Origin of the sequence: Ruania suaedae (assembly GCF_021049265.1) — a bacterium.
Classification (GTDB): Bacteria; Actinomycetota; Actinomycetes; order Actinomycetales; family Beutenbergiaceae; genus Ruania; species Ruania suaedae.
Window position 1 is genome coordinate 2046100 of the sequence record NZ_CP088018.1, and the last position, 56281, is coordinate 2102380.

Here is a 56281-nt window from a genome sequence, read left to right on the forward strand (position 1 = left end):
GCTGTTGATACCGCTACCGAAGACGCCGATCGCGGAGAGGATCGCCACCCAGATGACCGAGACGACGATCACGATCGCGGCCCAGGCGAGCTGGCCGAGCACGAAGGTGCTCCAGTTCGCCTTGAACGCGCCCCACGCCCACCCGAACCCGTCGGTGGCCTGCGGCTCGGTCGGGGCCGCACCGTACTGACCCTGCGGCGCGGAACCGGGCTGCCCGTAGCCGGGCTGCGGCGGCGGAGGATAGGCCCCGGCCGGCTGCTGACCGTAGGCCTGCACGGGCGGCGGCGGATCGACCGGCGGCGGCCCGGACTGCTGGTGCGGCGGGGGCGGCGGTGTCGTCCCGGCCGGCGGCGGCTGGACGCCGGGCGAACCGTACTGGTCGGGCTGACCGTACTGGGGCTCGTTCGGTGCGTCCGGCACGGGCCGGGACGGCTCGTGGGGTTCGTTCGGCCGGCCGGGGCCGGCCGGGGGCTGCTCACTCATCGTTCACTCTCGCTTCTGATCGGCGATCCGTGCGGACCTGACACCGTCACGGAGTCAGGCACCGACGGTTTCGTACATCGGACGGAGCGACCGTCCTCACTTGGGGGCGATCGGCTGACCGCTGAAGGACCGGTAAGCGTAGGCGGTGGCCACCATCGCCATCGGCAGCGCGATCAACAAGCCGAGGCCGCAGGCCAACGCTCCGAGAATGGAGATCCCGATGATCGCCAGCACGAGCAGGATCGTCGATCCGGCGTTCTGCTGCACGAGCTGGACCGAGACCTTGAGGCCCTCCAGCCACGGCAGACCGCGATCGATGATCGCCGCCATCGTGAAGATCACGAAGACCGAGGCCACCAGCACGATCAGCCCACCCAGGATCGGGATCAGGTTGAGGATCGTGGTACCGAGGGCCCACACGAGCGCCCAGATGAGCGCGTTCTGCATGTTCGGCACCTGGAAGATCTCGCCGAAGCCCGGCTTGTTCCCGGCGGTCTCCCGCAGCGCGGCGTTCTGGGCCACGGCCTGCACGAAGCCGCCGACGAGGGCGATCAGCAGCGTGGAGATCAGGCCCATGAAGGTGAACGACTGGCCCGCCACCATGTCGAAGTTGTTGCTGGAGGACATGTCGAACGCGGCCATCGTGCCCGGGTCGAGCAGGCTCAGGACGACAACGGCCACCCCGGCGAGCAGGGCACCGACGATCCAGACGAGCGGGTTGCCGAAGACGGTCTTCCACGCAAAGCCGAGCGCCGCGCCGACACTGAACGGCTGTGGGCCACCGCCGTATCCGGCACCGCCCTGGCCGTACTGGCCCGCGTTGACGCCGGGGGCCTGCGGCGGCCCACCGTAGCCGGCCCCGGGGGCGCCGTACTGACCGCCGGCTCCGGGCCCGGGCGGCGGAGGCGACTGGAAGCCGCCCTGTTCCGGCGAGGGATAGCCACTCGGCGGCCGCGCGGCGGCGCCGTAGGGCGGCTGGCCGGGGGCCGGGGTCGGCGGCGGGGTCGGCGGCTGTTGCGGTTGGCCGTAGGACGGCTGCTGCGCCGGGTCCTGCGGCTGTCCGTAGGACGGCGGCTGCGGCGGGTCCTGCGGCCGCTGCTCCGGATCGTGCGGTCCATGCTCCGGTGGTTGCTGGCTCATCTCTCCCCAGTCGTCGTGCGGGCCGTCACGGTGACGGCGACCACACGCTATCGGTTCCCGGTGCCTGCTGACCATGACCGTCCACCGAAGCTTCACCGGCGCGTCGGGCGGCACCTCAGGTCAGGCGACGCACCACCGTGTCCGCCAGCAGACGGCCGCGCAACGTCAGCACCGCGCGCCCGTTCCGCGCCGCACCGGGCTCCAGCAGCCCCTCCGCGACTAGCCCGGGAAGCTCGGCGGCGCCGGACGCGCCCACGGGCAGCCCCTCGGCCAGGCGGACGCCGAGCAGGGTGCGCTCGACCTCGCGGTCCTCGGTGCTGAGGCGTTCGGAGCCGTCCACCGGGAGGTTGCCCGCGGCCAGCGCGGCTGCGTAGGGGCGTGGGTGTTTGAGGTTCCACCAGCGGGTGCCCGCGATATGCGAGTGCGCCCCGGGGCCGATACCCCACCAGTCGTGGGAGCGCCAGTACGCGATGTTGTGGCGGCACCGATCGGCCGGGGTGCGGGCGAAGTTGGAGATCTCGTACCAGTCGTACCCCGCCCCGGCCAGCAGCGTGGCGGCCAGCTCATACTTGTCGGCCTCATCGTCGGGGTCGGGCATGGGCAACTCGCCACGGCGCACCTGCGCCGCCATCTTCGTACCCTGCTCGACCACCAGCGCATAGGCGGAGATGTGGTCCGGCGCGAGCGCCAGCACGGTCTCGAGCGAGTGCTGCCACTGCGCGAGGGTCTCCCCCGGTGCCCCATAGATGAGGTCGAGGCTCACCGCGAGCCCGGCCTCGCGCGCCCAGGCGACCACCTGCGGCACCCGCGCGGGATCGTGCGTGCGCTCCAGTGTGGCCAGCACCTGCGGCACGGCCGACTGCATCCCGAACGAGACCCGGGTGAAGCCCGCCGCCGCGAGGGCAGCCAGGTCGGCGGCCTCCACCGAGTCCGGGTTCGCCTCCGTGGTCACCTCGGCATCGGCGGCCAGCCCCCAGGCGCCGTCGACGGCGTCGAGCATGGCGGCGAGGTCGGACGGCGGGAGCAGCGTCGGGGTGCCACCGCCGACGAAGACGGTGCTCACCTCGCGGCGGGGCAGCCCAGCGCGCGTGAGCACCTGCTCGGCCAGCTCGATCTCGCCGATCGCGGTGGCCGCGTACTCCGAGCGGCTCGCTCCCCCGCCCAGCTCGGCGGCGGTGTAGGTGTTGAAGTCGCAGTACCCGCATCGCACCGCGCAGAAGGGCACGTGCAGGTAGACACCGAGATCTGCGGCGTCGGCGTCCTGCCGGCCGGGCACCGGCGAGTGCTGCGGGAGGAGAGCGTTCGCAGGCACGCCAGGGGCCGCCGTCGCCGGGGAGCCCAGCGTGATCGGCTGCGTCATCGGCTCACTTCTTCGACTCCTTGCCCCCCGCGCCGTCGGAGGAGAGCGCGGCGATGAAGGCCTCCTGCGGCACGTCCACCCGGCCGATGGACTTCATCCGCTTCTTCCCCTCCTTCTGCTTCTCGAGGAGCTTGCGCTTGCGGGAGATGTCCCCGCCGTAGCACTTGGCCAGCACGTCCTTGCGGATGGCCCGCACCGTCTCGCGGGCGATGATCCGCGACCCGACGGCGGCCTGGATCGGCACCTCGAACTGCTGGCGCGGGATGAGCTCCTTCAGCTTGGCGGTCATCATCACGCCATAGGAGTAGGCCTTGTCGCGGTGCACGATCGCCGAGAACGCATCGACCTGCTCGGCCTGCAGGAGGATGTCCACCTTCACCAGGTTCGCCTCCTGGTCCCCGGCCACGTCGTAGTCGAAGGAGGCGTAACCGCGGGTGCGGGATTTCAGCTGGTCGAAGAAGTCGAAGATGATCTCGGCCAGGGGCAGGGTGTAGCGCAGCTCCACCCGGGACTCGGAGAGGTAGTCCATGCCGTTCATCTGGCCGCGTCGGTTCTGGGCGAGCTCCATGACCGCGCCCACGAACTCGCTCGGCGTGAGGATGGTGGCCTTGACGATGGGCTCACGCACCGAGGAGATCTTCCCGGCCGGGAACTCGCTCGGGTTGGTCACCACGTGCTGGGTGCCGTCCTCCATCGTCACGTCGTAGATCACGCTCGGCGCGGTGGAGATCAGGTCAAGGTTGTACTCGCGCTCGAGCCGTTCGCGCACGATCTCCACGTGCAGCAGCCCCAGGTAGCCGACCCGGAAACCGAATCCGAGCGCCACCGAGGTCTCCGGCTCGTAGACCAGCGCGGCGTCGTTGAGCTTGAACTTGTCCAGGGCATCCCGCAGCACCGGGTAGTCCGAGCCGTCGATCGGGTACAGCCCCGAGTACACCATCGGCTGCGGCTCCTGGTAGCCACCGAGCGCGTGCTCGGCGGGCTTGGCCGCATTGGTGACCGTGTCGCCCACCTTGGACTGGCGCACGTCCTTGACCCCGGTGATCAGGTAGCCGACCTCGCCCACACCCAGGCCCTTGGTCGCCTGCGGTTCGGGGACGGAGGCACCGATCTCGAGCAGCTCGTGCGTGGCGCGCGTGCTCATCATGACGATCTTCTCGCGCGGGGAGAGCTGGCCGTCGATGACCCGCACGTAGGTGACCACGCCGCGGTAGGTGTCGTAGACGGAGTCGAAGATCATCGCACGGGCGGGGGCGTCCGCATCGCCCACCGGGGCCGGGATCTGCTCGACGATGGTGTCCAGCAGCGGCTCGACGCCCTCACCGGTCTTGCCCGAGACCCGCAGGCAGTCCTCCGGCTCACCACCGATCAGGGAGGCGAGCTCCTCGGCGAACCGCTCCGGCTGCGCCGCCGGCAGGTCGATCTTGTTCAACACCGGGATGATCGCCAGGTCGTTCTCCAGCGCCAGGTACAGGTTGGCCAACGTCTGCGCCTCGATCCCCTGCGCCGCGTCGACCAGCAGGATGGCTCCCTCGCAGGCGGCAAGAGAGCGGGAGACCTCGTAGGAGAAGTCCACGTGCCCGGGGGTGTCGATCATGTTCAGGGCGTACCCCTGCTCCCCCACCTGCCAGGGCATCCGCACGGCCTGGGACTTGATCGTGATGCCACGCTCACGCTCGATGTCCATCCGGTCCAGGTACTGCGCGCGCATCGCCCGGTCCGTGACCACCCCGGTGAGCTGGAGCATCCGGTCGGCGAGGGTGGACTTGCCGTGATCGATGTGCGCGATGATGCAGAAGTTGCGCAGCAGCTCCGGCGCGGTGGCGCTGGGCGTGATCTGTTCGGCGGCAGCCGGAGTCACGATGGGCACGTGTGGTTCTACCTCGATCGGGTCAGGGGGCGGGTCCGGCACTCATGGTCCCACACGCCCGGCGGCACAGACGGATTCCACGGCGCCGCAGCATGGGCGATGATGGAACCGTGAGTGCCGTGCCGGAGTCCCTCGACGCCTTCGCCCGCGGGGTGGGCCGCGTGCTGCGCCTGCCCACCCTGGCCGTGCTGGCGCCGGCGAGCATGGCCTGCACCCTCGCCCTGGTGCTCGCCGTGGTCAACCTGCTGACGGCGACCTCGCCGGGGGCCGGCGAGATCGTGGTGCTGGCGCTGGCCCTGCTGCTCGCCGTGCCGGTGGTCGTCTTCGCCATCCGCCGACGGCGCTGGTTGCGTCTGACCGAGACGCGCCCCGGTCAGGTGATCAGCACCGAGGTGCTCGGACCGGACGATCTGGCCGACCGGGTGCAGGAGCAGATGCGCGGTCAGCCCGGCGACGAGGATGTGCGGGTGGTGCTCGACGCCTTCACCGAGAGCCGGCTCCCGGCGGGATACGGCCAGGGCCGGGGGTTGACGCGCCGGCTGCTGGGATCGCACCGGCTGGGCATCGTCGGGCATGCGCTCACCCGGGTGGAGAAGGCCCAGCGGGCGCTGCTCGTGGCCGCCGGCGGGCCCGTGCGCGCGCCCTACCTGCGCGACGATCTGCGGGTGAGCGCCCTGGCGCTGCTGGGCACGATCCTCGCAGTGCCGCTGGCCGGCCTGCTGGCCATCATCGTGGCGCTCACGCTGCTCGCCGGCTGAGCCGGCGCGGTCTCGTGCCGGGCCGCGCGCCTCAGGCCTCCTGCGTGATCGTGACCTCCACCTGCTGGGTGGACCGGCCGCCACCGGCGTAGACCCCGCGGATCGGGGTGACGTCCGGGTACTCCCGCCCCCGGCCGACCATCACGTGGTGCTCGGCCACCGGGATGAGGTTGGTGGGGTCGAAGCCGACCCACTCCCCGCACCAGTACTCCACCCAGGCGTGCGACTCCCCGGTGACGGCCTCACCGATCCGGGCGGTGGCGACCTGCGGGTGCAGATAGCCGGAGACGTAACGGGTCGGCACCCCCAGGCGACGGAGTGCCCCGGCCACCAGGTGGGCCAGGTCCTGGCAGACGCCCTTGCGGGCGGCCCATGCCTCGGCCGCGCGGGTGTGGACCCCGGTGACCCCGGGCACGTACTCGACGGCCTCGCGGACTGCCGTGGCCACCGCGATCGCCGCGTCGGCCGGGTCGGCGTCACCGGCCGCTGCGCGCGCCAGCCGAACCAGCTCGGTGGCCGGCTCGGTGGTGGGCGTCACCGCGAGGTACTCGCTCATCCGGTCGCGCACCTCCGGCGAGCGCAGCGTGCTCCAGCCGGCGGGGCTGGCCGAGCGCACCGGCGCCGAGACCTCCACCCGGGACTCGGCCACCACCTCGAGCCGCTCGTGGGCCCCGAGCATCTCGAAGGCGGTCACGCTCGATCCCCAGTAGTCGCGGTACTCCGAGGAATAGGTGCTCGGCACGGCCTGCACGGAGGCCTCCAGCACCACCTGCCCGGGCAGGGTGGCCGGCCGCATCCGGACCTCGTTGTAGGAGGCGGTGACGGTGCGCGCGTAGTCGAAGGTGGTGCGGTGGACGATGTGCAGGCGACTCACAGCCGGTCTCCGATCCAGTCGTCGGACACGCTGGAGGGGAAGTAGCGCAGCCGGATCGCGTCGCTCGCGTCCAGGCATCCCTCCTGCACGGCCACCATCTCCTCGGTCAGCGAGCCGAGCAGGCTCAGCAACGGCTGGTACTCCAGTCGTGAACGTACCCGCCCGAGCACCTTGCGGGCGTCCTCCTCGCGCAGTCCGCGCCCGTCGATCGGGGCGAGCTTGCTCAGGCAGCGCTCGGCCTGCTCCAGCGAGAACAGCACCGAGCGGGGGAAGAGCCTGTCCAGCAGCAGGAACTCCGCCGCCAGCGTCTCCGAGTCCCGGCCCCGGTAGGTGCGCAGGAACGCCTCGTGGGCGCCGCACGACCGCAGCAGCGTCATCCACCCGGGTCCGTTGCCGCCGGCCAGGGTGCGGCTGGTGACCAGCCGGGCCGTCATATCGGCCCGCTCGATGCTGCGGCCCAGCAGCAGGAACTGCAGCGTCTCGTCGCGGCGGGTGGCGGCGTCGGTGATACCGCCCACGATCGCGGCCCGTTCGCGGACCCAGGAGAAGTACTCGTGCGGGCTGGAGGAACCGATGCGCGAGGGCAACGTGTTCCAGGTCGTGTTCAGGCACTCCCACAGCTCCGAGGAGAGCACCTCCCGGGCACGCCGGGCGTTCTCCCGGGCGGCGGCGATGGCTCCGGCGATCGAGCCGGGAGCGTTGCGGTCGTAGGCGAGCACGTCCAGCACGGTCGCGCGGGTGGCCGCGGCCTCCTCCGGCGGGGGTGCCGCCCCCATGACGGCGAGCAACCCGCGGCAGGCGGCGTCCTCCTCCAGGTAGGGGTCCTCGAGGAGGTACTGCAGGTGGGCGTCGAGGATGCGGGCGGTGTCGTCGGCACGCTCCACATAGCGTCCGATCCAGAACAACGACTCGGCGATGCGGCTCAGCATGAGGTCCTCCGCAGGGGGAAGCGCCGGGTCGGCGGCTCCGGCGCGGCTCCGGACCGGTCCTGTTGCTGCTGCTGGTTCTGCTCGCGCATCTTGGTGTCGGTCGGGTTGGCGTCCTGCTGCACCCCGGCGCGCACGGGCTCCTCCCCGTCGGCTACGGGACCGTCCGGGGGCACCGGCGCGCGGGTGGCGCGGCGGGCGTCGCCGAGCACCCAGGTGTCCTTCGAGCCACCCCCCTGGGAGGAGTTGACCACCAGCTGCCCCTCGGCCAGGGCCACGCGGGTCAGGCCGCCGGGGAGCACCCACACGTCGTCGCCGTCGTTGACCGCGAACGGGCGCAGGTCCACGTGCCGCGGGCGCAGCGCGTCGCCGGCGAGGGTCGGCACGGTCGAGAGTTGCACCACGGGCTGGGCGATCCAGCCGCGCGGATCGGCGCGCAGGCGGCTGCGGGCCTGGTCGAGCTCGTCCCGGGAGGCGGCAGGTCCGATGATGATGCCCTTGCCGCCGGAACCGTCCACAGGTTTGACCACCAGCTCCTCGAGCCGGTCCAGCACCTCGGTGAGCGAGTCCGGGTCCTCCAGCCGCCAGGTGTCGACGTTGCTGAGGATCGGTTCCTCACCGAGGTAGTAGCGGATGAGATCGGGCACGTAGGTGTAGGTGAGCTTGTCGTCGGCGACCCCGTTGCCGACCGCGTTGGCGATCGTCACGGTGCCCGCCCGTGCTGCGCCCAGCAGGCCGGGGCAGCCCAGCAACGAGTCGGGCCGGAAGACCACCGGGTCGATGAAGTCGTCGTCGACGCGCCGGTAGATCACGTCCACCCGACGGCGGCCCTCGGTGGTGCGCATGTAGACCTTGCCCCCGGCGCAGAACAGGTCCCGCCCCTCCACCAGCTCCACGCCCATCAGCCGGGCCAGCAGCGAGTGCTCGAAGTAGGCGGAGTTGTACACCCCGGGTGTGAGCACGACGACCACCGGCTCGTCGACGCCGGTGGGTGCCGCGGCATGCAGCGCGTGCAGCAGCCGCCGGGGGTAGTCGGCCACGGGCCGGATCCGCATCCGGGCGAACAGCTCGGGGAAGGACTGGGCCATCGCCCGGCGGTTGGAGAGCACGTAGCTGACCCCGCTCGGCACGCGGACGTTGTCCTCGAGCACGCGCCAGCCGCCGGCGCTGTCACGGATGACGTCGATGCCTCCGACGTGCACCCGCACCCCGTTCGGGGGGTCGATACCGCGGGCCGCACGGGCGAAATGGGCGGAGGAGACGATCAGGGAGCGGGGCAGGACGCCGTCGGCGATGGCCTGCTGCGGCCCGTAGGCGTCCGCGAGGAGCGCCTCGAGCGCACGGACGCGCTGGGAGATGCCCGGCGCGAGCACGTCCCACTCCTGGGCGTCGATCACCCGGGGCACCGAGTCCAGGGGGAACGGGCGTTCCTCTCCGCCCACGTCGAAGGTGACGCCCTGGGCGAGATAGGAGCGCGCCAGCGCATCGGCCCGGACCCGCAGCTCGTCGGCGTTGAGATGCCCCATCGTCCGGTGCACGTGCTGGTACGGGGCCCGCACCGCGTGCCCGGGCTCGATCATCTCGTCCCAGGCCACGCCCTCGGGATAGCCGTCGAACAGATCCGCCATGACACCGACGCTATCGCCTGCGTGTGTCCGGTAGGTATCGAACGCCGCCCGCGGCGCGTGCCCGGCACCTGCCGGCGCGCCCGCTACCGTGGAGCGTCATGAGCCTGCTGAGCCGACTCGCCCGGGCGGTGGCCGGTGCCGCCGTGAACGCGATCCGCCCCCGGGGACGTGGGCGAGGACCCACGACCACAGGCCGCGACGACGGCCCACGCGGGCCGGTCGGCGGACGGCCCGGGGTCCGCGTCCACGAGGGGCCGTTGCCTGCCCTGCGCCACGAGGCGCGCGCGGACGGGCGACCCGACCCGGGCGAGGTGGTGTGGGCGTGGGTGCCCTACGAGGACGATCCCAGCCGTGGCAAGGACCGGCCCGTCCTCCTCCTGGCCGAACACGAGGGCGGCCTGCTCGGACTGCAGCTGACCTCGCAGGACCACGACCGTGACGCCGAGCAGGAGGCCCGCTGGGGCCGCTCCTGGGTGGATGTGGGCAGCGGCGGGTGGGACGCGCGCCGGCGCCCGTCCGAGGCCCGGCTCGATCGCGTCCTGTGGCTGGCCGAGGACGCGATCCGCCGCGAGGGCGCTGCCCTGGACGAGTCACGCTTCGCGCACGTGCTGGTGGCACTGCGTGAGCACCGCCACGGCGCCTGAGGGGGCCGCAGGCTGCTAGACTCGGCGGCTGGCGCCATCGCACGGCCATCCGGTCTGCGCGTGGCAGCCGCCCATCGACCACGCACAGGGTATCCCCACGCCCCGGTCCCAGGTCATGGGACACCCTCGACGACGTCCATGGAAGTTTCGCGGCAGCGAACACACGAGAGAGTCAACACGTGGCAAACATCAAGTCCCAGATCAAGCGGATCCGCACCAACGAGAAGGCCCGCCTGCGCAACAAGGCCTACCGGTCGGCGCTGAAGACGCACGTGCGCAAGGTGCGCGAGGCGATCGCCTCCGGTGACAAGGAGTCGGCCGAGACCGCGCTCCGGTCGGCGACGCGCCAGCTCGACAAGGCCGTCAGCAAGGGCGTGATCCACAAGAACCAGGCCGCCAACCGCAAGTCGGCGCTGGCGCACCAGGTCGCCTCGCTCTGAGGCGGCAGCCGGCCCTGAGCCGGCCCGCACGCTGAGACACGGCGCTGCTCCCCGGTGGGAGCGGCGCCGTTCTCATGCACCGGCGACGCGGTCCGACCCCGCCCCGCAGGCTCATCACACCACCGGGACCCGGGCACCGACCTGTTCGTAGTGGCCGAGAAGTTGCCGGCAGAGCGCATCCCAGCTGCGGGGCAGGATCGCACGGCGGCCCGCCTCGCCCATCCGGGCGCGCATGCCGGGATCGGCCACCAGGGCCCCGACGGCGCCCACGAGCGCCTCACTGTCGTGCGGCGGCACGAGGAAGCCCGACTCCCCGGCCGCGACCAGGTCCAGCGGCCCGCCGGCTGCCGGGGCCACCACCGGCAGCCCGGAGGCCATCGCCTCCTGCAACGTCTGACCGAAGGTCTCCGAGGTGCCGGTGTGGGCGAAGACGTCCAGGGCGGCGTAGGCGGTCGCCAGCTCCTCCCCCTCGAGCCGCCCCAGCAGCACGGCGTCGGTGCCGGCCAGGTCGCGTTCGAGGACCGGGCGATCAGGGCCGTCTCCCACCACCACGAGCCGGGCGCCGGGGATACGCGCCAGCGGGGCGAGCTCGGTGACGTTCTTCTCGGGAGCGAGCCGGCCCACATACCCGATCAGCACCTCTCCGTGCGGGGCGAGCCGGGCCCGAAGGGCGCGGCCGGCCTCGCTGCTGCGCCGGTTCGGATGGTAGAGGGCCGAGTCCACCCCACGGCCCCACCAGGCCGTGCGTTCGACCCCGACGGCGGCCAGATCCTCCAGTGAGGAGGTCGAGGGAGCGAGGGTCAGGTCGGCGGCGGCGTGCACGCGCCGGATCCAGCGCCATGCGGCGTGGTGGGTCAGCGACAGCCCGTAGGAGCGGGTGTACCGGGCCACGTCGGTCTGGAAGATCGCCACCGACGGGATGCGCTGCCGCCGGGCCAGCGCCAGCGCCTGGGCACCGATGCCGAACGGTGCCGCGGCGTGCAGCACGTCGGGGTCGAACTGCAGGACGGCCCGGGTCAGGCGCCGGCTCGGCATGCCGGCCCGGAAGCCCCGGTAGTCCAGGGCCGGCACCGGGTGCACCGGGAACCCGGCGTACTCCCGGGGTGCCGGGCCGGGGCAGACCACGATCGCCTCGTGCTGCTGCTGCGCCAGGTGGTCGAGCACCCGGAGCACGGAGGTGGTCACGCCGTTCAGGCTGGGAAGGAAGGACTCGGTCACCACAGCGACTCGCACGAACCCCAGCGTGGCGGGCCCGGGTAACGGGACGCCCGTGCGGACACGACCGGCAGGTGACGGTCCGGTGACCAGTCTGCCGGCGGCGGCGACGCGGTGCTCAGCCCTCGCGGGCGGCCGCGATGGTCAGGACCGCGCGTTCGACTGCGTAGCGTGCGTCCCGACCCTCCCCCTTGACCTGCGCATCGGCGTCCGCGACGGCGGTGATCGCCCGGGCGAGCCCCTCGGGTGTCCATCCCTGCAGGTCCCGGCGGGCACGGTCAATCTGCCAGGGGGCGAGCCCGAGCTCAGCGGCGCTCGCCCGGCCGCGGGTGGCGGCCACCTTCGCCAGGGTGCGCAGCTTCATCGCCAGCACCGCGACCAGCGGGACCGGGTCGACCCCTGTCTCCAGGGCGTGCCGGACCAGCGTGATCGCCTCGGTCTGCTTGCCGGCGACGGCGGCATCGGCCACCCGGAAGCCGGTGGCCTCGACCCGCCCGCCGTGGTAGCGCTGCACCACATCGGGGGTGATGGTCCCGGTGGTGTCGGCGATCAGCTGGGCGCAGCCGGCGGCCAGTTCACGCAGATCGGAGCCGAGCGCCTCGACCAGGGCCTGGACCGCCGCCGGAGTCGCGCGCCGGCCCGCCGCCTGGAACTCGGCCGCGGCGAACTCGGCCTTGTCACCGTCGCGCTTGATCGCCTCACAGGTGACCACCGGGTAGCCCGCCTTGGCGATCGCGTCCAGGAGCTTCTTGCCCCGCACACCCTTCTCGTGCCGGATCACCAGCGTGACGTCGTCGACGTCCGGCCCCGCGGCGGCGACATGGGCGAGTGCATCCTCGATGAACGCGTCCGAGGCGGACTCGGCGCCCTCGACCACCAGGTGGCGGTGCTCGCCGAACAGCGACGGGCTGGTGAGCACCTCCAGGTGCCCGCGCTCGTAGGCGCCGGCCTCCAGCACCGTGACCTCGGCCTCAGGGTCGCGTTCGCGCACGAGCGCCCCGAGCCGGGCGACGGCGCGGTCGACGAGCAGGCCCTCCCCGCCGCGCACGAGCACGACCGGGGCGAGCGGGACGTCTCGCCAGGACGGGCCGGTGGTGGGTCGGGAGCGGCGAGCAGGAGGCACGTGCACAGCCTGCCACCTCACCGTGACATCCGACGGCATCGTGCCCGGCGACGGGCCGCTAGGGTCGACTCCGTGAGTGTCCGACGCGCCGTGGAACGGCACCGCGCCGGCCTCGGCGCGAGCGTGGCGGTGTATCGCAGCAGACCGGGCGCCGGCACCTATCTCGCCGCGCTCGTGCTGTGGCTGCTGATGGTGGCCGGCGTGCTGATCAACCCCGACCCTGAGCTGGTCCACAACGTCGTGCCGCTGGTGGTGTGGGGGTCGATCCTTGCCGGGATCCTGGCGATGCTCGGCGGCGAGGTGCTCATCGTGTGTGAGCGTGGTCTGCTGGTCGGTTCCACGGCCCCGCTGCTGCGTCCCCGGCCGGTGCCCTACGACCGGATCGTGCCCGGCACCGTGGTGCCCGTCCTGCGACCGTGGCGGCTGACGGCCACCACCGGTCTGTTCTGGCCCCGGCCCACGACGCGCACGGCGTGGTGGAACCGCTCCGCCGTGTCCTTCGTCCAGGCGATGCCCTGGCCGCTGTGGTGGTTCGTGGGGACCGGTCGCGCCGACCCCGGGCAGGTCAGCGCCGAGATCGCCGCGGCCGCCCGGCGGGCCGGCTTCACCGACCTGGCCGAGGCCACAGTGGCCGCCCCACGGCGCACGCTGACCGGTCGGCGCGAGGACGCAGCGCTGCTGCTGCCCGGCTTCCCGGGCGCGCCCGGCACGGGCTGACCGCGCGGGTCACACCGCCGGCCAGGGAAGGGCGGCGCCGGGCAGTGCCGCCCACCGGTGGGCCACGGCCGCGATCCACGCCGTGCACCAGGAGGCCGGCTGCACGAGCACCTCGGCCGCACCCGGCGAGAGGGGACCGACCAGGGCGGCGGCGAGGCCGAGGACGGTGGCAGGGGCGACCGCCGGTGCCGCCATGAGGTTCGCCGGGACGGCGTAGAGCGGGATCGCCGGGTCCAGGAGCAGCAGCACCGGTGTGCAGGCGATCTGCGCCGCGGCGGGCACCGCCAGGGCCATGCTCAGCGGTTCCGGCAGCCAGCGAGCCAGCCAGGAGGCGATCGGCCCGCTACCCACGAGCAGCCCACCGGTCGCCAGCACCGAGAGGGCGAAGCCGTAGGAGCGCGCCAGCCAGGGATCGGCGGCCAGCAGCGCGATCACCGCCGCGGCCAGGGCAGGGAGCGCCGCACGCGGGCGGCGCAGTGCCAGCCCGAGCAGCAGCACCGCACCCATCACGGCCGAGCGCAGCACGCTGCCGTCGGGGTGGACCAGTGCCACGAAGGCGATCAGCACGAAGGCTCCCACCACCGACCGGGCCGGTGGCGGCAGCCACCACCCCAGTGCCAGCACCAGGCCCAGCACCAGCGCGACGTGGGCGCCCGAGACGGCGGTCAGATGGGTCAGGCTCGTGGTGCGCATCGCCTCCCGCAGGGCCGGCGGCACCACGCGGTCGTCCCCGATGGCGATGCCCGGCACCAGACCGCGTGAGGCCGGGGGCAGCTCCTCGCTGGCCGAGACGAGGCCAGTGCGCAAGGCGGCCACGGTGGCACGCCATCCCTGCGGCGGCTCGTGAGTGCCCGGCCCGGCCGGGATCACCAGCAGCGCCCGCTCCTGACCCGGCTCCGTCGCGGCGAGCCGCGCGGTCACGGTGACCAGCCCGCCGGTCCGCTCCCGCGCCCACTCCTCGCTCGCTAGCACGAGCACGGGCAGCGAGGCCACCGGCAGGGACCGGCCCGCGGTGAGCAGCACCGCCTCGATGCGTACGCCGGGCCGCTCAGCGAGCGGCACCGGGTCGCCGGTCAGGCGCAGCTGCACCTCGGCGCTGGTCCCGTCCACCCGGCTCACCTGCTCGGCGCGCCACTCCAGCCGTGGCACGGCGGTTGCGAGCACCGCCGCGGCCACCAGCACGGTCAGTGCGGCGGTCGCGCCCAGGGAGCGCGCCTGGACCCGGCGGTGCCGGGGGCGCGAGCGACCGGGATGGGGTCGACCAGGATGGGAGCGGCCGTGCAGCCGCCGCAGGCGGTGCACCAGCAGCGTGGCCGCCGTCAGCAGCACCAGCACCATCACCCAGACCCAGCTACCGCCGAGTCCCACGCCCCACCCGCACACCCCCCAGGTGAGCGCCGCTGCGGGTACGAGCCGCCAGTCCCGGCCGGCCCGCGGGCGTCCGGTGCTCACAGGACCACCTCATCCCGCAGCCGTTCGAGCGTCGCGGGTCCGATCCCGGAGACCTGCAACAGATCCTCGACGGTGGCGAAGGGGCCGTTCTGCTCGCGCCAGCCGATGATCTCGGCAGCCAGCGCCGGGCCGATTCCCGGCAACTGCTCGAGCGTGGCGGCGTCGGCGGTGTTCACGTCGATCGTGCTGCTCGCCGGGGTCGTCCCGGGCTCGGGCCGGGCTGCCTCGCCCTGCTGCGGAACGTAGACCTGCTGCCCGTCGGTGACGGTGGAGGCGAGGTTGATGGCATCGAGATCTGCGCCCTCGGCCGCCCCTCCGGCGACATCGATGACCTCCGCCACCCGCGTCCCCTCGGGCACGTTCACCACCCCGGGCTCACGCACCGCGCCGGCCACGTGCACCACCACCGTGGCTGCGCCGGTGCCGGCCGGTTCGCTGCTCGCCGGTGCCTCCACCCCCGGTGCCTCCGCGCCCGGTGCCTGCGAGGCCGGGGCCTGCGGCGTCGGGATCGGTGCGGTCACCGGGGCCGGCGCCAGGCCGCGCGCGAGCAGCACGGCCGTGATCACGAGGGCCACGACGAGCGCGATGATCGCCACGCGTGCTGCCATCCGGACCGGCATCTCGGCGCCCCGAGGGCGCCGGTCACGCCGGTCACGCCGACCCGAGCGCCCGGGCGGGCTCACCTCGACCGGCGGCTCGGGTACCTCGTGCGCAGGCCGGTAGGCCGCCACCACCGCCCGTCGGAGGCGGTCCCGGGGCTGACGAGGATCCACAGCCGTGACGCTAGGCCGCGGCCGCCCTGCTCCGCCTGACGCGCAGGAGGGGGTGTGGATACGACGACCGCCGGGGCCGGCCGGCCGCCGTCATCGCTCAGGCCGGGACGATGTTGACCAGCTTCGGGGCCCGCACGATGACCGTGCGCACGGCGGCACCGTCCAGCGCCCGCTGCACACCCGGGTCGGCCAGGGCCGCCGCCTCGAGGTCGGCCTCGGAGATGTCCGGGGAGACCTCCAGGCGGCCCCGGACCTTCCCCTTGACCTGCACCACGCAGGTGACGGTGTCCTCCACCAGCAGTGCCTCCTCCACCTGCGGCCAGCTGGTGCGTGCCACGGTCGGGGCGTGGCCGAGCCGCTCCCACATCTCCTCGGCGGTGTAGGGCGCCACCATCGAGAGCAGGATCGCGACCGTCTCGACGGCCTCGCGCACGGCCGGGTCCGCCCCGCCGCAGCCGGAGTCGATGGCCTTGCGGGTGGCGTTGACCAGCTCCATGGTGCGGGCGACCATCACGTTGAACCGGTGGGACTCGATCAGCCCGGCAGCCTCGTGGAGGGTCCGGTGGGTCACCTTGCGCAGCGCGGTCTCACCGCCGTCGGCGGGGGTCCCGACGGCGGAGGTCACGTCTCCCGCCAGCCGCCAGGCCCGCTGCAGGAAGCGCAACGAGCCCTGCGGGGACATGTCCGCCCAGTCGATGTCGTCCTCCGGCGGGCCTGCGAAGACCAGGGTGAGGCGGACGGCGTCGACGCCGAACTCTTCCAGCTGCTCCCCCAGGCTCACGCCGTTGCCGAGGGACTTGCTCATCTTCTTGCCCTCGTTGATCACCACGCCCTGGTTCAGCTGGGCGGCGAAGGGTTCGCGCACCTCCAGCAGTCCCATGTCGGCGAGCACCTTGGTGAAGAAGCGGGCGTAGAGCAGGTGCAGCACCGCGTGCTCGACACCGCCGACGTAGATGTCGGCGGGCATCCAGGCGTTGGTCAGCTCCGGATCGAAGGCCTGGGTGTCGTCGCCGACGCTGGCGTAGCGCAGGAAGTACCAGGAGGAGTCGACGAAGGTGTCCATGGTGTCGGTGTCGCGCTTCGCCGCTCCACCGCAGCGCGGGCAGTCGACGTTCACCCACTCGGTCGCCGCGGCCAGGGGCGAGACCCCCTTGGGCTTGAGGTCGGCGCCCCGCAGGTCGGGCAGCGTCACCGGCAGCTGATCCTCGGGCACCGGCACCGCGCCGCAGGCCCCGCAGTGGATGATCGGGATCGGGCAGCCCCAGTACCGCTGCCGGCTCAGCAGCCAGTCGCGCAGCCGGAAGTTCACCGCCCGCGTGCCCGTGCCCTCGGACTCCAGGCGCTCCAGGATCCGCGCGATGCCGGTCTGCTTGTCGCTCAGTCCGTCGAGCACGCCGGAGCTGACGTAGGTGCCGTCCCCGGTGGTGGCCACGCCGGAGTCCTGCGGGTCCTCCTCGCCGGTGTCGATCACGCGGCGCACCGGCAGGCCCATCGCCCGGGCGAAATCCAGGTCACGCTGGTCGTGTGCGGGCACAGCCATGATCGCGCCGGTGCCGTAGTCGGCCAGGACGTAGTCGGAGGCCCACACCGGCACCTGCTCCCCGCTGACCGGGTTGCTGGCGGTGATGCCCAGGTCCACCCCGGTCTTGGGGCGCTCGGTCGACATCCGGTCGATGTCGGAAGCCTTACGGGTCTCGCTCAGGTAGGTCTCGAACGCCTCCCGCTGCTGCGGTGCGACGATCTCGGCGGCCAGGGCGGCGTCGGCGGCCACCACCATGAAGGTCGCACCGTAGAGGGTGTCGGGGCGGGTGGTGTAGACCCTCACGTCCCTGTCCGTGCGGTCCGCGAGGTGCAGCGTGAAGTCGACGTGGGCGCCCTCGGAGCGGCCGATCCAGTTGCGCTGGGCGGTCACCACCCGGTCCGGCCAGGTCGGGGCCAGCGTCTCCAGGTCGTCGAGCAGCTCCTGGGCGTAGTCGGTGATCTTGAAGTACCACTGGTTCAGCTCGCGCTTGGTCACCTCGGCGCCGCAGCGTTCGCAGCGTCCGTCCACGACCTGCTCGTTGGCCAGCACCGTCTGGTCGTTGGGGCACCAGTTCACCGGTGAGTACTTCTGGTAGGCCAGCCCGCGCTCGGCGAACTTCAGGAACAGCCACTGGGTCCAGCGGTAGTACTCCGGGTCGGAGGTGTGCAGCCGGCGGGACCAGTCGACGCTCACGCCGTACCGCTTGAACGAGGCAGCCTGGGTCTCGATGTTGCCGTAGGTGTAGGTGGCGGGGTGCTCACCGCTGCGGATCGCGGCGTTCTCGGCCGGCAGCCCGAAGGAGTCCCAGCCCATCGGGTTCATCACCTCGTAGCCGCGCAGCCACCAGTACCGGGCGATGACGTCGTGCAGGGCGGTCACCTCGGCGTGGCCCATGTGCAGGTCGCCGCTGGGGTAGGGGAACATCGTCAGCGCGTACCGCTTCTCCTTCGCCCCCGAGCGCACGGCCTCGTCGTCGGCGCGGAACGGCTGCAGCTCGTCCCACACCGGTAGCCACTTGGCTTCCAGTGCGCGGTAGTCGTAGGTGGTCTCGCTCTGCTCGGTGCTCATTCGCCTCGTCTCCCGGGTGGGCCCTGCCCTGTGGTCGGCACAAAAAAGCCCCTCTCAGGGAGGGGCGGCCGCGGCGGTTCGATCTACCGACGCGGCTCGTTAAGGAGCAGGACCTGCTGCATGGGCCCATGGTAGCGGCACCCGAGACCGGCGCGGCAACGGCGAGGACCGTGGCGAGGCCGGCCACGACCTGCACACCCGCGCCGGCCGACCTACGATGGGGCCGTCACTCTCGCCGCCACCGCGGCGGCTCGTCGGAGAAAGGACAGCACGTGAGCACTCACGCCACCGGCCAGGACGCTCCCGAGGTCGTCGTCACCCGCCTGCAGGCAGCCCTGGTGGATCTGATCGATCTGGCGCTGCAGGGCAAGCAGGCGCACTGGAACCTGCACGGACCGCACTTCCGCTCCATCCACCTCCAGCTCGATGAGGTGATCGCGGACCTACGCACCTGGTCCGACGACGTCGCCGAGCGGCTGGCGACCCTGCGCGAGGCGCCCGACGGCCGGGCGGGGACGGTCTCGCAGAGCTCGCAGGTGCCCGATATCGATGCCGGCCAGATCGGCACGGACAAGGTCATCCGTCTCTTCGATGACCGGCTGCAGGAGGCCAGCGAGCGCATCAAGGCGGGTCTGGACGAGCTCGAGGTGGACCTGCTCAGCCAGGACCTGCTGATCGAGGTCGCCACCGGCCTGGAGAAGCACGCCTGGATGTTCCGCTCCGCCGAGGCCTGAGGCCCCGGGGAGACCCCGCTCAGGCGCGCTGGCTCGCCGCCACCGAGGCGGCGAGCCGGGCAGCCTCCCGGCCGGCTCGCTCGATGCGCTGGGCGAGTTCGTGGCCGGGGCCCCCGGCCACGCCGAAGTCCTCCGGTGCCGCATAGACGGCTGTGGGAGCGATGAGCGCGCCGAAGTAGGCGAACAGCGGCCGCAGCGTCTGATCGATCATCAGCTGGTGGCGGGGGCTGCCACCGGTCGCGGCCAGCACCACCGGCGTGCCGCGCATCGACAGCGGCTCGACGAGGTCCCAGAACCCCTTGAACAGTCCGGCATAGCTGCCGCGGAAGACCGGCGTGCCGGCGATCACCAGGTCTGCCTGCTCCACCCTCCGCAAGGCGTCGTCCAGCTCCGGCGAGGGCAGTCCGAGCACGGTGGCGTCGGCGATGTCACGGGCCAGGTCTCGCACGTCGATCGTCCGGGAGGTCACGCCGGTGCAGGCCGCCACCTCCCGCACGAGCGCATCGGTCAGGGCACGAGTGGTCGAGGGGAACCCCACACCCCCGTTGACCGCGACCACGGACAGGGTGTCGGTCTGGCTCATCGGTTCTCCTTCGTCGTCGTCTCGCGGAGCTTCTCGCACAGGCGCCGCAACTGCGCCTGCTCGTCCTCGGTGAGGGCGACATCGAGCCGCTCGCCGATCGAGCGGACGTGGCGGCGCCCGACCTGTCGCTGCAGCCGGCTGCCGCGCTCGGTGAGCGCGACGACCACGCCGCGCCCATCGCCCTCGGCTGCCCGCCGCTCGAGCAGACCGTCCGCGGCGAGGCGGTCGACCATGCGGGACAGGCTTGGCTGGCTCAGCAGCAGGTTCGGCACCAGGTCGCGCATCCGTGCCGCTCCCCCGCACCGCGAGAGAGTGAAGAGCACGTCGTACTCGCGTGAGGCCAGCGGCTCGAAGTCCTTGGCCTGCTCGAAGTGGCGCATCAGGTGCACCTGGGCACGGAAGAGGGCTTCCCAGGCCAGGGCGGCACCGGCCGCCGTCATCGGGGGACGGCGCTGCCGGACATCGGGTCCACGGCGAACTGCGGCGTCAGGTCCACCGGTCCACCGTTGGCCTCCACCCGCGCGGCGTGGGTGGGCCCGTCCGGCACGTGCGCGGGCCGGTTCTTCGCCAGTTCCTTGCGCAGCACCGGCACCACCTCACCGCCGAGCAGGTCGAGCTGCTCGAGCACCGTCTTCAACGGCAGGCCGGCGTGGTCGATGAGGAACAGCTGGCGCTGGTAGTGCCCGAAGTTCTCGGTGAAGGTGAGGGTCTTGTCGATCACCTGCTGCGGGCTGCCCACGGTCAGCGGGGTGGCCTCGGTGAACTCCTCCAGGCTCGGCCCGTGCCCGTAGACCGGGGCGTTGTCGAAGTAGGGCCGGAACTCGTCGACGGCGTCCTGGGAGTTCTTGCGCATGAACACCTGCCCGCCGAGACCGACGATCGCCTGGTCGGCGCTGCCGTGGCCGTAGTGCTCGAACCGCTGCCGGTAGAGGCCGATCAGCTGCTGGAAGTGCTCCTTCGGCCAGAAGATGTGGTTGGCGAAGAAACCGTCGCCGTAGAAGGCGGCCAGCTCGGCCACCTGCGGGGTACGGATGGAGCCGTGCCAGACGAAGGGGGCGACGCCGTCGAGCGGGCGCGGGGTCGAGGTGAACCCCTGCAGGGGGCTGCGGAAGCGCCCCTCCCAGTCCACGACCTCCTCGTCCCAGAGCTTGCGCAGCAGCTGGTAGTTCTCGATCGTCAGCGGCAGACCCTGGCGCGGGTCCTGTCCGAACCACGGGTAGACCGGACCGTGGTTGCCGCGCCCGAGCATCAGGTCCACCCGGCCCCCCGCCAGGTGCTGCAGGAACGCGTAGTCCTCGGCGATCTTCACCGGGTCGTTGGTGGTGATCAGCGTGGTCGAGGTGGTGAGCAGGATCCGCTCGGTCTGCGCGGCCACATACGCCAGCAGCGTGGTGGGAGAGCTCGGCACGAACGGCGGGTTGTGGTGCTCACCGGTGGCGAACACGTCCAGGCCCACGTCCTCGGCATGCTTGGCGATGGTGGCCATCGCCATGATGCGTTCGTGCTCGGTCGGCGTGCGCCCGGTGGTCGGGTCGGTGGTGACGTCACCGACGGTGAAGATGCCGAACTGCATGAGGTGCCTCCCTGTCAGGTCCATGCATCTGCATGAACTTCTGCTCGGGTCAACACCTCATGCGCTCAGGTATTCCCGGTGATCGCCCCGGCCTGCCGGACCACCGCGTCCACGAGCGGCTCGTCCTCGCCCAGCCCCGGCTGCAGGGTCTCCAGCACGGCCGCGACCACGGCCGCCACCTCGCCCGCGTTCGCGGCCTCCTGCGCCGGCCCGGCGCCGGGATCCTGCACCGGCGCGCCCACACCCCGCAGGTGCAGGATCCAGCCGGCGAGCGTGGTGGCACACCCCAGCGGCAGGTGGCCGGCGGCGCGCTCGGCGTGGAGAGTGGGCAGCGTACGCACCGGGAGCTTCTGGGAGCCGTCGTGGGCGATCTGTGCGGTGAGGTGGCGCACCCGCGGGTTCTCGTACCGGGCGATGAGGGCGTCCCGGTAGGCCCGGACCTCCTGGGGCGGCAGGCCCAGGTGGCGCTCGGCCTCGTCCCAGTACTGTTCCACCCAGTCCCGGCACTGCGGGTCGGCGATCGCGGCGTCGATCGTCTCGTGCCCTCGGGCGCTGCCGACGTAGGCGAGCTGGGAGTGGGAGCCGTTGAGCAGCCAGAGCTTGCGGCGCTCGTGCGGGGCGACGTCCTCGACGAGCTGGGCGCCGGCCTTCTCCCAGGCCGGGCGTCCGGCGGGGAAGCGGCCCGAGATCACCCACTCGCTGAACGGCTCGGTCGGCACCGGGGAGGCATCGGAGAATCCCAGCCGGTCCTGCACCAGGGCGCGGTCGTCGTCGGTGGTGGCCGGGGTGATCCGGTCCACCATCGAGGTGGCGAAGTCCACGTGCTCGGCGATCCACGGCACGAGCGACTCGTCCACCGCCGCGGCACCATCGAGCACCAGGGTGCGGGCGACGTCGCCGTTGTCGGGCAGGTTGTCACACGGCAGGATCGTGATCGCCGCCGCGCCGGCCGTCCGCCGGGCCAGCAGCCCGGCCACCAGCCGCATCGGTGCCGAGGAGACCGCCGCGCGTGGATCCTCGCGCAGGGCGGCCACATCGGCCGCCACGTCCGGCGCCGCCAGGTCGAGGTTCCCGACGGCGTCCCTGCGGTAGCCGTGCTCGGTCACCGTCAGGCTGACGATCGCCACAGCCGGGTCGGCCAGGTAGCGCAGGTAGGCCTCATGGTCGGCGGCCGGATGGACGGCCACGATCGAGGAGATCACCTCGGCCTCGTCCCCGTCGGGACCCTTGGTGATCAGCGTGTAGAGCCCGTCCTGCGGGGCGAGGGCCTCGGCCTGGTCGGGCCTACGGCCGGTGAACGCCGCGATCCCCCACTGGTCGGCGTCGGGGGCGTGGTGGGTGTACCAGGCCTGGTGCGCACGGTGGAAGTTGCCCACGCCCAGGTGCACGATGCGGACCGGCGCGGACGCGGCGGGCAGGCCGTGGAGACCGCGCGCGAGACGCGGCGCGGTCCGGTCGGTGGCAGCGGTCATCGGGACTCACCGCCGATCCGGAAGACCTTCCGCGGATTGGTGACCACCAGGTCGCGGATGGCCTCGAACGCCTCGTCCTCGGCGAGGCGGTGCTCGACCACCAGCTCGGACAGGTAGCCGGCGTCGAGGCGGCGGCTCATGTCGTGCCGGGCCGGGATCGAGCAGAAGGCGCGGGTGTCGTCGATGAAGCCGGACGTGCGGGAGAAGCCGGCTGTCTCGGTGACCGTGGAGCGGAACCGGCGGATCGCCTCGGGGGCGTCGATGAACCACCACGGCACCCCGACGTAGACCGAGGGGTAGAAGCCGGCCAGCGGGGCGAGCTCGCGGGAGTAGACCGTCTCGTCGATGGTGAACAGCACCAGGGTGAGGTTCGGGTGGGTTCCGTAGGCCTCCAGCAGCGGGCGCAACGCGTCGGTGTACTCCATCGCGATGGGGATGTCGCAGCCGACGTCGGGGCCGTACTCCTGCCAGGTGGGCGTGTGGTGGTTGCGCCGCACACCCGGGTGGATCGTCATCACCAGCCCGTCCTCGCAGGACATCCGCGCCATCTCGGTGAGCATGTGCCGGCGCAGCGCCGTCGTCTCCTCCTCGGTGGCGGTGCCCGCACGGGCGGCCTCGAAGATCCGGCTCGCCTCGGCCGCGTCGAGGATCACCGTGACGGCGTCGATCACCCCGTGGTCCGCGGAGACCGCACCGCGGGAGATGAAGTAGCGGCGGCGATCCTCCAGTGCTGCGAGGTAACCGGAGTAGGTGCCGGTGTCGATCCCGGAGACCTCGCCGAGCCGGTCCACGTCCGCCCGCCAGGTGGGCAGGGCCGCGTCGAGGTACTTGTCGGGCCGGAAGGTCGGGACCACGCGGGGGGCGAAGGTGCTGTCGGCGGCCAGGCTCGCGTGCTCGTCGAGGCTGTCACACGGGTCGTCGGTGGTGGCGAGCACCTCGATGCCAAAGGCGTCCATCAGGGCCCGGGGCCGGAAGCCCGGCTCGGCGAGCCGTGCGGCGATCTGGTCGTAGATCGTGTCGGCCGTCTCGGCGCTGGGCCGCACGGTCACGCCGAAGATGCCGGCCAGCTCCTCCTCCAGCCAGTAGCGCACCGGGGTGCCCCGGTAGGCGGACCAGTGCGAGCACAGCGTGCGGAAGGCAGCGCGGGCCTCGGAGTCCTCCAGCGGCCCGCGGCCCACGCCCAGGTCGCGCAGCGCCACCCCGTGGGCGTGCAGCATCCGGGTGATGTAGTGGTCCGGGGTGATCAGCAGCGACGTCGGATCCCGGAAGGGGGTGTCCTCGCTGATCCAGCTCGGCGGCACGTGGCCGTGCGGGGAGATGATCGGCAGCTCGCGCACCGACTCGTAGAGCCGGCGGGAGATCTCGCGCCGGGCGGTGTCGGCAGGCAGCAGGCGGTCGGGGTGCAGTTCGAGAGCAGGTGTGGAGGTCGGCACCCGCTCACGAAACCGGTTCCCCGGCTCTCGCGGCAACCCGTTGCCAGGAGTTGCCCGGCCTCGCTGCGGTCGACGGCGTTGACTATGGTCCTCGGATGGGTGAGGTGGACGAGGTGACCCACTCCCTCGGGGTGGCCGGCGCGTCCTGGTTCGACCTGCGGCTGGCTCCGGATGCGGTGCACTTCGGTGTGCCGAGCCTGTCCGCGACGATCGTCCTGGCCCTGGACCGGCCGACCGATGTCGGATGGGCGCACGAGCCGGGCCACCACGGGTACCGCGTCCTCGTCGCCGGCCTCCACACCCGGCCCTCGCTGGTGCGCACGCACGGCCGGCAGCACGGCCTGCAGCTGGCGCTGACACCCCGAGGCTGCCGCGCGCTGCTCGGTCTCCCGATCGGCGCCGTCAGCGGGCACATCCTCGAGCTCGACGACCTGCCCGCCGCACCGCTGCACGACGTGCTCGCACCCGTCCGGGCGGCGCCCGCGCCGCTCCGGCCCACCGCGCTGCGCGCGGGACTGCTCGCCGTGGCCGCGCGCCTGCACCGGGAGCGGCCACGACCGCCCCGTGCCGAGGTCGTCGAGGCCTGGCGGCTCCTCACCACCGGCCACGGGGGCGCGAGCGTCGACGACGTCGCTCGCACCGTGGGCTGGTCACGGCGGCACCTGAGCGCGCAGTTCGCCGCAGAGGTCGGCCTGCGACCGAAGGAGGTGGCCCGCATCGCCCGGCTGACGGCCGCGCGGGCGCTCGCGTCCGCGGGTCAGGATCTCGCCACCGTCGCGGCCACCACCGGGTACGCCGACCAGTCGCACCTGACGCGGGAGTGGACCGCCGCCGTCGGCCGCCCGCCCGCCCGGTCGCTGCGCGCCGAGTTCCCGAATCTTCAAGACCTCACCCCGGCACACCGGACAGGCTCAGGGCCATGACCACGCTTCACATGTGTTTCCGCGCCCGCCATGCCCACGCCGTCATCGACTTCCTCGAGGCGCTCGGCTTCACCCGTAGTCTCGTCGTGGACGGGCCGGGCGGCACCGTCGAGCACGCCGAGCTGAGGTGGCGCGAGACCGGCGCCGTGATGCTCGGCAGCATCCGTGACGACGGCAGTGCGCTCGACCGGACCGCGGGGCACGGGGCGGCCTACCTCGTCGTCAGCCGCGACGAGGAGGTCGATGCCTGGTTCGCCCGCGCGGTCGCCGCCGGCGGGAGGCCGCAGCAGTACCCGGCCGATCAGGACTTCGGTGGCCGCAGCGCCGCCGTGCTCGACCCCGAGGGCAACTACTGGGCCTGCGGGTCCTACGCCGGTGCCACCTCAGGCTGACAGGTCCCGCACCCGCCGGCGCTCCACCAGCACGCCGTGCGGGCGCTCGTCGTGGACCTCGGTGCCGTCCTCGATCCAGCCGTGCCGTTCGTAGAATCCCGCCGCCCGGGTGTTGCCGGCCAGCACCAGCAGGTAGGCCCGCCGGTAGCCGGCACCCCGGAGGACCTCCTCGGCCGCGGTCATCAGCACGTGCCCGACGCCGGTGGACCAGTGATCGGGGTGGGCGTAGAGGGCGTAGAGCTCGCCGGCACCGGCGAACTCGTCGTCGCGCGCGGGACCGGCCACCGCCCACCCGATCACCGCTCCGGTGGCGTCGACGGCCACCAGCTCGGCGTCGCAGGTGCGGCTCTCCCACGCCGCTCCGCGGCGCTGGGTCTCACGCACAGGATCCTGGCGGTCGAGCATCTCCTGGGGCACCAGGCCGGGATAGGCGGCGCGCCACCCGGCCACCCGCAGCTCACTGATCGCGCGGACATCGGCGCGGACGGCGCGGCGGACCTTGACCATGGCAGCAGGGTACGGCCGGGCCGACCACCGGCTCATTCGAATCCACTTGCGGCATGGGAATCCACCTACGACCGGCCAGAGGCGGATTCGAATGCGGGAACTGGATTCCCACGCGCGCCGGCGGGGGTGGCCCCTCAGGCACTCGCCGGGCCGGTCGAGGCGCGCACGATCAGCCGGGTCGGCAGGCGTACCGGCTCGGTGGCGCGCGAACGGGCCCCGGCGGCGAGGGCCAGCGCGTTGGAGGCGCCGGTCTCCCCCAGCGCCCGCAGCGGGGCTGCCACCGTCGTCAGGGCGGGGGTCACCAGCTCCCCCACCGGGGTGTTGTCGAAGCCGACCACGCTGACGTCCTCCGGTACCCGCACGCCCGCGGCGGTGAGCTGGCGGACCAGGCCGATCGCCACCATGTCGTTGTAGGTCACCACGGCCGTGGAGCCGTCGGTCCCGTCCACCCTCGCCGACCGGCCGCCGGCCACCGTCGGGGCGACCGGGCCCACGCGGCGCAGGCGCAGTCCCAGGCTCTCGGTGGCCACCCGCAGCCCGCGCCAGCGCATCCCGTCCGCCCAGGAGGCCTCCGGGCCGGCCACGTAGGTGATCTGCCGGTGCCCGAGCTCGAGGAGGTGCTCGGTGATGCGGCGCATCGCCGGCTCGAAGTCGACCAGCACGCACGGCACGCCCGGGACCTCCCGGTTGAGCACCACCAGCGGCTCCACCTTCGCGATCTGCCGGATCGCGGCGTCGGACATCCGCGAGCTCGCGAGCACGATCGCATCCACCGAACCCTGGACGCGGTCGATCATCGCGCGTTCCTTCTCGGCCGACTCCTCGGTCTCGGCGAGCAGCATCGTGTACTCCTCCCGATCGCACGCGCGCCCGGCTCCCCGGACCACCTCGGCGAAGACGGGGTTGGTCACATCGGCGAGCACCAGCGCCAGCATCCGGGTACGGGTGGTGCTCAGCGCCCGCGCCTGCGGGTTGGCCCGGTAGCCCAGCTCGGCGGCGACGGCGCGGATCCGTTCGGCCGTCTCGGCACGCACCCGGCCCGGCCGGGAGAAGGCCCGGGAGACGGTGGAGGGCGCCACACCGGCGGCGGCGGCCACGTCGTAGATGGTCGTCGCCTGCTGGCGCTCACCCTCGCTGACCACCGCCCTACCGTAGGCGTGGGCAGCAACAAGTGGCAACCGCTTGCCGCTGCCCGGCTCCGGCGCGTTGCCTGGAGGACATGTGGACTCTCTCCGGATTCGTCGACGAGATCGATCCCGACTTCGACACGCAGGTGGAGGTCGCCACCGGTCTCGGCCTCACGCACATCGAGTTCCGCAGCGCCTGGGGCACCAATGTGCTCGCGCTGAGCGACTCCGAGCTCTCCCGGGTGGCCGACACCCTGGCCGACGCCGGGCTGAAGGTCTCCGCTCTCGGGTCACCGATCGGCAAGATCGGCATCGGCGAGGAGTTCCCACGCCACCTGGACGCGATGAAGCATGCCGCCGACGTCGCCCACCGCCTGCAGGCGCCCTACATCCGCCTGTTCTCCTTCTTCCTCCACGGCGCGGACCCGGCCGAGGTCCGCAGTGAGGTGCTGCGCCGGATGGACGCCCTCGCCGCCGTCGGAGCCGCGGAGGGCCTGGTCCTGCTGCACGAGAACGAGAAGGACATCTACGGCGACATCCCCCAGCGCTGCCACGACATCGTCTCCTCGGTCGACAACGATCACCTGCGCCTGGCGTGGGACGCCGCGAACTTCGTCCAGTGCGGGGTGCGCCCCTTCACCGACGGCTACGAGCTGCTGCGCCCCGACACCGCCTACATCCAGATCAAGGACGCCCTCCTCGCCGACGGCACGGTCGTCCCGGCCGGCCAGGGTGACGGTGAGGTCGCCCAGACGATGCGCGCCCTGGCGGCCGACGGCTTCGACGGGTTCTTCTCCCTCGAACCCCACCTGAGCGCCGTCGGGACCTTCGGCGGGTTCTCCGGCCCGGCAATGTTCACCGAGGCGCACCGGGCGTTCACCTCGCTGCTGGACGCCGAGGGCATCTCCTACCAGTGACCACCGCCGGCCTCCCCGAGCCCACTGCCGCCACCGCCGCCATCGTCGGCTGCGGTGACATCGCCGCCCTGCACGCCGAGGCCCTGACCGCCCTGGGGATCGAGGTGGCCGGGGTGGTCGACACCGACCCCGGCCGCGCCCACGCCCTCGCCTCCGGGCTCGGCACCCGGACCTTCCCCGACGTACCGAGCCTGCTCGCCACGGCCGGGCCGAGCGTGGTGCACGTGTGCACCCCGCACGCCGAGCACGCGGGCGTCGCCCGCCAGGTCCTCGACGGCGGAGCCCACCTCCTGCTCGAGAAGCCGGTGGCGCACACCCTCGAGCAGGCCGAGGCACTCACCGAGACGGCGCAGGCCGCCCAGACCCGCGGCGTGCGGTCCGGGGTGGTGTACCAGAACCGCTACAACCGCCCCAACCGGCGCCTGCACGAGCTGATCACCTCCGGAGCGCTCGGGCGCGTGCACGGGGCGAGGGCCGCCGTCAGCTGGTACCGCACCCCGGAGTACTACGCCGACCGGCCCTGGCGCGGCACCTGGGCTGGCGCCGGCGGCGGGGTGCTGATGAACCAGGCGATCCACACCCTCGACCTGCTGCTGTGGCTGCTCGGCCCGGCGGCCGCCGTCACCGGGCACGCCGCCACCCACCTGCTCGGTGAGGCGATCGAGGTGGAGGACACCGCCGAGATCCTGATCACCCACGCCGGCGGGGCCCGCTCCCTGCTGCACGCCACCAACGCCTACCCGCTGAACGCACCGGTCACCCTCGAGGTGCACGGCGAGATCGGCTCCGCCACCATGTCCGGCGATCTGCTCGTGCGCTGGCACGACGGCCGCACCGAGACCGTGCCGGCGGCCGCCCCCAGTGCGAGCGGGCGCAGCTACTGGGGAGACTCCCACCGGCTGCTCATCGCCGACTTCTACGAGCGTCTCGAGGAGCCGGAACCGTTTTGGATCGGCCTCTCCGACGGCGCCGCGACCGTGGCCGCCATCGCGGCCGTCTACGACGCCTCCCCCGGCCTGAGGTCTCGGCCCGGCGCCGGCCCGGGGTGAGACGGCGCGGCATCCGGCGAGGCTTCCTGGCATCATCTCCACCGAGCCCGCAACCATCGACAAAGGATCGCAACAGATGACCTCCTCCGCTCACGTCGGCGTCGTCGGCCTGGCCGTCATGGGACGCAACCTGGCCCGCAACTTCGCCAACAACGGCTACACGGTCGCGGTGTACAACCGCACCCAGGCCCGCACCGACGACATGATCTCCGCCCACGGCCGCGAGGGATCGTTCGTCCCCGCGAGCTCGGTGGAGGAGTTCGTGGCCAGCCTCGAGCGCCCTCGCCGGATCGTGATCATGGTGCAGGCCGGCGCCGGCACCGACGCCACCATCGAGGCCCTCCTGCCGCACCTGGAGGAGGGCGACATCGTCGTCGACGGCGGCAACGCCCACTACGAGCACACCCGCCGCCGGGAGGAGGCGCTGCGCGAGAAGGGCCTGCACTTCTTCGGCGTCGGGATCTCCGGCGGTGAGGAAGGTGCGCTGAATGGGCCCTCCATCATGCCCGGTGGATCCAAGGAGGGCTACGAGGCGATCGGCCCGCTGCTGGAGACCATCGCCGCCGACTACGACGGCACCCCGTGCTGCACCTACATCGGCCCCGACGGCGCCGGCCACTTCGTCAAGATGGTCCACAACGGCATCGAGTACGCCGACATGGAGTTCATCGCCGAGGCCTACGACGTGCTGCGGGCCGGTGGCCTGAGCGTGGCCGAGATCTCCGACACCTTCCGAGAGTGGAACACCGGCGACCTGGACTCGTACCTGATCGAGATCACCTCGGAGGTGCTGGACCAGACCGACGAGATCACCGGCAAGGCACTGGTGGACGTGATCGCCGACTCCGCCGGGCAGAAGGGCACCGGCCGGTGGACGGTGCAGATCGCCCTCGAGCTGGGCGTGCCGGTGAACACCATCGCCGAGTCAGTCTTCGCGCGGTCGGTCTCCGGGCACCTGGACCTGCGGGCCGCCGGCCGTGAGCACCTGAGCGGGCCGGCCCACTCCTTCACCCCGCAGGACAAGGCCACCCTGGTCGAGGACGTGCGGCAGGCTCTCTGGAGCGCGAAGGTCGTGGCCTACGCCCAGGGTCTGCACCTGATCCGCTCCGCCAGCGAGCAGTACGGCTGGGACATCGACGTGGCGGCCGTGGCCTCCCTGTGGCGTGCGGGCTGCATCATCCGGGCCCGCCTGCTCGAGCGCATCCGCTCCGAGTACGCCGCCGGCCAGCTGCCCACGCTGCTGGCCGCACCGAGCATCGCCGCCGGTCTGGCGGACGCCTCGGAGGGCACCCGCCGGGTGATCGGCACCGCCATCGCGGCCGGCGTGCCGGTGCCGGGCTTCGCGGCTGCCGTCGCCTACTACGACGCCGTCCGGGCCGAGCGGCTGCCGGCCGCCCTGATCCAGGGACAGCGGGACTTCTTCGGCGCTCACACCTACCAGCGGGTCGACACCGAGGGCACCTTCCACACCGAGTGGTCGGCGGACCGCTCCCAGACCCGGGTCGACTGAGGCCCTCACGCGGATGAACGAACCGGCACCTCCCCCGACGGCGGCCACGGCGAGCACCCCTGCGGTGGCGTTCGCGGCCGCCGTCGCGGGGGGCCGGCTGGACGCCGGGACGCTTGCGGTGGCCGACCGGGTCCGGGCGATCCTGCGCGGCAGCGGCCCGCTCGGCGTGGCCTACTCCGGCGGCGTGGACTCGGCCGCGCTGCTGGCCCTGGCCGTGCACGAGCTCGGCACCGAGCAGGTGGTGGCCGTGCTGGGTGTCTCCCCCAGCCTGGCCGCCGACGAACGACTCGCCGCGCACGACGTGGCCGCGCACATCGGCGCCCGGGTGGTCGAGGTGCGCACCCGCGAGGGTGAGAACCCCGCCTACCAGCGCAACGCGCTGGACCGGTGCTTCCACTGCAAGGACGAGCTGTTCACCCGGATCTCCGAGGAGGTCGTCACCGCCCACGCGCTGGCGAGCGTGGCCTACGGCGAGAACGCCGACGACGCCGCCCGCCCCGACCGGCCGGGCTCGCGGGCCGCGACGGACCACCGCGTCCTGCGCCCGCTCGCCGAGGCCGGCGCCACCAAGGCCGACGTCCGGGCGATCGCGCGGGCCTTCGCGCTGCCGTGCGCGGACAAGCCCGCGGCCCCGTGCCTGGCCTCCCGGATCCCGCACCACCAGAGCGTCACCCCCGAGAAGCTGGCGCAGGTGGAGCAGGTGGAGGCCGGCCTGCGGTCCCTCGGTTTCAGCGACTGCCGGGTGCGCCACCACGGCGAGGTCGCGCGCCTCGAGCTCGTCGAGTCCGAGCTGGAGCGGGCGTGCAGCCCGCAGATACGTGCGGAGATCCACCGGCTGGCACGTGATGCCGGGTTCGGCTTCGCGGCCATCGATGTCCGGGGCATCCAGTCCGGGGCGTTCTCACTGAGCCTGCTCGGTGTGCGCGAGGGCGCCAGGTGAGCACATCCCCCGGCCCGGAGGGCCCCCAGCCGGGCGACCCGCTGCCCGAGTCACTGGCCGCACTGGCCGGTGTGGCCGAGCTGGACGGGGACCGGATGGCGCGTCGCGGCTATCCGGAGGCCATCTATTGCGCCGGCAAGAGCCCCGACCAGGTCGCCGCGATCGCGGCTCGGATCCGCGCCACCGCTGTCCCCGGGACCTCGGGTACCGCCCTGTTCACCCGCGCCTCGCGGGAGCATGCCGAGGCGGTGCTGCTCGCGCTGCCCGACGCCGCCGATCACCCCGACGCCCAGCTCCTGGCCTGGCCTCCCACGCCGCCGGAACCGACCGGAGGGCGGGTGCTGGTGATCACCGCCGGCACCTCCGACCTGCCGGTGGCGCGCGAGGCCGAGCTGACCGCCACCTATCTGGGGCGGGCCACCACCCTGATCGCCGACGTCGGGGTGGCCGGGCTGCACCGCATCGTGGCGCGCGTGCCCGAGCTGCGGCAGGCCGACGCCATCGTCGTGGCAGCCGGGATGGACGGCGCCCTGCCGAGCGTGGTGGCCGGGCTGGTGGAGGTTCCCGTGGTCGCGCTGCCCACCTCGGTCGGCTACGGGGCCGCCTTCGGTGGCATCGCCCCGCTGCTGACGATGCTCAACGCGTGCGCGCCCGGCGTGGCGGTGGTCAACATCGACAACGGCTACGGAGCCGGCCACCTCGCCGCCCAGATCTCACGCTAGAATCGCCCGCAGCCGTGCACGGTGCACCGGCTCAGACAGGATGGAGACCATGGCCGCCACCGGCGACTATGACAGTACCGGCTCCCCCACCTCGGACTCCGCCTCGGAGTCCGACTCATTGGAGGGGCATAGACCCTGGCCCGACGGCGTACTGACGCCTGGGCCTCCCCCACGTTCGATCGCCGCTGCTGAGCAGGTGCGGCGATGACCGAGATCGCGTTCCTCGTCCTGGCGATGGTGCTGGTGGCGGGGTGCGGCGCGTTCGTCGCCGCGGAGTTCGCCTTCGTCACCGTCAACCGGTCCCAGGTGGAGGCCGAGGCCGCTGCCGGTGACCGCGGAGCGACCAAGGTGCTGGCGGCACTGCGCACGCTCTCCACCCAGCTCTCCGGTGCCCAGCTGGGTATCACCGTGACCAACCTCGGCATCGGCTACCTGGCCGAACCCTCGATCGCGCGGCTGCTGCAGGGCCCGCTCGGGACGGCCGGGCTGAGCGAGACCGCCACCCGCTCGGTCTCGCTGACGGTGGCGATGCTGCTCGCCACGGCGGTGACGATGATCGTGGGTGAGCTGATCCCCAAGAACCTCGCCATCGCTCAGCCGCTGCGCACGGCCAAGGCCGTCGTGGGTTTCCAGCGCGGCTTCACCTGGGTCAACACCTGGCCCATCCGGTTCTTCAACGGCACCGCCAACCGCATCCTGCGGCTGATGGGGATCGAACCGCAGGAGGAGCTCGCCTCCGCTCGATCCGCCGAGGAGCTCTCGGCCCTGGTCCGTCACTCCGCCCGTGAGGGTGTCCTCCCGGAGGACACCGCCGAGCTGATCGAACGCTCGCTCGCCTTCGGCGACCGGCGCGCCCGGGACGCGATGACACCGCTCTCACAGGTGGTGAGCCTGCGCCCGGAGGACTCCCTGACGGATCTGATCACCGCAGCCAAGACCTCCGGCCACTCCCGCTTCCCGGTGATCGAGGTGGTCCAGGACAACGGGCACACCGAGTCCCGCGTGGTGGGGCTGGCGCATGTGCGGGGGGCCCTCGCGATCCCGTTCGACCGACGTGACCGCGTGCCCGTCTCCCAGGTGCTCACCGAGGCCAGCCTCGTGCCGGACTCCCTCGAGCTGGACACCCTGATGGACGACCTGCGCGGCGGTGGCCTGCAGATGGCCGTCCTCATCGACGAGTTCGGCTCCCCCGCCGGACTGGTGACGCTCGAGGACCTGGTGGAGGAGATCGTCGGGGAGGTCCGCGACGAGCACGACGCCGACGAGCCCGGGGCGGTCGCCGAGAGCGACGGCTCCTGGACGATCCCCGGGCTGATGCGCGTGGATGAGGTCAGTGAGCTCATCGCCGCCGAGATGCCCGAGGACGAGGCCTACGACACCGTCGGCGGGCTGCTGGCCGACGAGCTGGAACGGCTGCCCGAACCGGGCGACAGGGTCGAGCTGACCGTGGACCGGCAGGAGGAGGAGGGTCGCGTGCTCGTCACGATCGAGGTGGTCGAGCTGGACGGGCACCGTGTCGACACCGTCCGCGTCCGGCTGGACGCTGTCGATCCGGAGAGCACCGAGGACCATCCGGGTCGCGCGGACAGCACCACCGAGTCCGCGGAGGCCGAGCGATGAGCGACACCGGCGCGATCGTGCTGACCATCGTCCTGCTCGCCCTCAACGCCTTCTTCGTCGGTGCCGAGTTCGCACTCGTCTCCGCCCGGCGCACCAAGATCGAGCCGGCGGCCAAGGCCGGCAACCGGGTGGCCGGGATCACGCTGCGGGCCATGGAGCAGGTCTCGCTGATGATGGCGGGCGCGCAGCTGGGCATCACGATCTGCTCGCTCCTGCTGCTGCAGGTCAGTGAACCGGTGATCGCGCACGCGATCGAGGAACCGCTGCTGGGCGCCGGCGTGAGCGAGACGCTCGTGCATCCGATCGCGTTTGCGATCGCCTTCGCGCTGATCACCTTCCTGCACGTGGTGCTCGGCGAGATGGTGCCCAAGAACATCGCCCTGGCCGGACCGGAGCGCAGCGCGATGGTGCTGGGTCCGGTGCTGGTGATCATGGTGCGGGTGCTCTACCCGGTGCTGTGGGTGCTGAACCAGATCGCGAACCTCGCGCTGCGGCTCATGCGGGTCGAGCCCAAGGACGAGGTGGCCAGCGCCTTCACCCGCGACGAGGTGGCCGGCCTGGTGGCCGAGTCCCGCAGCGGGGGGTTGCTCGAGCTGAACGACGAGCGGCTGCTCATGGGTGCGCTGCAGTTCGCCGACCGTCAGGTCTCCAGCGTGCTGCTGCCGGTGCACACCGTGCGCACCATGCCCGAGGGCATCACGCCGGCCGGGGCCGAGGCGGTCTCGGCCCAGGGCTTCTCCCGGTTCCCGGTGAAGCGCTCCGACGGCAGCCTCGCCGGCTATGTCCACATCAAGGACCTGCTGGAGACCGATCCCGCCCGCCGGGACCGGCCGATCGAGGCATCCTCGGTCCGTCGGATGCCGGTGGTCGCCGCCTCGGACTCGCTGCGCACCGCCCTGATGACCATGCAGTCGGGCGGAGCACACCTGGCCGAGGTGCGCGACGGGGAGAGGACCCTCGGCGTCGTCGCCCTCGAGGACGTGCTCGAAGAGCTCGTCGGGGTGATCCGGGACGACTCGCGCCGTCCGCGGCGGGTGTGAGGCTCAGAACACCAGCAGCCAGGCATCGCCCAGGCCGAAGGCGGCGGCCGCGACGACCGCCAGGTACCAGATCACGGTGAGCAGCCACCGGTTGGGCACCACGAACGAGCGCAGCCCGGCCGGGGCGGGCAGCGCTCCGTTCTCCATCGAGCGCGCCACCGTGTGGACGAAGAAGGGGATGACGGCGATCCACACCACCAGGCAGTAGGGGCACAGCGCGCCGATCTGGGTGAACGCCTGGTACTGCAGCCAGGTGACGAACCCGATCCCGAACGTGGCCCCGGCCAGCAGCCCGCGCCAGTACCACCGGGGCAGGCGCACCCGGCTCAGCAGCAGCACACCGGTGGCGATCAGCACCGGGAAGGCGATCATCCCGATGATCGTGTTGGGGATGCCGAAGGCGCTGGACTGCCAGCTGCCGAGGAAGATACCGCAGCCGATCAGCGGATTGATGTCGCAGGCGGGGACGTAGCTCGGGTCGGCGACCACGCGCAGGTAGTCCAGCATCAGCTCGACCGCGGCGAGCAGGCCGAGGATGCCGGCGGCCGCGGTGAGGATGGCGTACTCGCGGCCGGAGCCGCCGGCGGCCACGTGCCGGTCGGCCGAGGTGCTCGGGCCGTCGTCGGTGCTCCGCGCGGCGGAGTTCTGCGTGCTCACCGATCCAGTATGTGTCATGTCCTCACTCCTGGTCGACGGCGGCATCCACGTAGTCGGCGGGCAGCTGCGGCCACGGCATCCACTCGGAGAGCTCCACACCGGCGTCCGTGCCGACGGTCAGCAGCCGGTAGTGGGAGACCAGACCCGAATCGGTGTCGAAGCGCAGCACGGTCATCACCGCCGGGTTGTTCAGCGGGCCGATCGTAGGCGTGCCGTGCCCGGCACCGGCCGAGCTGGCGGACAGGTACTGGATCCCCCAGCCCAGCGGGCGCGGCCCGACCTGGCGGTGCAGATGACCGGAGATCGTCAGGGGGGCACAGCCGGCCTCCACCGTCTGGCGGCCGGCGTAGGGGCTGTGCACGAGCAGCAGGTCCACGCCCTGGTCCTGGTCGGCCAGGTCACAGGCGGTCTGCGCGAGCCGGTTGCCCATCGCGTTGATGGTCTCCTCCCGCTGCGGGCGGGTCGGTGCACCCAGCGAGGTCAGGGTGGGGTCGGTGTCCCCGAGGATGCGCAGCCCCGCCACCTCGACCGCCTCGCCCTGCAGCACGGTCCAGCCATGGCCCTCCTCCTGGGCGGTGGTGGTGCGGGAGTCATGGTTGCCGTCGGCCACCACGACCGGCACGTCCGGCGGGAGAGCCGATCCGAAGGCGTTCACGCAGTAGGACTCCACGGCCGTGCCGCCCATCACCGTGTCGCCGGCGTTGAGCACGACGTCGGCCTCGGAGACCGTCGCCGCCGCGGCCACCACCTCCGCCATCCCGATGTTGCAGTGCAGGTCGCTGATCAGCAGTGCGGTGGTGGCCGACTCCTCCGCCAACGGCGCCGGTGTGGCCGGGTCCTGGCCGTCTCCGGTGCCGTCCGCCGAGGGTGACGGCGTCTCCTCCGGTCCGGGGGTGGCCTGCGCGTCCGCGTCGCCGGTCCCGCCCTCGCCCGGCTCCTCGGTGTCCTCGCTGCCGGCGGGCGTCGGGGTCGGGGTCGGGGTCGGCGGCACCGTGGGAGCGGTGGGAGCCGGATCGGTGGCATAGGCGGCGAGCAGGTTCTCCCGCGCGGTCGCGTAGAAGTCGGTGTTGTCCTCGATCGCGTCCACCACATAGGTGCCGTAGTGGTCGACCAGGGTGGCCAGCCGGCCGGTGATGCGTGCCTCCGCCAGCGGCGTGCCGGCCAGGATCGTCGAGGTCCGGCCCACCCCGCCCGAGGAGCGGGTCAGCTCGATCACCGGCACGGCGGCCAGCACCAGGGCCAGGGAGACGCTCAGCGCCGGTACCCCCGTGCGCGACCAGGCGCTGCGGACGGCGTCACGCAGGACCCCGTGCGCGGCGAGCCGGCCGAGCGCCACCAGCACCAGCAGCACGCTCCACGTCAGCACGGCCCGGCCGACGGCGTCGGCCACCAGGCCGCCGATCGCGTCATCGATGGCGGCCTGAGGATTGGCGAGGAACTGGACGTAGCTCTCCAGGTCCGCCGTCAGCCCGGCGATCGGGCTGGCCCCCGGCGTGCTGAGCTCGGCCGGGATCTCCTTGACCACGACGTCCGCTCCGAGGTTCGCCGGCAGCGGGGAATCGACGATGAGGGCACCCAGGGGGCCCATGTCGACCCGGATCTCCCCGCTCAGGCGCACGGAGTAGTCGGCTGCGTGCGGGCCGAGCGAGCCGGTGTAGCTCGCGGTGAGGACCCCCACGAGCGCGCCGAGCACACCGGCGACGAGCACGGCGACGCTGGCTCGTACCGTGCGCCGCGTCATTGGTCGCAGCCGGTGCCACCACCCCTCCCGGGGGCGGGTCTGGGTCACTGATAGCTCACGAACGCGGGCGTCGGCTCGATGTCCATGACCTCGGCCGGGCTCATCCGCGGGTCGTCCTCGTCGTAGAAGACCTTCCAGCCCCAGTGGATGTTCTCCGGGGCGTCCTCGCGCACGACGTCCCAGGTGTCCTGCTTGAGCTGTGGGGTGCCGAAGCCGTCGGCATGGATCACGATCTCCACCTCCGGTCGCGTCGTCAACAGGTCCTGCCGGTCGGTGATCATGCCGGTGCGGAACTGGTGCAGCATCACGATCTTCTGTGGCAGCCGCTGCTCGCGGGTGAAGTCGGCCACGTAGGTGATCACGTCGTTGACCTCCGCGGCGGAGACCGAGCCGATCTGCTCGCCGGGCAGCTGGTCATCGGTGAGGCGCCACTCCGGGTCCAGGGCGATGCCCACATGCGGATGGGCGAGCAACTCCTCGTACTGCTGCACCTGTTCCACGAACTCGGTCCGGCCGGACTGGAAGTCCAGCAGCACGTACTGACCGGCCTCCGCCGCGGCCTCGACCAGCGGCAGGAAGCCCTCGGCGGGCCACTCGTTGGAGTAGTTGCCGTCGCTGCCGGCGCTGGTGGAGGCGACGGTGACGATGATCTCCAGCGTGGGGACGACGACGTCCTCGGTGTGTGCCTGGTAGGACCCCGCCAGCTCGGCCGCACGCTCGACGGTCTCGGACGTGCCCTGCTCGCCGAGCACACCGAGGGCGTCGGTGTGCGGGGTGCCGTACAGACCCACGTACCGGGCGCCGTCGAAGACGAGCTGCCCGCCGCCGGGGAGCTGCCGGCCGGACAGCGCCGTCTCGGCCTGCCACCGGAAGGTCTCCGGATCGGAGAAGCTGCTGCCCAGGCCGAGGATCGCCTCGGCCGGCTCGAGCTCGGCCAGCTGCGCCGCCGAGGCGCGCGGGTCGCCCTCGAGGATGGTGACCGTGCTGCCCGCGGCGCGCGCGATGCCGACGGCGGCGAGCTGGCCCGGGGCGCCGTCGGCGAGCACCTGGACCCCCTCCACCGTCTCCCCCGGCAGCAGCGCCGGCATGTGGCCGGAGGCATCGGCCACGCCCTCCGGGCCGGCGAGCAGCCCCCCGCGCTCGAGCTCGGCGAGGGCCTCCACGTCGCTGCCGGCACCGGTCGGGGCGTCGGCGACGTCGATCCCGAGGAGCTCGCCGGCGGCGTCGGTCTCGGCCGGGACCGCCTGGACGTTCATGCTCGTCAGGTCGATCCCGTCGAGGGTGACCTCACCGACGGGCAACAGGGTGGTGGTGGACAACCGCAGCAGCTCCTCGCCCACCTCGGCGTTGTCCTCCCCCGTCAGCAGCACCGGGGTGCCCAGCGCGATCGCGACCGAGGCGGCCCGGGCGATCGCCGCCTCGTCCGTGGCGGGAGCGAGCACCACCGCCCGGGCGGTGGTGAACAGTTCCCGGCTGGTGGCCACCGCGAGCGGGGCGGCATCCTCGCCGGTCACCAGCATGCTCTCACCGCCGGGAACCTGCGCGGTGGCCGCAGGCCGCGGCTCGGGCGGCGGTGAGCTGGGTCCGGAGTCGATCTCCATCTCTCCGGTGCAGCCGGCCAGGGCGGCGACGAGCGCCAGGCCCGCGGCCAGGGCGGTGAATCTACGCAACAGTTCCCCCCGCGTGGGTCGAGGCCCGCCCGTGGCGGCGCGGACCTGACCCAGTCTACGTCGTCCGGCCCCCGCGACCGGGGTCCTCGCCGTCGGAGATGGAGCCGTCGTCAGGGTTGTCAGTGCTGTTGGTGCTGTTGGTGCTGTTGGTGCTGTCGGTGCTGGGCGGGCCGTCGGTGCCGGGCCGGCCGCCCGGCGTGCCCCTCTCCCGCTCGCGGGCGCGCGCCGCCGCCTCCCGTGCCACCTGGGTGCGGGCCTCCTCGGCCGCCTCCTCCCGGCGCATCCGGGCGCGTTCACTCTCCTGGGACTTCGCGACCGTGCCCCGCAACGCCTTCACCTCCGTGCGGGAGGTGCGCCAGCGGCGCACCAGCACGACGGCGGCCGTGGCCACCACGGCCGCACCGATCGCACCGCCATAGGCGGCACCGGTGAAGGAGGGCGCCCCGATCTCCATGTCGATCCGGGCATCGAGGGCCACCGAGGTGGCGGCGGTGTCGATCGCTATCGTCAGGACCAGGGGCAGGGTGAGCAGCAGCGCGACCCCACCGATGATCAGCCGGGTCCGCCACGGCCGGCGCCACCGCACCGCGAGGAAGGCGATCGCCGCGGGCACCAGCACCGACAGGGCCCCGCACAGCAGCCCGGCCAGGACACCCGCGCTGGCCACGCCGCCGACCCAGCCTGTGACCACACCGGCCCACCAGCCCGGCAGCAGCGCGCTGCCGAGCACGAACAGCACGATCGCGATGATCACGGCGCCGCTGATCGTGGTCAGGGTCCGGATCCACGCCGGCGGCGCCGAGGACTGCGGCTTCGGTTCGCTCATGTGACCATCCTGGCAGGTCTGCCCGCCCAGGGCTTCTCAGACGAGGGAGTCCTGCCACGCCTGGTGCAGGGCCGCAAACCGACCCTCGCCGCCGATCAGATCGGACGGCGCTCCGTCCTCGACCACCCGTCCCTCGCTCATCACCAGCACCCGGTCGGCGATGGCCACGGTCGAGAGCCGGTGGGCGATGATGATCGCCGTGCGGTCCGAGAGCAGCGTCTGCAGGCCACGCTGCACCAGCCGTTCTCCCGGGATGTCCAGGGAGCTCGTCGCCTCGTCCAGGATCAGCACCGCCGGGTCGGCGAGGAAGGCGCGGGCGAAGGAGATCAGCTGCCGCTGCCCCGCACTCACGCGGCCACCCCGCTTGTTGACGTCGGTGTCGTACCCCTCGGGCAGCGCGGTGATGAAGTCGTGCGCCCCGACGGCCCGGGCGGCCGCCTCGATCTCGGAGTCATCGGCGTCCGGGCGCGCGAGCGCGATGTTGTCGCGGACCGTGCCCGAGAACAGGTACGCCTCCTGGGTGACCATCACCACCGCCCGCCGCAGGTCCTGCATCGACAGCTCCCGCAGGTCCACCCCGTCGAGGGTGAGGCTGCCGTCGGTGACGTCGTAGAAACGCGAGACCAGCTTCGCCACGGTCGACTTGCCCGCCCCTGTCTGGCCCACCAGCGCGATCGTCTGCCCGGCCGGGACGTCCAGATCGAGATCGGGAAGCACCACCGAGTCCGGCCCGTACCCGAAGCGCACGTGGTCGAAGCGCAGGTGCCCGGAGGCGTGGCGCAGCTCCACCGGCTCGGGCGCCTGGCGCACCGTGGGCACCTCCTCCAGCAGACCGGAGATCTTCTCCAGCGCCGCGGCCGCGGACTGGAAGGAGTTGTAGAACATCGCCATCTGCCCCACCGGCTGGAAGAACCGCTTGGTGTAGAGCAGCGTCGCGATCAGCACACCGACCTCGAGCTGGCCATCGAGCACCCGGAAGGCGCCGATCGCCATCGCGACCGCCACGGTCACGTTGCCGGTCAGCTGCAGGGCCGGGTCGTAGACGCCGTTCAGGCCCATGGTGCGGGCGTTGTTGCGCCGGTACTCCTCCGTCAGTCCCGCATAGGTGTCGTTGTTGGCCTCCTCGCGGCGGAACGCGTGCACGGCCCGCATCCCGGTCATCGTCTCGACGAAGTTCACGATCAGCCGCGCCGAGGCCACCCGCGAGACCCGGTAGAGCACCTGGGACCGCTTCTGGAACCACCGGGTGATCAGCCACACCGGGATCACCGCCACCAGCAGCACCAGGCCCGCCTGCCAGTCCAGCAGGAACAGCGAGATCCCGACGAACATCATGTACAGGAAGCCCGAGGCCAGGGAGGTGATCCCGGAGTCGAGCAGCTCCTTGAGCGCATCCAGGTCCGCGGTCTGGCGGGAGATGATGCGCCCCGAGGTGTAGGACTCGTGGAACTCCAGGCTCAGCCGCTGCGTCTGCCGGAAGACCCGCTGGCGCAGGTCCAGCAGGATCGCCTGGCTGACCCGTGCGGCCAGGCGGATGTAGCCGGCGGTCGCCCCGCCGGCCACGAGCGCAGTCAGCACGTACAGGCTGCCGGTGAGCACCGCCGGGCCCCAGTCACCCGCCTGGGCGGCCGGGAACCCGACGTCGATCGCCCGTGCGATCAGCGCCGGCCCGGCGGCCTTGGCCGCCTGCGCGGCCACCACCAGCACCACGGTGACGGCGAACAGCTTCTTGAGCGGGGCCAGCAGGCTGCCGAGCAGGGCCAGCGAGCGCCGTCGGACGAAGCGGGAGTCCGCCCGGTCGAGGTTGCTGTTCTCCTCGTCGGTCACCCCGCGGGGGGTGACGGGCACGGTCGCGCGCATCAGGACCTCACCTCCGCCGACTCCTCGCCGGCCTCCACGCTCGCGTCGTCCTCGTCCTCGGGCTCGACCAGGCTGGAGATCACGAAGCGGTAGTGATCGTGCGTGGCGAGCAGGTCCGTGTGCCGCCCGACGGCGCTGATCCGCCCGTCCTGCAGGACCGCCACGCGGTCGGCGAGCGCCACGGTGGAGGGCCGGTGGGCGACGACGAGGGTGGTGGTGCCCCTCAGCTCGCGTCGCAGCTGTTCGGTGACGGCCTCCTCGGTGGCCACATCCAGGGCCGAGAGCGGGTCGTCCAGCACCAGCACCTGGGGCCGGGCGGCCACCGCGCGGGCGAGGGCGAGCCGCTGGCGCTGCCCACCGGACAGGCTGAGCCCCTCCTCGCCGATCGTGGTGTCCACACCATGGGGCAGGGCGTGGACGAACTGCGCCTGCGCGATGGTCAGCGCCCGCTCCATGTCCTCCTCGCCGTCCCGACCCTCCGGGGCGCCGAGCAGGACGTTCTCGCGCACGGTGGCCGAGAACAGGGTCGAGTCCTCGAAGGCGATCGAGATCAGTGCGCGCAGGTCGTGGCGGGAGTAGTCGCGCACGTCCACGCCGTCGATGCGGACCGAGCCGGCGGTGACGTCGAACAACCGCGGCACCAGCGAGATCAGCGTCGACTTCCCGGATCCGGTCAGGCCCACCAGGGCCATCGTCTCCCCGGGGCGGACCTCGAGGTCGATCCCGTCCAGCACCTCGGTCCGGGGACGCTCGCGCGGACGATCGGCGTTGCGCCAAGCCTGATCCGGGGTGGGCTCGTCCGGGTAGCTGAAGTGCACACCGTCGAACTGCACGCGTCCGGCGTTCTCGGCAGGGCGCTGCGGACGCTCCGGGTCCGCGACCGAGTTCGGGGTGTCCAGCACCTCGAAGTACCGGTCGACGGCGGTCTTGGCGTACAGCGTCATCGAGACCAGGTGGCCGAGCTGCTCGACCGGCCCGGCGACCACGACGGCGGTGGCGAAGAAGGCCACCAGCTCACCGACGCTGATCTGCTGCTGGACTGCCAGCCACACCCCGGCCAGCAGGCACAGCCCCAGCATGACCTCCGAGATCGCCGTGATCGCGAAGGTGAAGGCGCCCAGGGTGCGTGCCTTGCTCATCTCGGTCCGGCGCAGCTGATCGGCCTGGACCGAGAAGTTCTGGTAGGCCTCGCGGCCGCGGCCGAAAGCCTTCAGCACGCGGATCCCGTGCACCGACTCCTCCACCGTGGTGGCCAGGTCACCGGCCTGGTCCTGGCTGAGGCGGGAGATACGCCGGAACCGGGAGGAGAAGCGGTAGGAGAACCAGATCACCGGCAGCGCGCTCGCCAGGTAGGCGATGCCGAGCCAGCCGCCGCCGTGGACCATCAGCCCGATCCCGACGGCGATCGTGGTGGTGTTGACCACCAGCATCACCAGTCCGAAGGACAGCCACCGCCGCAGCATGCCCAGGTCGGACATCGACCGGGAGAGCAGCTGCCCGCCCGGCCACTGGTCGTGGAAGGCCGTCGGCAGGTCCTGCAGGTGGCGGAACAGCGCCATGCGCATGCTCGCCTCCACCTTGGTGCCCGGGATGAGGATGAACGCGCGCCGCGCGGCGATCAGGCCCGCCTCGAGCACGCCGAGGGCCAGCACCAGGCCGATGGCCTGCCAGACACCGCTGCGGTCGGGACTGCCGACGGCGCTCGCCAGCGGCCCGTCCACCGCCCAGCGCAGCGCCTGGGGGATCCCCAGCGCGCACAGGCTGGCGCCGAGGGCGCACAGCATGCCGGCCACGAAGCGCGGGATCGCGGGCCGGAAGAACGGGTAGAGCCGTGCGAGCGTGGCCACGACCGCGGTGGTCGGCGGCAGGGAGCTCTGCTCCATCGGGGTGTCCTCGGGCCCGCGAGCATGTGAGGCGGGGCCCGGGGTGGCGAGGCGGGGATCGTTGTGGGCGTCTGGTGCTGGTGCGGCTGCGGGATCGGTCCGGTCGGTGGCCGGGCCGGTCGCGGCTGGATGCCGGCCGGAATGGTCAGACGGCATGGGCGGCGCGGGCCTCCTCGAGGTCGTCGTCGAGCGCTCGGTGCTCCGTTCGGCAGCAGCCGGCGCGGGGAGCATCGGTCCCCCACCTCGGAGAACGCTGTCCATCGTACTCCGGCGTCGGGCCAGGGGCACGATCAGGCCGCGCGCGGCGGCCCGTGCTCAGGCGCTCTTGGAGCGGCGGGACTTGCGGGCGGACTTCGCAGGAGCGGCCTTCTTGCCACCCTCCTCGGCGTCCTCCTCCTCGCGCTCGTCCGCGGCGGTCGCTGCGCTGCGGGAGCTGCGGCTCGCCTCCACGCTGCGGCGCAGCGCCTCCATCAGGTCGAGCACCTCGCCGGACTCCTCCTCGGCGGTCTCCTCGGCCGTGAAGCCCTCGCCCTGCTCGAGCTTGGCGTCGATGAGGGAGCGCAGCTGGATCTGATAGGCGTCCTCGTGCTCGGCGGGCACGAAGTCCTTCTCGTAGGCGGCCACCAGGGCGGCCGACATCTCCATCTCCTTGGCGCTGACCCTGACGTCGCCGCCCAGGCTCTCGAACTCGGGCGCGCGGATCTCGTCGGCCCACAGCAGGGTCTGCAGCATCAGCACGTCCCCCCGCACCCGCAGCGCCGCGAGCCTGGTCTTCTGCCGCAGGGTGAAGGAGACGATCGCGGTCCGGTCGGACTCCTCCAGGGTGCGGCGCAGCAGCACATAGGACTTCGCCGAGGTCGAGCCCGGGGCGAGGTAGTAGGCCGAGTCGAGCATGATCGGCTCGACCTGATCGGAGGGGACGAACTCGAGCACGTCGATCTCGCGGCTGCGCTCGGCCGGCAGCGTGGCGACGTCCTCGTCGCTGAGGACCACGGTCTGCTCCTCGCCCACGTACGCCTTGTCGATGTGCTCGTAGGGCACGATCTCGCCGCACTGCTCGCACCGGCGCTGGTAGCGGATGCGGCCGCCGTCGGCATCGTGCACCTGGTGCAGCTTCACATCGTGGCTCTCGGTGGCGCTGTAGACCGAGACCGGGACGTTGACCAGCCCGAAGGTGATCGAACCCTTCCAGATCGCCCTCATCCTCGCTCCTTCCTCCACCACCAGTACACACGCGCGCGCCGCTGCGCGCCAGAGCGCGCGCGTCCGGTCTCCCGCGACGGCGCCGATGCGTCACGATAGCCCCATGACCGGCACGGAGACGATCACCCAGGTCGACGGCCGGCGCCTGCGGCTGACCAACCTCGGCAAGGTCCTCTACCCGGCCACCGGGACCACCAAGGCCGACGTCGTGACCTACTACTCCCGGGTGGCGCCGGTGATGGTGCCCCACTGCGCCGGGCGTGCGGCCACCCGCAAGCGGTGGGTGAACGGCGTCGGCACGGCGGCCGAGCCCGGTCAGGTCTTCTTCACCAAGAACCTCGACTCCGGCACGCCGGACTGGGTGGCCCGCGCCGATCTGCAGCACTCCGACCACACCAACACCTACCCGCTGGTCAACGATCGCGCGACCCTGGTCTGGCTGGCCCAGATGGCCTCGCTCGAGGTGCACGTGCCGCAGTGGCGGTTCGACTCCGCCGGCCGGCCCCGCCACCCGGACCGGATCGTCTTCGACCTCGATCCCGGGCCGGGCGTCACGCTGCCCGAGGTGGCCGAGGTGGCGCGGTGGATCCGCACGGTGCTCGCCGGCCTCGGGTGGGACTGCGTGCCGGTCACCAGTGGCTCGAAGGGCATCCACCTGTACGCCCCGCTGGACGGCGCCCACGATGCCGGGCAGATCCGCGCCCTGGCCCGCGAGCTGGCCCTCAGCCTGGAGGCCGACCACCCCGACGTCGTCACGGCACAGATGGCGAAGCTGGCCCGGCCGGGCAAGGTGTTCATCGATTGGAGCCAGAACCACCCGAACAAGACGACGGTGGCGCCCTATTCGATGCGCGGGCGCGAGACCCCGACGGTGGCCCTCCCCCGTACCTGGGCCGAGCTGGAGGACCCGGGGCTGCGGCAGCTGGAGATGGCCGAGGTGCTCGGACGCCTCGACGAGGGCGGGGAGGACCCGATGGCGGCGCTGGAGCTGGCGGCGCACGGCATCACGGCCGCCGACACCTCGGTGGTGGGCGGGGATGCGCTCGCGCCCTACCGGGGTATGCGTGCGCCGGACCGCACCCCCGAGCCGGTCCCCCGGAGCTCGCCGATGCCGGGCGGACCGCGGGTCTTCGTCATCCAGGAGCACCATGCCAGCCGGCTGCACTGGGACCTGCGGCTGGCCGACGACGGCGTGCTGGTCAGCTGGGCCGTGCCGAAGGGCATGCCGACCGATCCCACCCGGCAGCACCTGGCGGTCCAGACCGAGGACCACCCGATGGAGTACCTGACCTTCTCGGGCACGATCCCGCGCGGGGAGTACGGCGCCGGCGAGATGAGCATCTGGGACACCGGTAGCTATGAGGTGCTCAAGTGGCGGGCCGGCGCCGAGATCATCGTGGCCCTGACCGGACAGCCGGAGGGCGGACTGGCCTCCACCACGGGACGCACCTCGACGTTCGCGCTCATCCACACCGGGGGCCGCTCCGACACCTCCGGGCAGGAGCGGCACTGGCTGCTGCACCTGATGACGGGCCGGTCCCGCACCGAGAAGGCGGCGCGCGGCCGGCCCACGGCGGGCACTCAGGAGAGCACGGCGGCTCCCGCTGCCCCGGTACCGGCTCCCCCTGTGCAGGTCGCTCCCCCGCCGGCGCCGATGCTCGCCACCGGCGGGTCCGCTGCCGATGTCGGGCCCGACTGGTCGATGGAGATGAAGTGGGACGGCCAGCGCTGCGTGGCGCGTGTGGCCGACGGAGTCGTGCGGCTGTGGGCCCGCAGCGGGCGCGAGATCACCGGCGCGTATCCCGAGCTGGCCGAGCTCGCCGGCGCCGTCGGACCCGAGGCGGCGGTCCTGGACGGGGAGATCGTCGCGCTCGACGCCTCCGGCCGGCCCTCGTTCTCGTTGCTGCAGCCGCGGATGCAGGTGGGACGGGATGCCGACGCCCGCGCGCTCGCCCAGCGCCGCCCGGTGCATCTGATGCTCTTCGACGTGCTCGAGGCCGGCGGGCGGGACGTGACGGGCGAACCGTACCTGCGCCGTCGGGAGATCCTCACCGGCCTGGTGCGGCCCACCAGGCGGATCCAGGTGCCGCCCGCCTTCGAGGGCGACCTCGAGGGGGCGATGGCCGCTAGCCGGCAGTGGGGCCTGGAGGGGGTGGTGGCCAAGCGGGCGGACGGGCTCTACCTGCCGGGGCGCCGCTCCAGCGGATGGGTCAAGCTCAAGCACACCGAGTCCGTGGAGGTGGTGGTCGGCGGGTGGCGGCCCGGGCAGGGCGGTCGGTCCGGCTCGGTGGGCTCGCTGCTGCTGGGCGTGCGCTCCACCGGCGGCGGCTGGCGCTACGTGGGCCGGGTGGGGACGGGCTTCTCCGAGAAGGACGCGCGGGCGTGGGTGGACCGGTTCGCCGCGCAGGAGATCGCCGAGGCCCCGTTCGAGCAGGTCCCGGCCCTCGACGCCCGCGGGGCGCGGTGGCTGCGCCCGGAGCAGGTGGCCGAGGTGGAGTTCGGCGAGTGGTCGCCCGCGGGCCGGCTGCGCCATCCGCGGTGGCGGGGCTGGCGCTCCGACCTCGACGTCGGTGATCTGCGGCCGCCGCAGACCTGACTCGCGGACCGCCCCGGACTCAGGCGGCATGGGTGAGATCGGACCGGGGCTGGAAGTCCAGCCGCACCGCGGGCGCGTGCCATCGGCCGGCCCGCAGGTCCGTGCGGCGCAGCACCGGGCGCAGGTGGCCGCGGCGGGCGAGGATCGAGCCGACGACGGCTGCCCCCACCAGCGGGCCGGCGGCGCAGGCCGCCAGGCCCCAGTGGGCGCCACCCAGTTCGATGACGGCGCCGATGATCAGGCCCGAGACCGCTTGGGCACCCATGTTGATGAGCACGTAGAGCGAGAGCACCCGTCCGCGCATCGCCGGGTCGGCGCTGGTCTGGACCAGGGTGTTGGACCGGGTCAGGTAGAGCAGGCAGGTCAGCCCCATCAGGTACAGCACGACCATGAACAGCCAGACCGCCCCGGCGGCGGCGGCGAGCAGCTGCAGCAGCCCAAGCGCGACCGCCCCGAGCACGAGCGTGCGCAGCCGTAGGCGCCGTGCCCGGCCGGCCAGCAGGGCGCCGGTGATGGAACCGAGCGCGAGGGTGGAGGTCAGCATCCCGTAGCCGCTCGCCCCGGCGCCGACGATCTCGTCGGCGTAGGCGGCGAGCACGGTGGCCATGTTGACCCCTGTCAGGGCCACGAAACCCACCAGCACGCAGGCCCACAGGATCTCCGGGTGGTGGCGCACGTGCGTCAACCCCTCACGCAGCTGCCCCTTGGCGCGGCGCGCACGCGGAGCCGGGAAGAGCTCGGAGCGGCGCATCGAGAAGATCAGCCCGGCGGCGATCACGCAGGCCAGGGCGTTGGCGATGAACGCCCAGCCGTTGCCGACCAGCGCGATCAGGCCGGCGGCGAAGGCGGGCCCGACCAGTGCGCCGAGCTGGAAGACGGAGGTGTTGACGCTGATGGCACGGCGCAGGTGCTCGGGCCCGGCGATCTCGTGCACGAAGGCCTGCCGGGCGGGGTTGTCGATGACGATCGTGAGCCCGCCCGCGAACGCGGCGAGCAGCACGTGCCACACCTGGACGGCACCCAGGAGCGTCAGCACGCCGAGCACGAGCGTGAACATCCCGAACAGCGTCTGGGTGACGATGAGGATGCGCCGGCGGTCGTAGCGGTCGGCGATGACGCCGCCGAAGAGACCGAGCACGAGCATCGGGGCGAACTGCAGCGCGACCGTCAGGCCGACCAGGGCGGCCGAGCCACTGAGCTCGAGCACGAGCCAGTCCTGGACCACCCGGGAGGCCCAGCCACACGTGCTCGTCAGCGCCTGGCTGGTCACGTACTTGCGGTAGTTGCGCAGACCCAGGGCGGCGAACACCCCGGAGCGGGGCTTCGCGGCAGGTCGGACGGAGGGCGGGGCGGGCTGTGCCGGGCGCACGGAGGAGTCCTTCACGAGGAGGGTGGGAGGTGGCGACCGCGATGCGGCCGGCGGGCGGCCCCCGCGGAGGAGGCGACATGTCCACCGTACGGACCTACGCCGTCATTAATCCACGACATACGACCTATAAGGGACATTGCGTAACGCAATAGTTGGTCCTACCGTGGTCGAATCGATACGAAGAGATGAGGGACGGTTCCGTGTTCGACCCGGTCCAGCTGCGCACATTCCTCACCCTGAGCGAGGTGCTGAGCTTCACCCATGCCGCGCAGCGTCTGGGCATCAGTCAGCCCACGGTCAGCCAGCACGTGGCCCGGCTGGAGAAGGCGGCCAACCGGCGGCTGGTGATCCGCGACACCCACGAGGTCACCCTCACCGACAACGGCCGCGCGATGGCCGGCTTCGCCCGCACGATCCTCGCCGCTCACGATCAGGCGAGCGCGTACTTCACCGGCTCGGCGATGGCCGGCCGGCTGCGGTTCGGCGCCGCCGACGATCTCGCGCTGACCCAGCTGCCGCGCATCCTGCGCGAGTTCCGCCAGCTGCACCCGCGGATCACGATGGAACTGACGATCTCCCAGTCCCAGGTGCTGCACCGGCGGTTGCTGGCCGGACATCTGGACCTGGTCTTCATCAAGCAGCTCCCGGACGAAACCAGCGGACGACTGGTGCGGCGCGACCGGCTCGCCTGGGTCGGCCTGGAGAGCATGGAGCTGGCTCCGGGCGGCATCGTCCCCCTGATCACCTACCCGAACCCGAGCCCCTCCCGGAACACCGCGACCGGCGTGCTCGAGCGCGCCGGCCGGACCTGGCGGGTGACGTGCACGACGCGCGAGATCCACGGCGTGCTCGCGGCGGTGCGGGCCGGCCTGGGCGTGACGGTGATGGCCCAGAGCCTGGTGCCCGCCGATCTGGTGATCATGCCCGCCTCCTGCGGGCTGCCCGAGCTCGGGGACATCGACATGACCCTGGTGGACAACCCGCGAGCGGCGCGGGAGCCGGTGGAGGCGCTGAGCTCGGCCATCCTCGGCCGGCACTGACCGGTTCAGTCGCCGGCCGAGCCCTCCGGCGCGCGGGGCCGCCGCTGCGCGGCCGACTGGACCACGTGGTCGATGAGCAGCCGGCCGAGGGTCAGCACCGCGAACGCGAGTGCACCGTAGAGCACCAGCTCCTTGAGGCCGAGCAGCACGTAGACCGCCCCGCCGTACCGCAGCTGGGAGAAGTCGGCGATGGCCGACAGCAGGCCGGCGAACGCCAGTGCGCCCGCGAGCAGGATCACCCCGATGAAGGCGGGTCGCGCGGTGGTGGCGATGGTGGAGACGGCGAAACTGGTGTCGAACAGGCCTGGGCGGCGGTTCGCCGGGTGCGGCGCGCCGGCGTAGCCGGTGGGCGGCCCGGATCCCGGCCGGCCCGGCCCTGGCTGCCCGTAGCCGGGTTGCCCGTAGGCCGGCGGCCCGTAGCCGGGCGGGTGATCACCGGGTGTGCCCGGCGGTGGTGGCTGTGTCATGCGTCGACCTCCCTCTGTCTCCCGCCACCCTAGCCTCGCGTCTGTATGCCCTGGCACCCACCATCGGCCAGGATGGGGGGATGGACGCCACCGGATATCTGCGCAACGACGACTGCGGACTGGAGCTCGTCTTCGAGCGTGAGCTCGATGAACCCATCAAGGATGTGTGGGCCGCCTTCACCACTGCCGAGGGCACCACCGCCTGGATCGGGACGTGGTCGGGCGAGGACGTCGGCGAGGGCGGCACCGTCGAGTTCACCATGAACGCCGAGGAGAGCGCGGAGCCGGAGCAGGTCACCGTGCTCAACTGCCACCCGCCGCACCGCGTGCAGGTCGAGCTGGCGAGTGAGGCCGGCCTGTGGCGCCTGCGGGTGGACCTGCAGGAGGTCGACGGTCGCACTCACATCGTCTTCGCCCACCTCCTCGAGCAGGGCGAGGAGATCCGCACGATCGGGCCCGGATGGGACTACTACCTCGACCGGCTGGTGGCCGCACGCACCGGCGCCCCGATGCCGGACTGGGACGAGTACTGGCCCGCGCTCGCTGAGCACTACCTGGAGCTGGGCTGACCGGCGGCAGGCTTCGCTTGTGCTCAGGCGGTGACGACGTTGCCGTTCTCGATCGCGACCGGCACCTCGGGCAGCGGGTCCTCGGCCGGCCCGTCGGTGGCCTCCCCGGTGGACTGGTCGAAGCGGGAGCCGTGGCACGGGCAGTACAGCTCGCCGTCCTGCGGACGCACCGAGCAGCCCTGGTGGGTGCAGATCGCCGAGAAGGCGTGCACCTCGTCCTCGGCCGTGCGCACCACCATGATCTCCGCACCTTCGGCCGTGGTGACCGCGGCCGCCTGCCCGACGGGGACCTCGCTGAGCGAGATCAGCACGGTGCCGGCGCCGACCTGATCGGGGTCGGGAGCCGCCTCGGAGCAGGCGGCGAGCGTGAGGGCCGCCGCCCCGGACCCGGTGGCGATCAGGACCTGACGGCGGTTCGGGCAGCTCATGAGCCCGAGGGTACCGGAGCCGGCCCTCAGCGCACCGGCGACTCCGCACAGATTCCCGCGATCGCCGTCCGGACGGTCTGATCGGCCAGGTGGCGCAGCTCCACGGCCGACGTGTGGCGCAACGGCCCGGAACTGGCGAGCAGCGCGAACCCGTGGACGGCCGACCAGCAGGGCCACTCCGCACCATACCGGGCATGTTCGCTCAGCAGCCCGGCGCCGACCATCCCGTCCAGTGCCTCGGTGAGCAGCGCGAACGGCGGCGGCACCCGGTCGGGTGACCGGACGCCGTCGGGGGTGAAGAACGCGGCGAACCACCCGGGCTCGGCGCGGGCGAACTCGATGTACCCGATTCCGACCGCGTACAGCCGCTCCCAGGCGCGCCCGTCCTGCGCGGGCCAGTGCCGGAGCATCGCGGTCGCCATCCGCTCGTGCACGGCGGAGGAGACCGCGGCGAGCAGGTCCGGCCGGCCGGAGAAGTGGCGGTAGGCCGCGCTGGGCGTGACCCCGACGGAGCGGGTCGCCTCCCGGAGCGAGAGTGCTTCCGGCCCGCCGGCCCGCACCAGGGCCAATCCGGCTTCGACCAGGTCCGCGCGCAGGTTGCCGTGGTGGTAGGACGCCTGCTGGGCCGCCATCTCTTGTCCGCTCTCCGTTCGATGTCTACCATGTCAGCATCTGTGTTAACAGCGTTCACATTATAGGAGCTGAGTTCGATGACGATGTCCCGCCCACCGGTGGTCCCGCACGACGAGTGGCGATCGGCGCTCGCTGACCTGCGTGCGCGGGAGAAGGCCGCGACCCGCGAGCTCGACGCGATCGCGGCGCAACGCAGGCGGCTTCCGATGGTCAAGCTTCCTGAGTACACGCTGGAGGCAGCCGACGGCCCGGTCCGGCTGGCCGAGCTCTTCGCGGGGAAGTCCCAGCTGATCACCTACCACCACATGTGGAACCCTGGCGCCGAGTGGCAGTGCCCCGGCTGCACCGGCTTCACCTCACAGTTCACGCGGCTGGAGTTCCTGGAGAACTACGACGCACGATTCGTGATCGTGACCCAGGGCCCGATCCAGGAAGCGCTCGCCTACGCGGACAAGGTCGGCAACCGGATGACCTGGTACTCCACCGCCGGCAGCGAGTTCGGGGCCGACATGGGCGCCGGCCCGGGCGAGGGTTTCGCGGTCAACGTGTTCCTGCGGGACGGTGACGACGTCTACCGCACCTGGCACACCGACGGGCGCGGCACCGAGCAGCTCTCCCACACCTTTCCGCTGATCGACCTGCTGCCCTATGGCCGGCAGGAGGAGTGGCAGGACTCCCCCGCCGGCTGGCCCCAGCGCCCCACCTACTCCGGCTGGACCGGGTCGGAGGAGATCGCCGCCGCGTACGGGCAGGCCTGATCTCCCGACGGCGGGGCGTGAGTTGCCGCATCCTGTCGCCTCGACCGAGTCACATGCGACAGAACGGGGCAACGCGCGACGGATCTGCTCTCAGCTCCGCTCGGGGAACTGCCCCTCCTCGCGGATCCGGGCGTTGAGCTCGGCGAGGTACTCGGACTCGTCGAAGTCCAGCGGCACCTCCCGGCCGAGCCAGGCCGAGAGGTGGATGGCGTTGGCCAGTCGCACGCCGTTCATCCCGTCGGTCCCGGGCGCGAGCAGGGGTTCGCCGTCGTTGATGTGGGCCGCGAAGTTGCGGATCACCTCGGCGTGCTGCGAACCCCAGGCGGAGTCGAAGGAGATTGTCTCGGTCTGCATCTTCTCGTCCAGGCCCAGCTGGCCCTGGAACATCCGGCGCACGTCCTCCTTGGCGACACCGTCGCTGATGACGCGCTCGTCCTCGGTCAGGCGGGTCACCGTGGCCGTGGCCGAACCGTCGACGACGATCTTGCCCCGGTCCCCCAGGATCTCGAACCGGTCGGTGCCGATGAGGTCGTGGGTGGCCGTGATGAACACGCCGGTGGCGCCGTCGCCGTAGTCCACCAGCGCCGTCACCTCGTCCTCGACGGCGATGTCGCGCCGGAAGCCGAACGCGGCCTTGGCGAAGACCGACTGCGGCACCCCGCAGATCCACTGCCACAGGTCCAGCTGGTGCGGGGCCTGGTTGACGAGCACCCCACCGCCCTCGCCGCCCCAGGTGGCGCGCCACGCGCTCTGCTCGTAGTAGCCCTGTGGGCGCCACCAGGTGGTGATGATCCAGTTCGAGCGGCGGATCTTCCCGATCTCTCCGGCGTCGACGATCTCCTTGATGCGCCGGTACAGCGGGTTGGTGCGCTGGTTGAACATGATCGCGAAGGTCTGGTCCGGCTTGGTGGCCGCGAACTCGTTGAGCTCACGCACCTGCGAGGTGTAGACCCCGGCCGGCTTCTCCACCAGCACGTGCAGCCCGGCCGCGAGCGCCGCGATCGCGGCCTCGGGGTGCTGGTAGTGCGGGATGGTGGTGATCACCGCGTCCACCGCGCCGCTGCCGAGCAGACTGTCGTGGTCCGCGAACAGCGGGACCTCCGGGTGCGCCGTACGCACCGCCTCGCGCCGGTCCGGGTCGACCTCCGCGACGGCGGCCAGCCGGGCACCGGCGATCTGGCCCTCTCCCAGCATCCTGGCGTACGTCGACCCCTGCGCGCCGTAGCCGATGATTCCGATCCGGACTTCGCCCGTCACCTGATCTCCCTCGTTCGTGTGCCTGGCAGCCTAGGAGCCCCCGACGGCGTCCGGTCACCTGTTGCCGCTGGTTGCCGCGCGCAGGCAGGTGCCAGGATGGGCCCATGATCGTTGTGACCACGAATGAGATCCCCGGGTACCGGATCGATGCCGTCATGGGTGAGGTGATGGGGCTGACCGTGCGGGCGGCCAACATCGGCCAGAACTTCGTCGCGGGCTTCCGTTCGCTCGGGGGCGGCGAGGTGACCGAGTACACCCGGCTGGTCTACGAGTCCCGCCAGGAGGTGATGAACCGGATGGTCACCGAGGCGCAGCGGCGCGGCGCGAACGCGGTGATCGGGATGCGTTTCGACACCGGCGACATCGCCCAGTCCTTCTCCGAGGTGTGCGCCTACGGCACCGCCGTCTACGCCGTGCCGTTGGCCGGCACCGAGGAGGGGCACACGGTGCAGTCCGCCCAGATCGCAGCCCGCGGGGGGATCGAGTCCGTCCCGGCCGGCCAGGGCGGGTCAGGCCCTGTCCCGCCGCCGGCGGCCGGGTACGGGGCCGAGGCACCGCAGCAGAGCCCGCAGGGGCAGAACCCTCCGCCGTCGCAACCGTCGGCTCCCTACGGACAGACCCCAGCTCCGCCGGACCCGCCGCAGAACCCCTACCTGTAGCCGGGCGATCTCACTCGAGCTGCAGGAGCGCGTTCTCGACCAGCTCGGGCATCGAGGGGTGGATCCAGTACTGACCCCGCGCCAGCTCGCGCACGTCCTGCTCGAAGCTCATCGCCTGGATGAGCGGCTGCAGCAGCGTGGACGCCTGCGGCCCGATGATGTGGGCGCCCAGCAGGCGGCCGGTGCCCTTCTCGGCGACGAGCTTGGCGAAGCCCGTCGTGTCCTCCATCGCCCAGCCGTAGGCGATGTCGCTGTAGGACTGGCGGGCCACCGAGATCTCGATGCCGCGGGCCCGCGCGTGCTTCTCGCTCATCCCGACGGCGGCCACCTGCGGGGAGGAGAACACGGCGTGCGGGACGTACCGGTGGTCGGCGGCGCGCAGCGCCTCCGGATGCAGCAGGTTGTGCTGGACCACCCGCGCCTCGTGGTTGGCCACGTGCTTGAGCTCCCAGTGCGAGCTGATGTCACCGAGCGCCCACACCCCCTCGACCGTGGTGCGCTGGTACTCGTCCACCACCAGCAGGCCGGCGGGGTTGATACCGAGCCCGCCCGCCTGGGCATCGAGCAGATCGGTGTTGGGCTTGCGGCCCACGGCCACCAGCAGCTCGCCGGTGACCAGGGTGGTGGGGCCGTCCGGGCCGTCCAGCTCCAGCTCGAGGGTTTCCCCCTGCCGGTGGACCCGGCGCAGGCGGGTCTCGGTCCGTACGTCCCAGCGCCGGCGGGCGAGGTGGGTGAAGCGCTCGGAGATCTCCTCGTCCTCGGCCCGCAGCAGCGCGCCGGAGCGGTTGATCACCGTCACCGCGACCCCGAACGCGGAGAAAACGTGCGCCAGCTCGGCCGCCACGAACCCGCCGCCCAGGATGGTCATGTGCTCGGGCAGTCTCTCCAGCCGCATGATCGTGTCACTGGTGTGGAACCCGGCCTCGACCAGACCGTCGATGTCCGGGACCACCGGGCGCCCGCCCGCGGCGACCACCACCTCGTCGGCGCTCAGGGAGACCGGTGCCCCGCCGTCGGCAGGCTCGACCTCCACCTGCCGCGGCCCGGTGAACCGGGCGGTGCCCCGATACAGGGTGACGTGGTCGTTGTCGGGGTGGCTCGCGCGGTAGACCTGGCCGGCATCGGCGATGGGGTCGATCCGGCCGAAGATCCGGTCGCGGATGTCGGGCCAGCGCACACGGTCGAGGGTCTCGTCCACGCCCAGCCGGGAGGAGGCGGCGGGAGTGGCGGCGACATCGGCGGTGTGGACGAACATCTTGGTGGGGATGCAGCCGACGTTCAGGCACGTGCCGCCGAAGGTGCCGCGCTCGACGATCGCCACGGACCGGTCGCGGAACTCCTCGTTCAGGATCGAGTTGCCCGATCCGGTTCCGATCAGCAGCAGATCGACATGCGGCACGGCAAGGTCCTTCCAGCGGGGCAGGGGTGCGGGGTCAAGCCTAGAGCGAGCGGCGCGCCGCCCGGGGACGGATCCGCACCGGCGGCAGCTCGGGCGCCGGCAGCGCCGGGCCCGGATCGTTGGGCAGGTCGAACCGGGGCCGGTGCGGGCCGCCGGTCTCGGCGCCGATCTCGCGCTGCCACGCGCGGCGGAACTCCACGATCTCGTCGTGATCACGACCGACGAAGTTCCACCACATGACGATCTCCTCGCCGAACGGGGGCCCACCGAAGAGCACCACCCGTGCGCCGCGCTCGCCGGCCTCGATCACCAGGGTCTCCTCGCGTGCTTCGCGGAAGCCCAGGTGGCCGGCCGGGACCGGGGACCCGCTCATGGTCACCTCACCCGAGTCGACGAGCACCCCGAGCTCGAATCCGGGCTGGTCCACGGTCACCCCGGCACCGGCCTCGAGCACCACCTCCGCCCCCAGCAGGTCGGTGGGCGTGGTGATCGGTGAGGAGCCGCCGAGTGCGCTGCCGAGGAAGACCTGTGCGCGGTAACCCTCCCCCTGCACCACGGGCGGCTCGTACCGGTCGAAGGAGCGCTCCCCGAACCGGGCAATCTCGGGTAGCGCGACCCACATCTGGACCCCGTGCAGCGTGGTGGTCTGTGCGGTGGAGCGTTCGGAGTGGCTGATCCCGGCGCCGGCGGTCATCAGGCTCAGCGCCCCGGGCCCGATCCGCGCCGTGTGG

The 56281-nt window shown here is 72.3% G+C and carries 52 protein-coding genes (2 of these 52 running past the window's edge); 19 read left to right on the plus strand and 33 right to left on the minus strand.

Translation table 11 applies throughout. The annotated features are described in order from the left end of the window. The 4 genes from LQF12_RS09465 to lepA all read right to left on the minus strand — a co-directional run. Window positions 1-483, minus strand: partial view of a hypothetical protein gene (locus tag LQF12_RS09465; RefSeq protein ID WP_231052690.1) — the 5' portion only. 507 nt of this gene lie to the left of the window's left edge; only the first 483 of its 990 coding nucleotides appear in the window; the start codon lies at window positions 481-483; its stop codon lies off the left edge, out of view. A gap of 96 nt (window positions 484-579) precedes the next feature. Continuing rightward, window positions 580-1623, minus strand: coding sequence for a DUF2189 domain-containing protein (locus LQF12_RS16420; RefSeq protein WP_290370677.1), 1044 nt, complete (start codon window positions 1621-1623; stop codon window positions 580-582). A gap of 115 nt (window positions 1624-1738) precedes the next feature. Next, the gene (hemW, locus tag LQF12_RS09475) at window positions 1739-2983 is read right to left on the minus strand and encodes a radical SAM family heme chaperone HemW (RefSeq protein WP_231052691.1); all 1245 of its coding nucleotides are present in this window, start codon (window positions 2981-2983) and stop codon (window positions 1739-1741) included. 4 nt (window positions 2984-2987) lie between these two features. Next, on the minus strand, window positions 2988-4853 hold the full coding sequence (gene lepA / locus LQF12_RS09480) for a translation elongation factor 4 (protein WP_290370678.1): 1866 nt from the start codon (window positions 4851-4853) through the stop codon (window positions 2988-2990). Window positions 4854-4963: 110 nt separating this feature from the next. Here lepA and LQF12_RS09485 point away from each other — a divergent pair, with 110 nt between their 5' ends. Beyond that, window positions 4964-5611, plus strand: a complete 648-nt coding sequence (locus tag LQF12_RS09485) for a hypothetical protein (protein WP_231052692.1) — start codon at window positions 4964-4966, stop codon at window positions 5609-5611. 31 nt (window positions 5612-5642) lie between these two features. On the opposite strand, the gene LQF12_RS09490 is transcribed toward LQF12_RS09485, so the two are convergent. The 3 genes from LQF12_RS09490 to LQF12_RS09500 are packed head-to-tail and all read right to left on the minus strand — an operon-like array spanning window position 5643 to window position 9039. Further along, on the minus strand, window positions 5643-6485 hold the full coding sequence (locus LQF12_RS09490) for a transglutaminase family protein (RefSeq protein ID WP_231052693.1): 843 nt from the start codon (window positions 6483-6485) through the stop codon (window positions 5643-5645). Beyond that, window positions 6482-7414: an alpha-E domain-containing protein gene (locus LQF12_RS09495; protein WP_231052694.1), complete on the minus strand. Its 933-nt coding sequence runs from the start codon at window positions 7412-7414 to the stop codon at window positions 6482-6484. Before LQF12_RS09495 ends, LQF12_RS09490 begins: the two co-directional genes overlap by 4 nt. Continuing rightward, window positions 7408-9039, minus strand: coding sequence for a circularly permuted type 2 ATP-grasp protein (locus tag LQF12_RS09500; protein ID WP_231052695.1), 1632 nt, complete (start codon window positions 9037-9039; stop codon window positions 7408-7410). The genes LQF12_RS09495 and LQF12_RS09500 overlap by 7 nt, the downstream gene beginning before the upstream one ends. A 98-nt stretch (window positions 9040-9137) precedes the next feature. Here LQF12_RS09500 and LQF12_RS09505 point away from each other — a divergent pair, with 98 nt between their 5' ends. Together LQF12_RS09505 and rpsT are read left to right on the plus strand one after the other, a co-directional pair. Beyond that, the gene (locus LQF12_RS09505; RefSeq protein WP_231052696.1) at window positions 9138-9683 is read left to right on the plus strand and encodes a type II toxin-antitoxin system PemK/MazF family toxin; all 546 of its coding nucleotides are present in this window, start codon (window positions 9138-9140) and stop codon (window positions 9681-9683) included. A gap of 179 nt (window positions 9684-9862) precedes the next feature. After that, window positions 9863-10123: a 30S ribosomal protein S20 gene (rpsT, locus tag LQF12_RS09510; RefSeq protein WP_231052697.1), complete on the plus strand. Its 261-nt coding sequence runs from the start codon at window positions 9863-9865 to the stop codon at window positions 10121-10123. 114 nt (window positions 10124-10237) lie between these two features. Here rpsT and LQF12_RS09515 read toward each other — a convergent pair whose 3' ends face one another. Together LQF12_RS09515 and holA are read right to left on the minus strand one after the other, a co-directional pair. Beyond that, a complete protein-coding gene (locus tag LQF12_RS09515) occupies window positions 10238-11356 on the minus strand; it encodes a glycosyltransferase family 4 protein (protein ID WP_231052698.1) in 1119 nt (372 codons plus the stop codon). A gap of 100 nt (window positions 11357-11456) precedes the next feature. Continuing rightward, window positions 11457-12461, minus strand: coding sequence for a DNA polymerase III subunit delta (holA, locus tag LQF12_RS09520; protein WP_231052699.1), 1005 nt, complete (start codon window positions 12459-12461; stop codon window positions 11457-11459). A 72-nt stretch (window positions 12462-12533) separates the two neighbouring features. Between holA and LQF12_RS09525 the strand changes: the two genes are divergently transcribed. Next, complete coding sequence (locus LQF12_RS09525; protein ID WP_231052700.1) at window positions 12534-13178, plus strand: hypothetical protein; 645 nt, start codon at window positions 12534-12536, stop codon at window positions 13176-13178. Window positions 13179-13187: 9 nt separating this feature from the next. Here the strand turns inward: LQF12_RS09525 and LQF12_RS09530 are convergent, their stop codons facing one another. From LQF12_RS09530 to leuS, 3 genes are all read right to left on the minus strand, one after another. Beyond that, window positions 13188-14630 carry a ComEC/Rec2 family competence protein gene (locus tag LQF12_RS09530; RefSeq protein ID WP_231052701.1) on the minus strand — a complete coding sequence of 481 codons (1443 nt, stop codon included), beginning with the start codon at window positions 14628-14630 and terminating at the stop codon, window positions 13188-13190. Beyond that, the gene (locus LQF12_RS09535; RefSeq protein ID WP_231052702.1) at window positions 14627-15238 is read right to left on the minus strand and encodes a helix-hairpin-helix domain-containing protein; all 612 of its coding nucleotides are present in this window, start codon (window positions 15236-15238) and stop codon (window positions 14627-14629) included. The genes LQF12_RS09530 and LQF12_RS09535 overlap by 4 nt, the downstream gene beginning before the upstream one ends. 262 nt (window positions 15239-15500) lie before the next feature. Beyond that, on the minus strand, window positions 15501-17993 hold the full coding sequence (gene leuS, locus LQF12_RS09540; RefSeq protein WP_231052703.1) for a leucine--tRNA ligase: 2493 nt from the start codon (window positions 17991-17993) through the stop codon (window positions 15501-15503). A gap of 272 nt (window positions 17994-18265) precedes the next feature. Here leuS and LQF12_RS09545 point away from each other — a divergent pair, with 272 nt between their 5' ends. Further along, window positions 18266-18727 (plus strand): Dps family protein, encoded by a 462-nt coding sequence (locus LQF12_RS09545; protein WP_231052704.1) that lies wholly within the window; start codon window positions 18266-18268, stop codon window positions 18725-18727. 19 nt (window positions 18728-18746) lie between these two features. On the opposite strand, the gene LQF12_RS09550 is transcribed toward LQF12_RS09545, so the two are convergent. The 5 genes from LQF12_RS09550 to uxaC form a co-directional block, all read right to left on the minus strand. Next, window positions 18747-19310, minus strand: a complete 564-nt coding sequence (locus LQF12_RS09550) for a CE1759 family FMN reductase (protein ID WP_231052705.1) — start codon at window positions 19308-19310, stop codon at window positions 18747-18749. Continuing rightward, a complete protein-coding gene (locus LQF12_RS09555) occupies window positions 19307-19750 on the minus strand; it encodes a MarR family winged helix-turn-helix transcriptional regulator (protein WP_231052706.1) in 444 nt (147 codons plus the stop codon). Before LQF12_RS09555 ends, LQF12_RS09550 begins: the two co-directional genes overlap by 4 nt. After that, window positions 19747-20883 (minus strand): LLM class flavin-dependent oxidoreductase, encoded by a 1137-nt coding sequence (locus LQF12_RS09560; RefSeq protein ID WP_231052707.1) that lies wholly within the window; start codon window positions 20881-20883, stop codon window positions 19747-19749. The genes LQF12_RS09555 and LQF12_RS09560 overlap by 4 nt, the downstream gene beginning before the upstream one ends. Before the next feature lie 65 nt (window positions 20884-20948). Next, entirely contained in the window at window positions 20949-22355 is a 1407-nt protein-coding gene (locus tag LQF12_RS09565) for a mannitol dehydrogenase family protein (RefSeq protein WP_231052708.1), read from the minus strand. Continuing rightward, window positions 22352-23788 (minus strand): glucuronate isomerase, encoded by a 1437-nt coding sequence (uxaC, locus tag LQF12_RS09570; protein ID WP_231052709.1) that lies wholly within the window; start codon window positions 23786-23788, stop codon window positions 22352-22354. The genes LQF12_RS09565 and uxaC overlap by 4 nt, the downstream gene beginning before the upstream one ends. Window positions 23789-23883: 95 nt before the next feature. Between uxaC and LQF12_RS09575 the strand changes: the two genes are divergently transcribed. Further along, a complete protein-coding gene (locus tag LQF12_RS09575; protein ID WP_231052710.1) occupies window positions 23884-24711 on the plus strand; it encodes a helix-turn-helix domain-containing protein in 828 nt (275 codons plus the stop codon). Continuing rightward, complete coding sequence (locus LQF12_RS09580; RefSeq protein ID WP_231052711.1) at window positions 24708-25103, plus strand: VOC family protein; 396 nt, start codon at window positions 24708-24710, stop codon at window positions 25101-25103. The genes LQF12_RS09575 and LQF12_RS09580 overlap by 4 nt, the downstream gene beginning before the upstream one ends. Here the strand turns inward: LQF12_RS09580 and LQF12_RS09585 are convergent. Together LQF12_RS09585 and LQF12_RS09590 are read right to left on the minus strand one after the other, a co-directional pair. Then, the gene (locus LQF12_RS09585) at window positions 25095-25610 is read right to left on the minus strand and encodes a GNAT family N-acetyltransferase (RefSeq protein WP_231052712.1); all 516 of its coding nucleotides are present in this window, start codon (window positions 25608-25610) and stop codon (window positions 25095-25097) included. The genes LQF12_RS09580 and LQF12_RS09585 overlap by 9 nt on opposite strands. 134 nt (window positions 25611-25744) lie before the next feature. Further along, a complete protein-coding gene (locus LQF12_RS09590) occupies window positions 25745-26752 on the minus strand; it encodes a LacI family DNA-binding transcriptional regulator (protein WP_231052713.1) in 1008 nt (335 codons plus the stop codon). Window positions 26753-26829: 77 nt separating this feature from the next. Between LQF12_RS09590 and LQF12_RS09595 the strand changes: the two genes are divergently transcribed. The 7 genes from LQF12_RS09595 (at window position 26830) to LQF12_RS09625 (ending at window position 34535) form a co-directional block, all read left to right on the plus strand. Beyond that, window positions 26830-27654 carry a sugar phosphate isomerase/epimerase family protein gene (locus tag LQF12_RS09595; protein ID WP_231052714.1) on the plus strand — a complete coding sequence of 275 codons (825 nt, stop codon included), beginning with the start codon at window positions 26830-26832 and terminating at the stop codon, window positions 27652-27654. Next, window positions 27651-28703 (plus strand): Gfo/Idh/MocA family protein, encoded by a 1053-nt coding sequence (locus LQF12_RS09600; RefSeq protein WP_231052715.1) that lies wholly within the window; start codon window positions 27651-27653, stop codon window positions 28701-28703. The genes LQF12_RS09595 and LQF12_RS09600 overlap by 4 nt, the downstream gene beginning before the upstream one ends. Window positions 28704-28779: 76 nt before the next feature. After that, complete coding sequence (gene gnd / locus LQF12_RS09605) at window positions 28780-30213, plus strand: NADP-dependent phosphogluconate dehydrogenase (RefSeq protein ID WP_231052716.1); 1434 nt, start codon at window positions 28780-28782, stop codon at window positions 30211-30213. Window positions 30214-30226: 13 nt separating this feature from the next. Beyond that, window positions 30227-31153 carry an ATP-dependent sacrificial sulfur transferase LarE gene (gene larE, locus LQF12_RS09610; RefSeq protein WP_231052717.1) on the plus strand — a complete coding sequence of 309 codons (927 nt, stop codon included), beginning with the start codon at window positions 30227-30229 and terminating at the stop codon, window positions 31151-31153. Then, window positions 31150-31875: a nickel pincer cofactor biosynthesis protein LarB gene (gene larB / locus LQF12_RS09615; protein ID WP_435531179.1), complete on the plus strand. Its 726-nt coding sequence runs from the start codon at window positions 31150-31152 to the stop codon at window positions 31873-31875. Before larE ends, larB begins: the two co-directional genes overlap by 4 nt. Window positions 31876-32079: 204 nt before the next feature. Further along, on the plus strand, window positions 32080-33495 hold the full coding sequence (locus LQF12_RS09620) for a hemolysin family protein (protein ID WP_231052718.1): 1416 nt from the start codon (window positions 32080-32082) through the stop codon (window positions 33493-33495). Beyond that, window positions 33492-34535: a hemolysin family protein gene (locus LQF12_RS09625; RefSeq protein ID WP_231052719.1), complete on the plus strand. Its 1044-nt coding sequence runs from the start codon at window positions 33492-33494 to the stop codon at window positions 34533-34535. The genes LQF12_RS09620 and LQF12_RS09625 overlap by 4 nt, the downstream gene beginning before the upstream one ends. A gap of 3 nt (window positions 34536-34538) precedes the next feature. On the opposite strand, the gene LQF12_RS09630 is transcribed toward LQF12_RS09625, so the two are convergent. The 7 genes from LQF12_RS09630 to ku all read right to left on the minus strand — a co-directional run bounded on the left by LQF12_RS09630 (window position 34539) and on the right by ku (window position 44375). Next, window positions 34539-35192, minus strand: coding sequence for a vitamin K epoxide reductase family protein (locus LQF12_RS09630; protein ID WP_231052720.1), 654 nt, complete (start codon window positions 35190-35192; stop codon window positions 34539-34541). A gap of 22 nt (window positions 35193-35214) precedes the next feature. Further along, window positions 35215-36933, minus strand: coding sequence for a metallophosphoesterase family protein (locus tag LQF12_RS09635; RefSeq protein ID WP_231052721.1), 1719 nt, complete (start codon window positions 36931-36933; stop codon window positions 35215-35217). Between the two features lie 44 nt (window positions 36934-36977). Continuing rightward, window positions 36978-38603: a hypothetical protein gene (locus tag LQF12_RS09640; protein ID WP_231052722.1), complete on the minus strand. Its 1626-nt coding sequence runs from the start codon at window positions 38601-38603 to the stop codon at window positions 36978-36980. A gap of 55 nt (window positions 38604-38658) precedes the next feature. Next, window positions 38659-39429: a hypothetical protein gene (locus LQF12_RS09645; RefSeq protein WP_231052723.1), complete on the minus strand. Its 771-nt coding sequence runs from the start codon at window positions 39427-39429 to the stop codon at window positions 38659-38661. A gap of 36 nt (window positions 39430-39465) precedes the next feature. Beyond that, entirely contained in the window at window positions 39466-41289 is a 1824-nt protein-coding gene (locus tag LQF12_RS09650; protein ID WP_231052724.1) for an ABC transporter ATP-binding protein, read from the minus strand. Beyond that, window positions 41289-43172, minus strand: a complete 1884-nt coding sequence (locus tag LQF12_RS09655; RefSeq protein ID WP_231052725.1) for an ABC transporter ATP-binding protein — start codon at window positions 43170-43172, stop codon at window positions 41289-41291. The genes LQF12_RS09650 and LQF12_RS09655 overlap by 1 nt, the downstream gene beginning before the upstream one ends. A gap of 315 nt (window positions 43173-43487) precedes the next feature. Beyond that, complete coding sequence (gene ku / locus LQF12_RS09660; RefSeq protein WP_231052726.1) at window positions 43488-44375, minus strand: non-homologous end joining protein Ku; 888 nt, start codon at window positions 44373-44375, stop codon at window positions 43488-43490. A 103-nt stretch (window positions 44376-44478) separates the two neighbouring features. On the opposite strand from ku, the gene LQF12_RS09665 reads away from it, so the two are divergent. Then, window positions 44479-46971 (plus strand): ATP-dependent DNA ligase, encoded by a 2493-nt coding sequence (locus tag LQF12_RS09665; RefSeq protein ID WP_231052727.1) that lies wholly within the window; start codon window positions 44479-44481, stop codon window positions 46969-46971. A 19-nt stretch (window positions 46972-46990) separates the two neighbouring features. Here the strand turns inward: LQF12_RS09665 and LQF12_RS09670 are convergent, their stop codons facing one another. Beyond that, window positions 46991-48340 (minus strand): MFS transporter, encoded by a 1350-nt coding sequence (locus tag LQF12_RS09670; protein ID WP_231052728.1) that lies wholly within the window; start codon window positions 48338-48340, stop codon window positions 46991-46993. 200 nt (window positions 48341-48540) lie between these two features. On the opposite strand from LQF12_RS09670, the gene LQF12_RS09675 reads away from it, so the two are divergent. Then, window positions 48541-49380 (plus strand): LysR substrate-binding domain-containing protein, encoded by an 840-nt coding sequence (locus tag LQF12_RS09675; RefSeq protein ID WP_231055578.1) that lies wholly within the window; start codon window positions 48541-48543, stop codon window positions 49378-49380. Between the two features lie 5 nt (window positions 49381-49385). Here LQF12_RS09675 and LQF12_RS09680 read toward each other — a convergent pair whose 3' ends face one another. Beyond that, window positions 49386-49847, minus strand: a complete 462-nt coding sequence (locus tag LQF12_RS09680; RefSeq protein WP_231055650.1) for a hypothetical protein — start codon at window positions 49845-49847, stop codon at window positions 49386-49388. 80 nt (window positions 49848-49927) lie between these two features. On the opposite strand from LQF12_RS09680, the gene LQF12_RS09685 reads away from it, so the two are divergent. Further along, window positions 49928-50416, plus strand: coding sequence for an SRPBCC domain-containing protein (locus LQF12_RS09685; protein ID WP_231052729.1), 489 nt, complete (start codon window positions 49928-49930; stop codon window positions 50414-50416). A 23-nt stretch (window positions 50417-50439) separates the two neighbouring features. Here LQF12_RS09685 and LQF12_RS09690 read toward each other — a convergent pair whose 3' ends face one another. Together LQF12_RS09690 and LQF12_RS09695 are read right to left on the minus strand one after the other, a co-directional pair. Further along, window positions 50440-50844: a QcrA and Rieske domain-containing protein gene (locus LQF12_RS09690; protein WP_231052730.1), complete on the minus strand. Its 405-nt coding sequence runs from the start codon at window positions 50842-50844 to the stop codon at window positions 50440-50442. A 26-nt stretch (window positions 50845-50870) separates the two neighbouring features. Beyond that, window positions 50871-51476, minus strand: coding sequence for a TetR/AcrR family transcriptional regulator (locus LQF12_RS09695; protein WP_231052731.1), 606 nt, complete (start codon window positions 51474-51476; stop codon window positions 50871-50873). A gap of 78 nt (window positions 51477-51554) precedes the next feature. Here LQF12_RS09695 and LQF12_RS09700 point away from each other — a divergent pair, with 78 nt between their 5' ends. After that, a complete protein-coding gene (locus LQF12_RS09700) occupies window positions 51555-52235 on the plus strand; it encodes a DUF899 domain-containing protein (RefSeq protein WP_231052732.1) in 681 nt (226 codons plus the stop codon). A gap of 90 nt (window positions 52236-52325) precedes the next feature. Here LQF12_RS09700 and LQF12_RS09705 read toward each other — a convergent pair whose 3' ends face one another. Further along, window positions 52326-53492 carry a Gfo/Idh/MocA family protein gene (locus LQF12_RS09705; protein ID WP_231052733.1) on the minus strand — a complete coding sequence of 389 codons (1167 nt, stop codon included), beginning with the start codon at window positions 53490-53492 and terminating at the stop codon, window positions 52326-52328. Between the two features lie 104 nt (window positions 53493-53596). Here LQF12_RS09705 and LQF12_RS09710 point away from each other — a divergent pair, with 104 nt between their 5' ends. Next, window positions 53597-54151 carry a YbjQ family protein gene (locus tag LQF12_RS09710; protein ID WP_231052734.1) on the plus strand — a complete coding sequence of 185 codons (555 nt, stop codon included), beginning with the start codon at window positions 53597-53599 and terminating at the stop codon, window positions 54149-54151. 10 nt (window positions 54152-54161) lie between these two features. On the opposite strand, the gene LQF12_RS09715 is transcribed toward LQF12_RS09710, so the two are convergent. Continuing rightward, entirely contained in the window at window positions 54162-55550 is a 1389-nt protein-coding gene (locus tag LQF12_RS09715; protein WP_231052735.1) for a mycothione reductase, read from the minus strand. A 40-nt stretch (window positions 55551-55590) separates the two neighbouring features. After that, window positions 55591-56281, minus strand: partial view of a pirin family protein gene (locus tag LQF12_RS09720; RefSeq protein ID WP_231052736.1) — the 3' portion only. Its footprint extends 296 nt past the window's final position; the window shows 691 of its 987 coding nt (coding positions 297-987); its start codon lies beyond the right edge, outside the window; it ends in the stop codon at window positions 55591-55593.

What these genes read in the sequence shown, in the direction of transcription:
- LQF12_RS09565 (WP_231052708.1), bottom strand. Translation starts at nt 22,355, where the DNA reads ATGACCGCTGCCACCGACCGGACCGCGCCGCGTCTCGCGCGCGGTCTC.
- ku (WP_231052726.1), bottom strand. Translation starts at nt 44,375, where the DNA reads ATGAGGGCGATCTGGAAGGGTTCGATCACCTTCGGGCTGGTCAACGTC.
- LQF12_RS09555 (WP_231052706.1), bottom strand. Translation starts at nt 19,750, where the DNA reads ATGACGGCGGCCGGTGCCGCCCTGGCCTGGGAAGCCCTCTTCCGTGCC.
- LQF12_RS09700 (WP_231052732.1), top strand. Translation starts at nt 51,555, where the DNA reads ATGACGATGTCCCGCCCACCGGTGGTCCCGCACGACGAGTGGCGATCG.
- LQF12_RS09575 (WP_231052710.1), top strand. Translation starts at nt 23,884, where the DNA reads ATGGGTGAGGTGGACGAGGTGACCCACTCCCTCGGGGTGGCCGGCGCG.
- LQF12_RS16420 (WP_290370677.1), bottom strand. Translation starts at nt 1,623, where the DNA reads ATGAGCCAGCAACCACCGGAGCATGGACCGCACGATCCGGAGCAGCGG.
- LQF12_RS09680 (WP_231055650.1), bottom strand. Translation starts at nt 49,847, where the DNA reads ATGACACAGCCACCACCGCCGGGCACACCCGGTGATCACCCGCCCGGC.
- larE (WP_231052717.1), top strand. Translation starts at nt 30,227, where the DNA reads ATGAACGAACCGGCACCTCCCCCGACGGCGGCCACGGCGAGCACCCCT.
- LQF12_RS09595 (WP_231052714.1), top strand. Translation starts at nt 26,830, where the DNA reads ATGTGGACTCTCTCCGGATTCGTCGACGAGATCGATCCCGACTTCGAC.
- leuS (WP_231052703.1), bottom strand. Translation starts at nt 17,993, where the DNA reads ATGAGCACCGAGCAGAGCGAGACCACCTACGACTACCGCGCACTGGAA.
- hemW (WP_231052691.1), bottom strand. Translation starts at nt 2,983, where the DNA reads ATGACGCAGCCGATCACGCTGGGCTCCCCGGCGACGGCGGCCCCTGGC.
- LQF12_RS09550 (WP_231052705.1), bottom strand. Translation starts at nt 19,310, where the DNA reads ATGAGCCAGACCGACACCCTGTCCGTGGTCGCGGTCAACGGGGGTGTG.
- LQF12_RS09505 (WP_231052696.1), top strand. Translation starts at nt 9,138, where the DNA reads ATGAGCCTGCTGAGCCGACTCGCCCGGGCGGTGGCCGGTGCCGCCGTG.
- LQF12_RS09495 (WP_231052694.1), bottom strand. Translation starts at nt 7,414, where the DNA reads ATGCTGAGCCGCATCGCCGAGTCGTTGTTCTGGATCGGACGCTATGTG.
- LQF12_RS09620 (WP_231052718.1), top strand. Translation starts at nt 32,080, where the DNA reads ATGACCGAGATCGCGTTCCTCGTCCTGGCGATGGTGCTGGTGGCGGGG.
- LQF12_RS09560 (WP_231052707.1), bottom strand. Translation starts at nt 20,883, where the DNA reads ATGCAGTTCGGCATCTTCACCGTCGGTGACGTCACCACCGACCCGACC.
- LQF12_RS09580 (WP_231052711.1), top strand. Translation starts at nt 24,708, where the DNA reads ATGACCACGCTTCACATGTGTTTCCGCGCCCGCCATGCCCACGCCGTC.
- LQF12_RS09635 (WP_231052721.1), bottom strand. Translation starts at nt 36,933, where the DNA reads ATGACGCGGCGCACGGTACGAGCCAGCGTCGCCGTGCTCGTCGCCGGT.
- LQF12_RS09695 (WP_231052731.1), bottom strand. Translation starts at nt 51,476, where the DNA reads ATGGCGGCCCAGCAGGCGTCCTACCACCACGGCAACCTGCGCGCGGAC.
- LQF12_RS09645 (WP_231052723.1), bottom strand. Translation starts at nt 39,429, where the DNA reads ATGAGCGAACCGAAGCCGCAGTCCTCGGCGCCGCCGGCGTGGATCCGG.
- LQF12_RS09685 (WP_231052729.1), top strand. Translation starts at nt 49,928, where the DNA reads ATGGACGCCACCGGATATCTGCGCAACGACGACTGCGGACTGGAGCTC.
- LQF12_RS09585 (WP_231052712.1), bottom strand. Translation starts at nt 25,610, where the DNA reads ATGGTCAAGGTCCGCCGCGCCGTCCGCGCCGATGTCCGCGCGATCAGT.
- LQF12_RS09655 (WP_231052725.1), bottom strand. Translation starts at nt 43,172, where the DNA reads ATGGAGCAGAGCTCCCTGCCGCCGACCACCGCGGTCGTGGCCACGCTC.
- LQF12_RS09665 (WP_231052727.1), top strand. Translation starts at nt 44,479, where the DNA reads ATGACCGGCACGGAGACGATCACCCAGGTCGACGGCCGGCGCCTGCGG.
- LQF12_RS09710 (WP_231052734.1), top strand. Translation starts at nt 53,597, where the DNA reads ATGATCGTTGTGACCACGAATGAGATCCCCGGGTACCGGATCGATGCC.
- LQF12_RS09690 (WP_231052730.1), bottom strand. Translation starts at nt 50,844, where the DNA reads ATGAGCTGCCCGAACCGCCGTCAGGTCCTGATCGCCACCGGGTCCGGG.
- LQF12_RS09625 (WP_231052719.1), top strand. Translation starts at nt 33,492, where the DNA reads ATGAGCGACACCGGCGCGATCGTGCTGACCATCGTCCTGCTCGCCCTC.
- LQF12_RS09650 (WP_231052724.1), bottom strand. Translation starts at nt 41,289, where the DNA reads ATGCGCGCGACCGTGCCCGTCACCCCCCGCGGGGTGACCGACGAGGAG.
- LQF12_RS09500 (WP_231052695.1), bottom strand. Translation starts at nt 9,039, where the DNA reads ATGGCGGATCTGTTCGACGGCTATCCCGAGGGCGTGGCCTGGGACGAG.
- LQF12_RS09535 (WP_231052702.1), bottom strand. Translation starts at nt 15,238, where the DNA reads ATGGCAGCACGCGTGGCGATCATCGCGCTCGTCGTGGCCCTCGTGATC.
- gnd (WP_231052716.1), top strand. Translation starts at nt 28,780, where the DNA reads ATGACCTCCTCCGCTCACGTCGGCGTCGTCGGCCTGGCCGTCATGGGA.